Raw genomic sequence first — 56387 nt, 5'->3', positions numbered from 1 at the left:
GTGTTTCGATGTCATCGATGGTGCGTGCGGTGAGCCGGCCCCGATAGCTCCCGGCCATCGAATCACTGAGGATGGCGACACCGAGCCCCCGGGCGGCGAGGTCGGCGATGGCATCCGCGGCACTGGCCTGCAGCGCGATCGAGGGATGTACGCCCTGTGCGGTGCAGGCACGGTCGAACACCGTGCGCAGACCGGTGCCGGGTGGCATGCACACGATTGGGTAGGCGGCCAGGTCCCGCAGCGTGACCCGCCGCTGTTTCACCAAGGGGTGGCTGTCCGGAACTGCTGCGACGAGCCGCTCGCTGACGATTGTCAGCGCGTCCAGCCCGTCGGGGGTGGTGGTTGCGGTCCCGATGAGAGCCAGGTCGATGGTGCCGGCACGCACCCTCTCGACGAGCCGGTCGGAGTTGTCCTCCAGCAGTGAGATCTCGACACCAGGATGCGCCCGGTGGAACGCGGCGAGGGCGTCGAACAGGGGGGTGAGGGTGCAGCCGGTGACCATGCCGACCGTGAGCCGGCCCCGGATCAGGCCGGTCACCTCACCCACTGCCTGGCCGACCGCACCGGCTGCGGCGAGTGCGGCGCGCGCGTGTCCGAGCGCGGCCTTCCCCGCGACGGTGAGGGTGGCGGTGCGCGCCGACCGGTCGAACAGCTCGGTACCGAGCTCCCGTTCCAGCCGGCGGATCTGGGCGCTGACACCGGACTGGCTGATGTGCACTCGCTCGGCGGCCCGGGTGAAGTTCTGCTCTTCGGCGACTGCGACGAAGTATTCCAGCTGCCTGAGCTCCATGACTGTGGATTCTAGCTACCAGCAAAACCATCTGTTGGACTTCTGAGATGCGGGCGACCACCCTGGGACGCGCCGAAGCCCGACGTCAGGAGGAACCCCATGCCGGAGTACGAGAAGGCCATGCGGCCCGAGGACATCACTCGCCTGTTCGTCGAGCGATCCAACGCCGGTGACGCGGCAGGGGTCGCGGCGCTGTACGAGGAGGATGCGGTGATGGCCTTCCCGCCCGGCGAGCTGACGGTGGGGCGGGAGGCGATCCGCGCGCTGTGGGAGAGGGTGCTGGCCGACCGTCCCCGCTTCGAGCCGGAACAACCGCTGCCGACGCTGAGCAGCGGTGACATCGCCCTCACCTCGACCCCGCCGAAGGACGGGGCCGGCGCCCGGGCGCAGGTCGTCCGGCGCCAGCCCGACGGCAGTTGGCTGCGTCTGCTCGACCAGCCCGAGTTCGTCCTGCCCAGCCGCTGATCTCGCAACGGCACAGGGTCAGCCGACCGGCTTGGCCTTGCCCCGCCCCACCTGCGTGCGCACCGCGCCCATACTGGCCACGATGACCAGGGAGATGGCCAGGGCCTCGGCGGCGGACAGGGTCTGGTCCAGGACGAGGAAGCCGGCGATCGCGGCAAGGGCCGGCTCCAGGCTCATCAGGATCGCGAAGGTGGCGGCGGGCAGCCTGCGCAGGGCGAGCAGTTCCAGGGTGTAGGGGAGGACGGACGACAGGATCGCGACGGCTCCGCCCAGGGCGAGGGCGGTCGGCTCCAGCAGTCGCGTACCGGACTCGACGACACCGAGCGGCAGGAAGGCGATCGCGGCGACACCCATGGCGAGGGCCAGCCCGTCGGCCTGCGGGAAGCGGCGTCCGGTGCGAGCGCTGAAGACGATGTACGTGGCCCACATCGCGCCCGCCCCCAGGGCGAAGGCGGCGCCCAGTGGGTCCAGACGGTCGAAACCGCCGCCACCGCCCAGCAGGAACACGCCCGCGAGGGCCAGGCCCGCCCAGAGGAGGTTGACCGCGCGCCGGGAGGTGAGCACGGAGAGCGCGAGCGGTCCGAGCACTTCGAGCGTGACGGCGGGGCCGAGCGGGATACGGGCGACGGCCTGGTAGAAGAGGCCGTTCATCGCGGCCATGGTCAGGCCGAAGACGACGACGGTTCCCCAGTCCGCGCGGGAGTGACCGTGCAGCCGGGGCCGGCAGACGAGGAGCAGGACGAGCGCGGCGACGGCCAGCCGCAGGGAGACCACCCCGAGGGCGCCCAGCCTGGGGATGAGACTGGCGGCGAGGGCGCCGCCGAACTGCACGGAGATCCCGCCGGCCAGCACCAGTCCGACGGGGCCGAACGCGGCCGGGACCCGGGAGCCCCGCCCCTCGGGTGCCCCCGGGGACGCCGGCACCGATGTCGATGCCGGTTCTGCCGGGGTCCCGGTCGACACGGGGGACGCTTCGGCCGAGGCGGCGGCGACCGGCGCGGACCGGTCGGTTGGGCGGCTGTTCACGGGACCTTCCCGGGGCTTGGGTTCAGGACTCGCTCAGCACACCGTCGGCCATCATTAACCGCTTAGTCCAGCATGCTGCACTCTCCAGTCCACAGTACTGAACCAATCCAGGGGTGTAAACCGCTTTTGCACCTGACTCTGTTTCACGTGCCTGACTCCCCCTTCGGGCGCGGCGTCGCTCAGGAGCTGATTCGAGCGCCTACGGAGTCAACGGCGTCCCCGCAGGGTTTCCGGGGCGTAGCCGTACTCCTGCGGAAACCGGGCCTGCGGATCCGGTGCGTAGACGTACCGGTCGGACGTGAGCGGCGGGAGCCGCAGCTCCGCCGTGTCCGTCACCGTCAGCGGATTGTTCTGGGAGCCGTGCAGACGCGCGTACACCCCGCCCCACGCCAGCAGTTCCTCATGGCGGTCCGTCTCGACGATGCGGCCCTGGTCGACGACGAGGATGCGGTCGGCGTCGGGGGCGAGATTGAGGTCCTGCGTGATCATGATGGTGGTGCGGCCCGCCATCAGTCGGCGCAGGGGTTCGACGATGCGGCGCGGCGATCATGTCCAGGCCGGTGGTCGGCTCGTCCAGGACGAGGACCGGGGCGTCGCGCAGCACGGCCCGGGCGATGGCCAGGCGCTGCAGCTGACCGCCGGACAACCGCGCGGAGCCTGGGTCGACCCGGGTGTCCGAAGAGCAGGATCGCGAAGGTCTCGGCGAGCGCGGCCGGCACGGTGCACGGCCAGAACCCGGAACCGACAAAAGGAGCTGTGAATACCTTGGGAATTCCTGGGTGTTGATTGTCCGTCAGGTGAGGAGACAGGGGAATCCCCAGGTCGGCGCTGGAGTCGGGGGTCTCGGAGCCAGGGCGACGCCTCAGGCCGGATACCTGAGCAACTCACTGACCGCCCGTCCGAAGAACCACCGCCCGGCCGCTCCCGTCACCCCGTCGAACAGTCGGGGGAGGCCCCGCACCCGGGCCTCCTCCCGCCACAGCACTCGAGACCCGCCCCGCCACCGCTCCACCTCGATCTCGGCCCAGCCAAGGACCACCGAGCCGCGCTTCTCCAGGCGGCAGGAACCAGGGGTGTCGTCCGTGGCGGGCTCCCAGTGGACGATCTCCATCGGGTCGTCGAAGGCGGCTCGGCCCACGCCCGTGCGGGCCACGACGAGCGTGCCCGGGCCGACCGGTTCCGGTGCCGGGGGGTCGACGGTGATCTTGGTCAAGGGGACGTACGCGCCGTGACGCGGCCAGTCGGTCACCCGCCGCCAGGCCTCGGGGGCGGTCAGTAGTGTCCGGCGTTCGATCTGGAAGAGGGCCACGGCGAGAGCGTAAGGCTTCGACCACCGGCTTCCGGGCTCTGCCATCCTGGCGATGTGCTGATCGACCCCACGCCCGTCACACCGGACGCGCCCGCCCCGATACGCGCCCCTCTCCTCACCCAGCAGTGGCTCGACCTGGCTTTCCTGCACTGGGCCGTCGAACCCGGCGCCGTGGCCGGGCTGCTGCCGGACGGGACCGTCCCCGACACCCACGAGGGGGTCACGTACGTGGGGCTCGTCGCCTTCCGGATGCACCGGGTCGGGTGGCTGCGGCTGCCCGGGGTGCCGTACCTCGGAACCTTCCCGGAGACCAATGTGCGTCTGTATTCCGTGGACGCGCACGGGCGGCGCGGGGTGGTCTTCCGGTCGATGGACGCCTCCCGGCTGATACCCGTGGTCATGGGCCGCGTCGGCTTCCGGCTGCCGTACGTGTGGTCCCGGATGAGCGTCCGCGCGGACGGCGACACCGTCACCTACACCAGCTCCCGCCGCCGGCCCGGACCGCGCGGCGCGTACAGCCGCATCACCGTCCGGCCCGGTGAACCCATCGCCGAGCCGACCCCGCTGGAGCACTTCCTCACCGCCCGCTGGGGCATGCACAACGCCTTCTTCGGCGGATCGTCACCACTGGCGTATCTGCCGAACGACCACCCGCGCTGGCCCCTGCACCGCGCCGAGTTGCTCGGCTGCGAGGAGAACCTCATAGCGGCGGCCGGACTCCCCGCGCCGAGCGAGCCGCCCACAAGCGTCCTCTACTCCCCCGGCGTACCGGTCCGCCTGGGCCGCCCGGCACGCCCGGCGGGAATCCCCACTCCCTGAGGCGGACACCCCCGGGCGGGTCGCGGGGGAGCACACGACCGGTCCCGGTCCGGTGGACCCGCCGACTACTTCGGCTCCTCCTCGGGCCCCGCACCCAGCGCCTCCGCCAACACCTCCGCCAGATGACGGCCCTGCCGTCCGGTCAGCTGCCGCAGTTGCGTACGGCACGAGAAGCCGTCCGCCAGAATCACCGCGTTCTCCGCCGCCCCGCGCACGGCCGGCAGCAACCGCTCCTCCGCGCAGGCCTTCGACACCTCGTAGTGGCCCTTCTCGAAGCCGAAGTTGCCCGCGAGACCGCAGCAGCCGCCGGCCAACTCGCCGTTCAGTCCGGCGCGTTCGCGCAGTCGGCGGTCGGGGGCGTCGCCGAGGACCGCGTGCTGGTGGCAGTGGGTCTGGCCCACGACCGGGCGGTCGACGGCCGGTGGGTCCCAGTGCGGGGCGTACCGCTCCAGGGCCTCCGCGAAGGTGACCACCGAGGCCGCGAGCCGTGCCGCGCGCGGGTCGTCGTGGAGCAGTTCCGGCAGGTCGGTGCGCAGGGCCGCGGCGCAGCTGGGCTCCAGGACCACGACCGGCTCGCCCAGCAACGGCTCCATCAGGTCGAGCGTGCGGCGCATGACCGCGCGGGCCCGGTCGAGCTGGCCCGTCGATACGTACGTCAGCCCGCAGCAGACCCTGCCGCGGCGCGCGGTGAAGACGTTGACGCCCCAACCGCCGTGCGGCTTGCGTTCGAAGCGGAACGTCGGTGGCAGTACCACCTGCAGGCCGACCGTCTCCAGCACCTGGACGGCGGCACGGCCCACCGAAGGCGAGAAGTACTCGGTGAAGGTGTCCGGCCACAGCGTCACGGTGGGCCCGTCACCGCCCGCCGGCCGGGCATCGGGCCGGCCCTCACGCACGGCGAGCGCCCAGCGGCGCAGCCGCTCGTACCACCACCGGCTGAACGGCTCGCTCGCGATCCGCGGGATCTCGCGCTCCGGCGCGATGCCGCCCAGCCGTCGCGCGACGCCCGCCGACCACCGCATGGAGGAGAAGGTGTTGACCAGGCGCGCGGTACGGGTGGCGGCCACCGCGCGCAGCCACACGGGCAGCCACCCCAGGGCGTAGTGCGCGGCCGGACGGCGGCGGCCCGCGTAGTGGTGGTGGAGGAACTCCGCCTTGTACGTGGCCATGTCGACGCCCACCGGGCAGTCGGAGCGGCAGCCCTTGCAGGACAGGCAGAGGTCGAGGGCGTCGCGGACCTCCGTCGAGCGCCAGCCGTCCGTCACGACCGTGCCCGCGAGCATTTCGTGCAGCAGCCGCGCCCGGCCCCGCGTGGAGTGTTCCTCCTCGCCCGTGGCCCGGAAGGACGGGCACATCACCGCGCCGGAGGACACCGATGTGGTGCGGCACTTGGCGACGCCCACACACCTGCGCACGGCCGCCGAGAAGTCCCCGCCGTCGTGCGGATACCCGAAGGCGACATCCACCGGTTCGCGCGGCAGGACGTCGAAGCGCAGGTTGTCGTCGAGCCGTGCGGGCCGTACCAGGGTCCCGGGGTTCAGCAGGTCGTCCGGGTCCCAGACGGCCTTGACCCCTTCGAAGAGGCGGACCAGTTCGGGTCCGTACATCCTCGGCAGCAGTTCCGCCCGCGCCTGCCCGTCGCCGTGCTCGCCCGACAGGGAGCCGCCGTGCGCCACGACCAGGTCCGCGAGTTCCTCGGAGAAACGGCGGAAGCGGCGCACCCCGTCCCCGGTGATCAGGTCGAAGTCGATACGGACGTGGATGCAGCCGTCGCCGAAGTGCCCGTACGGGGTGCCGCGCAGACCGTGCTGGGTGAGCAGTCCCCGGAAGTCCCGCAGATAGGCGCCGAGCCGGGCGGGCGGCACCGCGCAGTCCTCCCATCCGGGCCAGGCCTCCGTGCCGTCGGGCATCCGGGTCGCCGTCCCGCTCGCGTCCTCACGGATCCGCCACAGGGCGCGCTGTCCGACGGGATCGGTGATGACGACGGCGTCCACGACGTCGGCGGCCCGGACGATCCGCTCGGCCCGCTCGCGCGCCTCGTCCGTCGTGTCCCCGCCCGTCTCCACGAAGAGCCACGCCCTGCCCCGGGGCAGTCCGGCCGTGCCGGGCGGGACGAGGTCGGCCGCCATGCCCTCCACGGTGAGCGGCTGGTAGGTCAGCAGCCCGGCCGCCGCCTCGGCCGCCGCGCTCTCGTCGGGATGCCCCAGCACGGCGAGCGCCCGCGCCCGCGGTGCCTCGACCAGGCGTACGACCGCCTCGGTGAGCACGCCCAGGGTGCCCTCGGAACCGCAGAAGGCGCGCGCCACGTCGGCGCCCTTCTCGGGGAGCAGGGCGTCCAGTGCGTAACCGGAGATACGGCGGGGCAGCTCGGGGAAGCCGGTGCGCAGGAGTCCCAGTTCGCGGTCCGTGAGGTCGCGCAGGCCGTCGGGGGCGCCGGACCAGCCGGGACCCAGCTGCAGGGAGGCGCCCCGGGCGGTGACGACGGACAGCTCGGCGATGTTGTCGGCCGTCGTCCCCCAGGCCACCGAGTGCGAGCCGCAGGAGTTGTTGCCGATCATCCCGCCGAGCGTGCACCGGCTGTGGGTGGAGGGGTCGGGGCCGAAGCGCAGTCCGTGCGGTGCCGCCGCCTCCTGGAGGCGGTCCAGGACGAGTCCGGGCTGGACGACGGCCGTGCGGGCGTCGGGGTCCAGGGAGGTCAGTCGGTTCATGTGCCGGGTGAAGTCCAGTACCACCCCGGTGCCGGTCGCCTGCCCGGCGATCGACGTACCGCCGCCCCGCGGCACCACCGGCACACCGTTCGCCCGGCACACCTCGAGCACCGCGGCCACGTCGTCGGCGTCCCGGGGCGCGACCACGCCCAGCGGTACGCGCCGGTAGTTGGACGCGTCCATCGTGGTGAGGGCCCGCGCGGTGACGGAGAAGTCCACCTCGCCCCGGACGGCGGCCACCAGCGCCGCCCGCAGCGCCGCCGTGTCTGCGGCGTGGTTGGTGCCGGTGGTGCTTGGGATGCCTGAGGTTCGTTTGGTGTCTTTGGGGCTGGTGCCTGAAGTGCTTGAGGTGCCTGAGGTGCCTGAGGTGCCTGAGGTGTCCATGGAACCGATGGAGCCGGTGGGTTCAGAGGAGCCCTTCGCTCCCGCAGTGCCGTTGCCGCCCGTCGTACCCGTCATGGTCCCAGCATGCCCCTCCCCACGGATCCTGCTCGGGCACGCGAGGATCCACGGAGCCTGCCCAGAACGCGCTTACTCAGTCGTCCTTTGCGTCTGATCTCCAAATACGGAGTCAGATCCTTCCCAAACCGATCACGAACTCTCCTATAGTGACGGCCACTTGCAGTTCGAGTGTCGTCTCCCGTCCAGGTCGCAACCGAGGACACGATTCATGACCGCGCCCACCCTCGCTGGCGAACGGCCCACACTGCGTTCCTACGCACTCGCTCCCCTGCTCACCGCCCTGCTGACCGCGTCCGCCTCGGCCGGCGCCGTCGCCGCGGCGCCCCGGGACGCACGGGCGACGGTGGCGTGGGCCACCGGCGCGACCGCGTTGCTGCTGTGTCTCGCGGTCGCCGTCGCAGCCCGTGCCCTCATGGCGAAACAGCTGCTCGAACGGCGCCTTGACGCCGTGTCCCAGGACGCCGGGCGACTGGTACGGGAACGGGCGCGGCTCGCCGAGGAGTTCGCCCAGGAGCGCGACCGCCTGAGGTCCGAAGTCATCCGGGAGAACGGCCGGCTGACCTCGGAGCTGGCGCAGGAGCGGTCCCGGCTGACCGCCGAACTCGACGCGGAGCGCACCCGGCTCACCACCGAACTCGACGCCGAACGGACCCGGCTGACCGCCGAACTCGACGACGAGCGCGCCCGACTCGACGACGAGCGCGCCCGACTCGTCGAGGAGAACGCCCGACTGGCGCGGGACGCACGCCGGTTCTCCGGTGAGCGCGACGCCGCGATCGCCGCCACCGCCAACGCCGCGGGGCGACTGCAGGCGCTCGCCACCGGCACCCTCGCCGACCTGCGCGCGATGGAGGAGCGCCACTCCGACGAGGACGTGCTCGCCGACCTGCTGCACCTCGACCACCGCACCGCGCAGGCCGGACGGCTCGCCGACTCCGTCGCCGTACTGGCCGGCGCGCGCTCCGGTCGCCGCTGGGCCAGGCCGATCGTCATGGAGTCCATCCTGCGCGGCGCCATGGGCCGCATCGGCGGCTACCAGCGGGTGCGTCTGCACTCGGCCAGCGAGGCGGCCATCGCCGGGCACGCGGCCGAGGCCGTGATGCACGCGTTGGCCGAAGTCCTCGACAACGCCGCGAAGTTCTCCCCGCCGACCGCCGAAGTGCACGTCTACGTCGAGGAGGTGCCCGCCGGCGTCATCGTGTCCGTGGAGGACAGCGGACTCGTCATGGGCGAGGCGCAACTGCGCCGCGCCGAACGGGCGGTGAGCGGTGACGCGGGCGGGCTCAGCGGGCTCTCCGGTACCCGGCTGGGACTGGCGGTGGTCGGCCGGCTGGCGCGGAAGTACGGGCTCAAGGTGTCGTTCCGGCCGTCGGCGCGCGGTGGCACGGGCGTGCTGATACTGATCCCGCAGGACCTGCTGGCCCGCCCGGACGCACCCCGCCCGACGTCCCTCGCGGACACGTCCGCCGCTGCGTCCGTCTCGGTCCCCAACTCGGCCTCCACCACGACGCCCACCACGACATCCGCGACGCCCACGACATCCGCGACGCCCGCGACGCCCGACACAATGTCCGCCACGAAGTCCGGTCCTCGGACGGCGGCCGAGGCGTACGACGGCGACTCCGCCGAGCCCGTGTCCCTCCCGGCACGGTCCGAAGCGGGCAAGGGCACGGGGGACACGCAAGGCGTCGCGCAGACCGTACGGACCCGTCCCTACGTCATCGACCTGCCGCCGGGGACCGTCCACCCGGCCGACCAGCCCGCCCCCGAACCGATACCGGGCCACGAACCGATACCCAGCCACGAACCGACCGGCAGGGCATCGGCGACCGACGAGGCATCCGCGCCCGGCGAGGCACCCGCGACCGGCGAGGCATCCGGAGCCGCCACCGTCCGCGGGTCTGCCACCACCGAAAAGGCCACCGAAACGGCCACGGACAAGACCATCGACAAGGCCACCGACAGGGCCTTCGGCGAGGCCGCTCCTCCGCCGGGTCTGCCCAAGCGCCGCCGGGGCAGCACCCTCGCGGCGGCGGAACGCGCCCGGGCCCACGCGAAGCCCCCGGCCGCACCCAAGCCGCCGGAGCCCTGCGACGCCCATCTGCGCGCCTCCCGCTTCAGCACCTTCCGCCAGGCGGTACGAGGCTCCGCCGCGCCCGCCTCCCCCGCCGCCGCCAAGACCACGACACCCACGACAGCCACCACACCCACGACAGCCACCACACCCATCGCCCCCGCGCAAGAGAGCGTCGGCCCCGCGAGCAGGCTCCAGATCCGTGCCCTCGACCCGACCGACTCCGCGGCCACCGTGTACTCGACACGTCTGGCCGACGCCTTCGGCCCCACGGAGACGGGCGACACCCCCGTGCCCCTGCCGGCCACTCCTCCGCCGGCCACTGCCCGGCCGGCCACCCCGCTGTCCGGCACCTCCATCCCCGTCCACTCGGAAGGCGACTCCACCTCATGACCGGCACCCCGGCGACCGCCGACGAGAAGCTCACCTGGTTGCTGGAGAGCCTGCTGGAGCGCACCCCCGGGGCCCGGCACGCGCTCGTGCTGTCCCGGGACGGACTGAAGCTCTGCCGTACGCCGCAGCTCTCCGTGGACCAGGCCGACCAGCTGGCCGCGATCGCGGCCGGCATCCAGTCGCTGTCGCACGGCGCGTCCGTGGAGTTCGGCGACGGCACCGGTGGGGTGCGCTCCGCGATGGCCGAGTTCTACGGCGGGGTGCTGTTCATCGTCGAGGCCGGAGCGGGCGCGCACCTCGCGCTGATCGCCGCGGAGGACGCCGACGCAGGTCTCGTCGGGCACAACATGAGCGAACTCGTGGAGCAGCTGGGCGAGCACCTGGTCGCAGAGCCTCGGACCTCATGAGCCGTCCCGGCCGCGACGACGCGCCCGACCGGCTCTACACCCTCACCGGAGGGCGTACGAAAGCCGGTCCCGACGCCCCCTTCGACCTGGTGACGCTCGTCGTGGCCGAGTCCGGACCGGCACCCGGCATGCAGTCCGAGCACGCCACGATCCTGCGGCTGTGCGAAGCGCCCACCGCGGTCGTGGAGCTCGCCGCGGAGCTGCGGCTGCCGGTCGGCATCACCCGGGTCCTGCTCACCGATCTGCTGGCGGCGGGCCGGATCAGCGCCCGCCATCCGCGGACGGCCACCGCCCAGAGCCTTCTCGACCCCGACATGCTGGAGCAGGTGCTCGTTGGACTCCGTAACCTCTGACCCCGCCGCCTCCGAAAGCCCGGCCGAAAGCCCCGCTGCCCCCCAAGGCCCCGCTGCCTCCCATAGCCACGCCGCGGCCTCCGAAAGCCCCGCCACCTCCGAGGACCCCGCGGAAGACGTTGCCTCCGGTCCCCTTCGGACGCTGAGGACGGACGCCGACAACGGCCTGAAGATCGTGGTCGTCGGCGGCTTCGGTGTCGGCAAGACCACCCTGGTCCGCTCGGTGAGCGAGATACGTCCGCCGAACACCGAGGAGGCGATGGCCCAGGCCGGCGCGGTCGTCGACGACCTCACCGGGGTCACGGGCAAGTCCGCCACCACCGTCGCCTTCGACTTCGGCCGGATCTCGCTCGACGAGCACAACGCCCTCTACCTCTTCGGCGCACCCGGCCAGGAGCGCTTCTGGTTCCTGTGCGACCGGCTGTTCTCCGGCACGCTCGGCGCGGTCGTCCTCGTCGACACCCGCCGGATCGACGACTCCTGGTACGCCATCGACCGCCTGGAGCACCACGGCACCCCGTTCATCGTGGCCCGAAACGACTTCGGCGGCCCGGCGCACACCCCCGAGCAGATCCGCGATGCGCTCGACCTCGATCCGCGGGTCCCACTGATCGACTGCGACGCCCGCTCCCGCGCGTCGAGCAAGCAGGTGCTGATCACGCTGGTCGAGCACCTGAAGACCCTGTACGCCCCGAGACCACCGGAGCCGGCCCTGTGACCCCCGCACCCGCACCCGTGCCCCTGAGCGGGCCCCGGTTCCAGTCCGACCCCACCGAGCTGTACCGGGAGCTCAGGCGCGAGTCCGGCCCCGTGGCCCCCGTGCTGCTCGACGGCGGCATACCGGCGTGGCTGGTGCTCGGCTACCGGGAGCTGCACCAGGTCACCGGCGACCCGGTGCTGTTCAGCCGGGACTCGGACCTGTGGAACCAGTGGGACCGCGTCCCCGACGACTGGCCGCTGCTGCCGATGATCGGCCGCAAGCAGCCCTCCATCCTCTACACGGTCGGGGAGCGCCACCGGCAACGCGCCGCGATGGTCGGCGACGCGCTGGGGGCCGTCGACTCCGTCGAACTGCGCAGGTACGCGGAGAAGTTCGCGGACGAACTGATCGACGCGGTGTGCGTGAAGGGCGAGACGGACATCGTCGCGGACTACGCGATGCTGCTGCCGGTACGCGTCCTCGCGCACTTCTACGGCTTCCCCGACGAGAACGGTCCGGCGCTGGTCACCGCGCTCAACGACATGATCGACGGACGTGAGCGGGCCATCGCGGGCCAGACCCACCTGGTCACGTCCATGACCCGGCTGCTCGCGGACCGTGCGGCGAACCCGGCCGACGACGTGGTCTCCCGAATGGTCCAGGACCCCTCCGGTTTCACCGACGAGGAGATCATCCAGGACCTGATGGTGATGATGGCCGCGGGCCACCAGCCCACCGCCGACTGGATCGGCAACACGCTGCGGCTGATGCTCACCGACGACCGTTTCGCGGCCTCGCTCTTCGGCGGCCGGCACAGCGTCGCCGAGGCCATGAACGAGGTGCTGTGGGAGGACACGCCCACGCAGAACGTGGCCGGGCGCTGGGCTGCGCAGGACACCCGGCTCGGCGGCCGCGTCGTCAAGGCGGGCGATCTGCTGCTGCTCGGTCTGCAGGGCGCGAACTCCGACCCCCAGGTGCGCATCGACGGCTCCGCGCTGACCGGAGGCAACAACGCGCACTTCTCCTTCGGGCACGGCGAGCACCGCTGCCCGTTCCCGGCGCAGGAGATCGCCGAGGTCATCGCCCGTACGGGGATCGAGGTCGTGCTGGACCGGCTGCCCGACATCGACCTGGCGGTCCCGGCCGACACCCTCACCCGCCGCCCCTCCCCGTGGCTGCGGGGCCTGTCCGCGCTGCCCGTGCGCTTCACCCCCGTCCCGCCCGTGCTTTGACGCACTGACGCGTCGCACCGACGGACTGTGCCGCGTATGCGCACCGTGCGCACAGACGCATCGTGCGCACAGACGCATCGTGCCGCGCAGACGCGTCGTGTCGCGCTGACGCATCGTGCCGCACAGACGCATCGTGCCGCGCAGACGCATCGTGCCGCACAGAACACCGTGCGCACTGACTCACCGCGCCGCGCAGAAGCACCGTGTCGCACAGAAGCGCCGTGCCCTACCGCCGCGCCACCGCACCACAGCACCACCGCGCCATCGCACCGTGACGCCCGTTGACCCGGCCTTTGGAGGCAGCCCCGTATGACGACCCGTATCGCCCTGGACCCGTTCGTCTCCGACCTCGAGGGTGAGACCACGAAGCTACGGGAGGCGGGACCGCTCTCCGCGGTGGAGCTACCGGGCGGAGTCCCGGTGTGGGCGGTCACGCACCACGCCGAGGCCCGTGCGCTGCTCACCGGCCCACGGTCCGACGGCCGGGGCCTTCGACATCACCCGCGAGAGCAGGAACCGCCACATCTCCTTCGGGCACGGCCCGCATGTGTGCCCCGGCGCGGCGCTGTCCCGCCTGGAGGCGGCGGTGGCCCTTCCGGCCCTCTACGCCCGCTTCCCGTCCCTGGACCTGGCGGTCCCGGCCTCGGAGCTCCGCAACAAGCCGGTGGTCACGCAGAACGACCTGTTCGAGCTGCCGGTGCGCCTCGGCTAGGCGGGTTCGCTCGCCCCCGCCGCACGGCAGCGCGTCTCACCCGACGGACGACGTTTCCACGAGGTTTCGCAAAAGAGCTAGGCTCGGCCCGTGGCCGACATTGAGATCCCCGCTGACATCAAGCCCGCCGACGGACGCTTCGGCGCGGGCCCCTCCAAGGTGCGGACGCAGGCGCTGGACGCGCTGGCCGCCACCGGCAGTTCGCTGCTGGGGACGTCCCACCGCCAGGCCCCCGTCAAGAACCTCGTCGGCAAGGTCCGCGAGGGCGTGAGCACGCTCTTCTCCCTCCCCGACGGCTACGAGGTCATCCTCGGCAACGGCGGCTCCACCGCCTTCTGGGACATCGCGACCCACGGGCTCATCGAGAACAAGTCGCAGCACCTGTCGTTCGGAGAGTTCTCCTCCAAGTTCGCGAAGGCGTCGAAGCTCGCCCCCTGGCTCACCGAGCCCACCGTGATCTCCTCCGATCCGGGCACCCACCCGGAGCCGCAGGCGGAGGCGGGCGTGGACGTCTACGCCTTCACCCACAACGAGACCTCCACCGGTGTCGCGGCCCCGATCAAGCGGGTCGACGGCGCCGACGAAGGCGCGCTGGTCCTTGTGGACGCGACGAGCGGTGCCGGCGGCCTGCCGGTCGACATCAGCGAGACCGACGTCTACTACTTCGCCCCGCAGAAGTCCTTCGCCTCCGACGGCGGCCTGTGGATCGGCGTCTTCTCCCCGGCCGCGATCGAGCGCGCAGAACGCATCCACGCGAGCGGCCGGCACATCCCGGAGTTCTTCTCGCTGCCCACGGCGATCGACAACTCCCGCAAGAACCAGACGTACAACACCCCGGCCCTCGCCACCCTCTTCCTCCTCAACGAACAGTTGGAGTGGCTCAACGGCCAGGGCGGCCTGGACTGGTCGGTGCGGCGCACGGCGACCTCCTCGCGCACGTTGTACGGCTGGGCGGAGGAGTCGAAGCACGCCACCCCGTTCGTCGCCGACCCCGCCAAGCGTTCCCAGGTCATCGGCACGATCGACTTCTCGGAGGAGATCGACGCCGCCGCCGTCGCCAAGGCCCTGCGCGCCAACGGCATCGTGGACACGGAGCCGTACCGCAAGCTCGGCCGCAACCAGCTCCGGGTCGCGATGTTCCCGGCGGTCGAACCGTCGGACGTCGAGGCGCTGACGAACTGCATCGACTACGTGATCGAGAAGCTGTAACGGCGGGCAGTCCGCAGGACGGCGATTCGGAAGACAACGATTCGCAGGTCGGCGATTCGCAGGACTGTCGGGACTCCCGCGAGTTCCCGCTGTTCGGCCTGTTCGGCGCATCTTCTTCTGACCTGCGGCTCGCCACAGCGAGGGCCGTCATCCCGTACCCGGGGTGGCGGCCCTCGCCGCGTCCGCCTGCTGCGGGCGCCCCTGCGGCTGCCACAGCGGCCCCCCGATCCACCACTTCCTGCGCAAGGCCGAGTTCGTGTGGTCCTGCGTGGCCACCGTGGGACGGACGTCAGCGATCGAAAGATCTGCTTCAGCCAGGCAACCCGACCCACCGCTGACGCGTATAGACGTCGACCGATTCGACTTCTGCGGTGAGGACCAGCAACTTCGCGATGACCCGCTTCCTCAGGTGCCCCGGAGCGAGAGCGATGTCTGCACTGACTGACTCTCAACAGGTAGGCATGCGACGCGAGTTGTCAGGACTGGTCGCTCTGCTTCTGCGCTTCTGCGCTTCTGGAAGGTGAACAAGTGGCAATACTTGATATGAAGAAAGCTGGGGAGGACAGCGCGTCGGCGTCGGCCTCGCCTCGCGCTCTGGAGCGTTTCGCGCGCCGCGGATGGGCAGCGGGCCTCACTCTGGCTATGTCGTTGGGGTTCGCGGCCATCAGTGCGAGCCCGGCGGCCGCATACGTCGGACCCAACCTTCTGCGAAACTGGGAGACGGGGCTCTGCCTGGACAGTGGCCCCGGCGACGAGGGCGGCAGAGGCCAGGTCTACACGAATCCTTGCGACTCACGAAACGACTACCAGACCTGGAACATCCTTTACCAGGGCCGCGACGGCAATGACATTGTCATGATTCAAGACAAGGCGACCGGACTTTGTCTGAGCCGGCAGCTGGACGTTTCCACCCTCCCCTGCAACGGCGGGGACAATGACCAGCGGTGGCTGGCGGTCGGAACGAGCTGGGACAAAGTCCAGCTCAGGCCCTATGGAAGCGGTGCGTGCCTGGACAGCAACCGCAATCGAGAGGTCTACACACTGGGCTGCAACGGCGGCGGGAACCAGCTTTGGAAGTTGGGATTCTGAACCCGACTCCCCCAGAGTGCAGGGCTGATCCACAGCCCGAGTGATCATGCGAGTGCGCAGGTCGCATCTGGTTCGATGAGCCACCGTCGGGAAGGCTGCCACGAACGCAGCGAAGCTGCGGTCGACCGGGGTGCCCCCGCTGAACGACGCCCTGGGGCGCCCGGCACTCGCCGGGCGCCCTTGGTCGTCTGCTCCGGCCCTACCGGCTGAGCCGCTGGAACCGCCGCACCGCGAGCGGAACGAAGACCGCCGTCAGCACCACCGGCCACACCCCGGCCATCAGCAGTGCGTGCTGCTCGACCCAGGAGTCGCCGCTGCCCACCGGGCTGCCGAAGAGTTCGCGGGTGGCCGCGGCCGTGGACGAGACCGGGTTCCAGGCCGCCACGACACCCAGCCAGTCCGGCATCAGCTGGGGTGCCACGTAGATGCTGGAGATCATGGTCAGCGGGAAGGCGACCGCGAACAGTCCGCCCGCCGCCTCCGGGTTGGGGACCAGCAGTCCCAGCCACACCCCGAGCCAGATCAGCGCGAACCGCAGCCACAGCAGCAGGGCGAAGGCGCCGAGGAAGCCCAGGCCGCCGTCGGGCCGCCAGCCCATGGCGAACGCGGTGAGCATCAGGATCGTCAACTCCGCGCAGGCCACGATGAGATCGGTGACACCGCGTCCGGCGACGACCGCGGACGCGGCCATCGGCATGGAGCGGAAGCGGTCGATGACGCCCTTGGTGGAGTCGTACACCACAACCGTCGCCGTGTTGATGAATCCGAAGGCCATGGTCATCACGAACATGCCCGGCATCAGGAAGTCCCGGTAGTCCCCGCCGCCGGGCACCTTCATGGCGCTGCCGAACACATAGCCGTAGAGAAGGACGGACAGGATCGGGAAGCCCAACTGCCAGGCGATGTTGACCGGTTGGCGCTGGTAGTGGGTGAGGCCACGCCGTACGACGTTCCAGCAGTCGGCGAGCGCCCAGTAGACGCGTCCGTGGGACCGCTGTCCGGTCAGCTCCCATGTCTCGCTGCTCATGCCGCGGCCTCCTCCTTCTGTGTCGTAGGGCTCTCGGTGCGGTGGCCCGTCAGGTGCAGGAACACGTCGTCGAGGCTGGGCCTGCGCAGTCCGATGTCCTCGACGGGCACGCCCTCGTCCTGCAGGGTCCGTGCGACCTCCGTCAGGGCGGCCACACGATCCGTGACGGGGGCGTGCACCCGCAAGTCCCCCTCGTCCGCCTCCGGTTCGGCGTCAGTGACCCGGGCGACCACCTTTGCCACGCGGGAGATGTCGGCGCGTTCGGCGACCACGACCTCGATCCGGTCCCCGCCCACCGTGTTCTTCAGTCCGTCCGGGGTGTCGTCCGCGATGGCCCGGCCCTGGTCGATCACGGTGATGCGCGAGGCCAGCTTGTCGGCCTCCTCCAGGTACTGCGTGGTCAGCAGGACGGTCGTCCCGCCCGCCACCAGCGCCCGTACGGACTCCCACACCTCGCCCCGGCTGCGGGGGTCCAGGCCGGTCGTCGGCTCGTCCAGGAACAGCACCGCCGGGGCGAGGATCATCGACGCGGCCAGGTCGAGCCTGCGCCGCATGCCCCCGCTGTACTTGCCCACTCCGTTGTCCGCGGCGTCCGTCAGGTCGAACTGCTCCAGCAGTTCCTCCGCGCGCCGCTTGGCCCGGCGTCCGCCGAGGTGGAAGAGACGGCCGAACATCTCCAGGTTCTGCCGGCCGGTCAGCACCTCGTCCACCGCCGCGTACTGTCCGGTCAGCCCGATCCGGCCGCGCACGTCGCGCGGCCGCCGTGCCACGTCCAGGCCCGCCACCATGGCCCGGCCACCGTCCAGCCGGATCAGGGTGGACAGGATGCGCACGGCCGTCGTCTTGCCCGCGCCGTTCGGACCGAGCAGTCCGTGCACCGTGCCCTCCCTGACCCCGAGTTCGAAGCCGGCCAGCGCGCGCTTCTCCCCGTACCTCTTCTCCAGGCCCTCGGCCCACACCGCATAGCCGTCCACAACAGCCCCTCACCCTGAGCCACCGAGCAACTGAGTACACCGTACCCGATTGAGAGTACACCGTACCCAGTTTCTGTCCAGCGGATTATCCTTACGGCCATGAGCAGCGGCACGGGCAGCACGGAAACCAGCGGCAGCGGCGACATCGTCCGCACCCTCGAACTGCTGTGGGACACGGGCAAACGGCCCAGCCGCGGGCCGAAACCGGGACTGACGCTGGACCGGATCGTGGAAGCGGCCGTCCGGGTCGCGGACACGGACGGCCTGGAGGCGGTGTCGATGCGCCGCATCGCCACGGAGCTGGGCACCGGCACGATGTCGCTGTACCGGTACGTGCCCGGCAAGGGCGAACTCCTGGATCTGATGCTGGACCGGGTGCAGCGCCCGTCCGACGAACCGGAGGGCCTCGGCGACGGCAGCTGGCGCTCGGCCCTGGAGAACCTGGCGCACGCGACCCTCGCGCTCTACCAACGCCACCCCTGGCTGCTACGGGTCAACCAGGCGCGCCCGATCCTCGGCCCGAGCGCGCTGGACGGGATGGAGAAGGTGCTCGCCCTGATCAAGCCCATGGGGCTGAGCGATCCCGAGCTGATCTCGGCGATCATCATGATCGACGGCTATGTGGTCGGCGCCGCCCGTACCCGGCTCTACGAGCAGGAGGCCGAGCGCGGCACCGGCCTGACCGACGCGGAGTTCTGGGAGGCGCAGACCCCCACCCTGGAGAAGGTGCTGTCCTCCGGCCGCTACCCGGTCACGGCCTCCCTCTCCGAGGACGCCTTCGCCCCCGGTTTCGACCACTTCGACTTCGGTCTGCAGCGCATCCTGGACGGTCTGGATGTCCTGGTCGCGCAGCGGCGGGCCGACGACGAGCAAGACGAGTAGGACGAAGAGGCGTAAGAAGAAGACGAGTAAGACGAAGACGAGTGAACGATCAGCCGCGGCGCAGCAGCCGTTTGAAGCCGAGGACGACCGTCAGGCCCAGGGCCAGGACGAGCGCGCCCAGCTTGTAGTCGACGCTCGATCCGTCGCCGCTCTCGCCCGCCTCCCCCGCGGCCGAACCGCCGTCATTCGAGGCGGAGTTCGAGCCCCCGGAAGCGGCCGGGAAGCCACCCGGCTCCACCGTGCTGTTCGCGCCCTCGTTGCCGAACATCAGCTCCGAGCCGTCGGTGGTGTAGGTCAGGGACTCGCCCTGCCCCAGCGAGGGGACGCTCAGCCGTCCCTGTTCCTTGATCTTCCCGTTGTTCCAGGCGTACGCCGTCCCGCCGAAGTAGGCGCGTACGGCGAGCTGCGCGCCGTCCGGGGAGAAGGCCCCGTCGGTGGCCTGGATGTCGATCGCGGCGACGCGCTTGAAGACGTTGGTGCCGCTGGGCGAGAGCTCGGCCGGGCCCTCGTACAGCGATCCGCCCTCCTCCTTCTTGTCCGCGATGTACACCCGCCCGGTCTTCGGGTGCACCATCAGCGCCTCGGCGTCCCGCGGTCCGTCCTCGTACTTCACCACGTACTGGGTGGCCCGGATCGTCCGGTCCTTCAGCTGCTTGGGCTCGGGCAGCCGGTAGATCCAGACGAAGTCCCAGCTGCCGCCGAGGTTGTCGCCGATGTCACCGACGTAGAGCTGGTTGCCCGGACCGATGGAGATCGCCTCGACGTCGCGCGGCCGGCCCACACCCGTCAGGGTGATCGTGGCCACCGTCTCCCCGGTCCTGCTGTCGACCGCGTACAGGAACGCCCCGTCGTCGCTGTCGTTGTGGGTCCAGTAGACGCCGGGGTGCAGCCGCGAGGCGGCGAGGCCGCTGGACTCGGTGATCCTCGGGTCCTTGATGGTGAACCCCTCGTCGTCGGCGACGGCGGGCACGGCCGACGTGAGGAGGAGCACGGCCCCGGCGGCCCCGGCGGCCCCGGCGAGGAACGGAAGCGATGGACGCATGCCCTCAAGCCTGCCATCCCCGCTGGGCGTTCACCGCGCGTGGTCGGTCTCACACCGGAGCGGCCGCCATGATCGAGCGTCATCGACCATGATGAGCGGATGCTTAGGCTGATGCCCGTGGGCGATTCCATGACCATCGGAAGCGCGGGTGAACACACCTGGCGCTACCGGCTGTGGCAGCACCTGCGGACGACGTACGGCGGCCCGTTCGCGATCGTCGGACCGCGCGAGACGCTGTACGACCGGGCCACCGGCACCGCCGACTCGTACGCGTACGCGGACCCCGACTTCCCGCGCGCCCACCTGGCGGGCTGGGGCGAGGGCTGGCTGCACATGGCCCCGCTGATCCGCGAAGCGGTCCGGGACCACCGCGCGGACCTCCTCCTCGTCTCCCTCGGCCTGATCGACCTGGGCTTCTACACGAACGCGACCCAGACGGCGGCGAACGTACGCGAGTTCGTGACCGAGGCACGGCGGGGCAACCCCCGGGTACGCCTGGTACTGCTCCCGGTGATCCCCAACATCAGGGTGGACACGGACCCGGACTTCGCCACCGAAGTGACCTCGTTCAACGAGCTCCTCGCCAAGGCGGCCGCCGACCTCGACGAACCCCGCTCCCCCATCCTGCTGGCCTCGACCCCGCCCTCGTACGACTACAACCTCGACACCTACGACGGCACCCACCCGAACGCGAACGGCGAGCACAAGCTGGCGGCGAGCTTCGCGGAGGCGATGCACCAGGCGTGGGGGTGGGGGGAGCCGTACGCGTACGGCTGAGGACGGCGTGATCGGCGCCCAGGAGGCCACTGCCGGTCAGAAGCCCTCCTGGCGAACGCATGACCGAGGCACAGGGGCCCGACGACGAGCCCCCGAGACCCGGTGACCGTGCGTATCGTTGTACCGCTCGGCTGCGTGCGATCGAGCGGCAGCCGGGGAGGAACGCCACGATGACCGTCCTTGACGACAGGATCGAGATGGCTGAAGAGAACGACGAGCTGACTCTCGATGATCTGTTCGAGTCGCTCGAGCGTATGCCCGCCCCCGAGGGATACAAGGTCGAGATCGTCGAGGGGGCCATCTACATGTCGCCGCAGCGGGACACCCACTGGGAGATCATCCTGGACATCGTCGAGCAACTGCGCACCAAGTACCCCCGACAGCGCGTGAAGTCCGACGTCCGCGTCGACTACCCCGGACACCTCAACGGCTTCGCCTCCGACGTGACGGTGATGACCGAGGGAGCCGAGAAGAACGCGAAGGGACTGTGGCGCTACCAGGACGTCGAATTCGTCGCCGAGGTCATCTCCAAGGGCACAGGGGCCAACGACTACGGCCCGAAGAAGGCCGCCTACGCCACGGCCGAAGTCCCCGTCTACCTCATCGCCGACCCCTATCAGGGCAAGTGCCATGTGTTCACCCAGCCCAAGGAGGGTGACTACCTCTCCGAGACCACCGTGGTGTTCGGCGGTGACCTCGACCTCAGCCGTACTCCAGTCGAACTGACGCTCAACACAGGCGAGTTTCCCCGCGACCAGTAACCGGCGCACGGAGTCCGGCCACCCTTGCCTAGAGCGCACTCCAGGCCGTTGGCTAAGGCCCATGAAGTACACGCAGCTCGGACGCACAGGACTCAAGGTCAGCCGGATCGTGCTCGGGACGATGAACTTCGGGCCGCAGACCGACGAGGGTGACAGCCACACCATCATGGACGCGGCCCTCGACGCGGGCATCAACTTCTTCGACACGGCCAACGTCTACGGCTGGGGCGAGAACAAGGGCCGCACGGAACGCATCATCGGCAACTGGTTCGCGGGAGGCGGCGACCGCCGCGACAAGGTCGTGCTCGCCACCAAGGTGTACGGGAACATGGCCCCGGACGGGGGCGTTCCCTGGCCCAACCACGACAAGCTCTCCGCACTCAACATCCGGCGTGCCGTCGAGGCCAGTCTGAAGCGGCTCCAGACGGACTACATCGACATCTACCAGTTCCACCACATCGACCGCTCGACCCCGTTCGAGGAGATCTGGCAGGCCATCGACACCCTGATCCAGCAGGGCAAGATCCTCTACGCGGGCTCCAGCAACTTCCCCGGCTACAAGATCGCCCAGGCCAACGAGGTCGCCGCCCGGCGCGGTACGTTCGGGCTGGTCAGCGAGCAGTGCCTGTACAACCTCGCCGAGCGCCGCGCCGAGATGGAGGTCATCCCGGCGTCCCAGGAGTACGGGCTCGGGGTCATCCCGTGGTCACCGCTGCACGGCGGACTGCTGGGCGGTGTCCTGAAGAAGGAGAACGAAGGCGCCCGCAGGGTCAGCGGCCGGTCGGCGGACACGCTCGCCAACACTGCCGTACGCGCACAGGTCCAGGCGTACGAGGACCTGCTGGAGAAGCACGGTCTGGAACCGGGTGAGGCCGCGCTCGCCTGGCTGCTGACCCGGCCGGGCATCACCGGGCCCATCGTCGGGCCGCGCACGGCCGGACAGCTGGAATCCGCGCTGCGTGCGGTCGAACTCGAGCTGTCGGACGAGGTCCTCGCCGGGCTGGACGAGATCTTCCCGGGCCCGGGCCCGGCGCCCGAGGCGTTCGCCTGGTGACGGCGGCCATCTGACGGAAGCCGGCCCACGTACGGCAGCCGCCCCATGGAGGGCGGCCGCTCCACGGACGGCAGCCGGCACACAGACGGTGGTGGCGGCCGCGGTCATTTCCCGAGCGCGGCCGCCACGGCGACGACGACGAACATCAGCACGAGCACACCGGCCATGATCCGGTTACGGGTCTTCGGGTCCACGCAGTCGAGGTTAACCGGCCATCCCGAGCCCCTCTCAGGCACCCGCCCCTAGCCCTTCCGGGCCCCGGCCCCGAGCTCCTTCCAGACCTCGGCCTCGAGCCCTTCAGGCCCATCTCCGAGCCCCTTGCCGGGCCATCCCCGAGCCGCTTCCAAGCCCTGGCCCGGAGCCCCTTCAGGCCTCGGCCCCGGCGAGCCCCCTTCCGGCCCCGGCCCCCAAGAGCCCCCTTCAGGCACCCGCCCCCAGTGCCCAAGTCCCCACCGGCTCGTAGCGGGGTTGCTCCCCCGCGATCCCCGACCGGGGCAGATGGCTGCGTACCAGGACCAGCTCGGCGACCTCCCAGGTGCGGCTCGCGAAGGAGTCGAGGGCGGCCACGTACGGCCCGAGATCCACGGAGCCGCGACCGCGGGCCAGCGTGAGGTGCGGACGGTAGCGCCGGTGCTCCTGCATCGTGAGGCCGGCCCTGCGCCCGGCCGCCTCGGCGCGATCGGCGAGCAACCGCATGCTCTCCACCTCCCCGTTCGCCCCGACCCACAGGGCATGCCCCTGCCCGAAGGCGCCCCCGCCCTGTACCAGCAGCGGGAACACCTCCGTACGACGGGCCGCCCGCGCCAGCCGCTCCGACAGTTCGGGAACGGTCTCCTCGGCCACCTCCCCGTAGAAGGCGAGCGTGAAGTGCCAGCCGGGCCGGCCGGTCCAGGTCAGCGCCTCCGCCCCCGGGAGCTTCCGCAGCTCGCCGACCGCGGAGGCGAGGTCCGCGGAGATGTCCGGAGGGGGCAGCAGGGCGGCGAATAGTCTCATGGTGCCAGCCTTCCAGGACCGGGCGCCGACCCGCGAGCCCCGCACAGGCCTCAGGCCATGGCCCGCGCCGGCTGCCGTCGCGGCTCGAGGCGCAGGTGCGGGTGACCGTGGTTCCAGGCGACCGACACGCGGACGCCGCCGACCCGGGTCAGGATCACACCGATCACGACCGCGGCGGTGGTCGAGACGAGACCGCCGACGGCGAAGCCGACCCGGGAGCCGTACACGTCCGTGACCCAGCCGACCAGTGGGGCGCCCAGCGGGGTGCCGCCCATGAAGACCATCATGAAGAGCGCCATGACGCGCCCCCGCATCGCGGGGTCCGTGGCCATCTGGACGGCCGTGTTCGCGGTGACGTTGACGGTGAGACCGGCGATCCCGATCGGCACCATCAGCAGTGCGAACACCCACAGGTTCGGCGCCGCGGCCGCCACGATCTCCAGCACGCCGAAGCCCAGCGCCCCCGCGATGAGCACGCGCAGCCGGGCCGTGCCGCGGCGGGCCGCGAGCAGCGCACCGGCCAGGGAGCCCACCGCCATCAAGGTGTTGAAGAGGCTGTACGAGCCCGCGCCCGCGTGGAAGATGTCGTCCGCGAACGCGGACAGCCACACCGGGAAGTTGAACCCGAAGGTGCCGATGAAGCCGACCAGGACGATCGGCCAGAGCAGTTCGGGACGGCCGGCGACATAGCGCAGGCCCTCCCGCAGCTGTCCCTTGGCCCGTGGTGCCCGCTCGACCACGTGCAGTTCACGGGTGCGCATTAGGAGCAGTCCGGCGATGGGGGCGATGAAGGACAGTCCGTTGAACAGGAACGCCCAGCCGGTGCCGACGCCCGTGATCAGCACACCCGCCACCGCCGGGCCGACCAGGCGGGCCGACTGGAAGTTGGCGGAGTTCAGGCTGACCGCGTTCTGCAGCTGACCGGGGCCGACCATCTCCGAGACGAAGGACTGGCGGGCCGGGTTGTCGACGACGGTGGCGAGCCCGACCGCGAAGGCCGCCACATAGACATGCCAGACCTGGACATGACCGGAGATCGTGAGGAAGGCCAGCAGCAGGCCCGTGACGCCCATCGCCGTCTGTGTGGCGAGCAGCGTGGGCCGCTTGCGCATGCGGTCGACGAGGACACCGCCGTAGAGACCGAACAGCAGCATCGGCAGGAACTGCAGCGCCGTGGTGATGCCCACGGCGGCGGACGACCCGGTGAGACTGAGCACCAGCCAGTCCTGGGCGATGCGCTGCATCCACGTTCCGGTGTTGGAGACGACCTGCCCCAGGAAGAACAGCCGGTAGTTGCGGATCTTGAGCGAGCTGAACATGGAGGACGTGGCGGACTCGGACACCTCGGCGGAGGTCGCCGCCGGTCCAGCAGGGGCCGGAGTCGTCAGCCCGTCCGGCGTTTGCGGACAAGGCCGTTCAGGCCGATGCGGGGGTCCGGGGGCCGCGGCTCCCGGTGACAGGGGACGGGTAGGGGCGGAGGGGGCGAAAATCTCCTGCGCGGCCGGAGCGGCAGGCGTGACATGCGCTGCCGAAGCCGTCCCAGGGGACACCGCGTGCGGACCGGGGCGGCGGGCTCGTTCGAGGGCGGACAGGGTGTAGTGAGGATCAGGTGCGGGGGCGGATTCTGCTCCGGGTCCCGTACTCAAAGGGGTTCGCCTCCTTGGCAGTCACGGACGTCGTGGTCCTCGGGGCGGTCGCTCCGGGCGGCGGCCGGGTGGTCTCATGGATGCGCGGTCCTGTGCGCGGTCCTCCCGGGGCCCGGCGCACGCGTACGCAGGCCCCCGCATCGCGGAGCGCGGCTCACAGGTGCGCGAGCTTCTCGAGGATGGGCGCGGCCTCGCGGAGCTTGGCCCACTCCTCCTCGTCGAGCTCCACCACCAGACCGGCCAGCCACGCGTTCCGCTTGCGGCGGCTCTCCTCGAGCATGGCCTCGGCCTGCTCGGTCTGCGTGACGACCTTCTGGCGGCGGTCCTCGGGATGCGGTTCCAGCCGTACGAGTCCCTTGGCCTCGAGCAGTGCCACGATCCGGGTCATCGAGGGCGGCTGCACGTGCTCCTTGCGGGCCAGCTCACCCGGGGTGGCCGTGCCGCAGCGGGCGAGGGTGCCGAGCACCGACATCTCGGTGGGACTCAGCGACTCGTCGACCCGCTGGTGCTTAAGCCGCCGCGACAGGCGCATGACGGCGGAGCGGAGTGCGTTCACGGCGGCAGCGTCGTCGCCATGGGAAAGATCCGGCATGTTCTTTAGCTTAACTCATTACTCTGTCTAAGGACCACCGGGCTGTCGTGAGACGGACCACTGACGCCCACCGGCCGCAGCGACACGGGGAAACCCCCTGAAGGGGCACATTCACCCATTTGAGTGGTCCACCGCCGAAAGGGGTCCATCGTTCGACGAACCCCCGTGACTCTCGTAGGCATGGGGACCGATGTGCTGAGCCTGCGCATAGACGGAGAGCTGCTGGAACGGCTCCGGGGGCATGCCGCCAAAAGGGGGATGAGCGTTCAGGACTACGTCGTCCGGACGCTCATCCGTGATGACTTCGACCAGCGGTTCCACACCGCGGTGGAAGAGACCGAGAAGTTCTACGGGGTCACGTGAGCCGCCCCGTTTCCGAATGAGGCCCAGGGCGTCGTCGCCGAGGGCGGAGCCTCGCATCTGCTCGTGCAGAGGGCGTGGTCAGGGCGTGGTCAGGGAGGGGTTCACACGGCCCGCGGGGGCTCCCCGGGCGGCGCGAGGGACCCCTCGTAAGCTGTGCGCATGGCCAAGTGGACCCCCAAGCACGAAGCCCCCGAGCCCCTCGAGGGCCCGGTGGTCGGCACGATCACGGGTGGCACGATCCTCTGGTTCGTCCTTTTCCTGGTGCAGCTTCCGTTCTACGGGTGGTTCGACGAGCACGGGCACACCTGGTGGCTGTGGACCTGTCTGGCCGGCGCCGGCCTCGGACTGATCGGCATCTGGTACGTGCGCAGGCGCGACGCCGCACTGAAGCGGGCGGCCTCGGCGGGCCCGGCCGGGACGCCGGGGACGGCACACGACTGACGCGACCGACACGCGGCCGGCACCGTGGAACTCCCTCCCGGGTTCCGCGTAGTACCCCGGCACTACACCGCCACGAAGCGGCTCCTCCCCTGGTCGGATCTTTGGGTCACTCGGCGGGTGAACCCCCAAATCCGCACGTACCGTCGAATGCATGACGCACATCGACGCGGGCGCCGAACTCGATCCTGTGCATCCCAACCACACCCCCGTTCCCGGACGGCGCGGTGGACTGAGCGCCGCCGAGGTCGCCGAGCGGGTGGCCCGCGGCGAGGTCAACGACATCCCCGTACGCAGCAGCCGCTCCACGGCCGAGATCGTCCGCGCCAACGTCTTCACACGCTTCAACGCGATCATCGGTGTGCTCTGGCTGATCATGCTGTTCGTCGCGCCGATCCAGGACAGCCTGTTCGGGTTCGTCATCCTGGCCAACACCGGCATCGGCATCGTCCAGGAGTGGCGGGCCAAGAAGACCCTGGACTCGCTCGCGGTGATCGGCGAGGCCCGGCCCACCGTGCGCAGGGACGGGGTCGCCACCGCGGTGAGCACCTCCGACATCGTGCTCGGGGACCTCATGGAGATCGGACCCGGCGACAAGATCGTGGTCGACGGGGAGTGCGTCGAGGCCGACGGGCTGGAGATCGACGAGTCACTGCTCACCGGTGAGGCCGACCCCGTCGTCAAGAACCCCGGCGACCAGGTGATGTCGGGAAGCTTCGTGGTGGCGGGCGTCGGCGCCTTCACCGCGACCAAGGTGGGCCGGGAGGCGTACGCGGCGCAGCTCGCCGAGGAGGCCAGCCGCTTCACCCTGGTCCGGTCCGAGCTCCGCTCCGGTATCTCCACGATCCTCAAGTACGTGACCTGGATGATGGTCCCGACCGCGATCGGCCTGATCATCAGCCAGCTGGTGGTGAAGGAGAACGACTTCAAGGACTCCGTCGCCCGCACGGCCGGCGGCATCGTGCCGATGGTCCCGGAGGGGCTGGTCCTGCTGACGTCCGTCGCCTTCGCAATCGGGGTCATCCGGCTCGGCCGCCAGCAGTGCCTCGTGCAGGAGCTGCCCGCGATCGAGGGCCTGGCCCGCGTCGACACCGTCTGCCTGGACAAGACGGGCACGCTCACCGAGGGCGGCATGGACGTCACCGAGCTGCGGCCCCTGAACGGCGGCGACGAGGCGTACCTGCGCAAGGTCCTCGGCGCGCTCGGCGAGTCCGATCCGCGCCCCAACGCCTCCCTCCAGGCGATCATCGACGCCTACCCGAACGGCGCCGACGGCACGGGCGGCACGGACGGCGCCGCACAGTGGCGGTGCACGGAGGCGCTGCCGTTCTCCTCGGCGCGCAAGTACAGCGGGGCTTCGTTCACCGAGGGCGACGGGCGGTCCAGCACCTGGTTGCTCGGGGCGCCCGACGTGCTGCTGAGGGACGGGGACCCCGCGCTGGCGGAGACCGACCGCCTCAATGAGGAGGGACTGCGGGTGCTGCTGCTGGCCCGGGCCTCCCGGGAGCTGGGCGACCCGGAGGTGGGGTCCGGCGCACGGCCCGCCGCACTCGTCGTACTGGAGCAGCGGCTGCGGCCCGACGCGGCGGACACGCTGCGCTACTTCGCCGCACAGAACGTGGACGCCAAGGTGCTCTCCGGCGACAACGCGGTCTCCGTGGGTGCGGTCGCCGGAAAGCTGGGGCTGGAGGGCCGGACGGTGGACGCGCGGCGGCTGCCCGCCGAGCGCTCGGAGATGGCCGAGGCGCTGGACGCCGGAACGGTGTTCGGGCGGGTCACCCCGCAGCAGAAGCGGGACATGGTGGGCGCGCTGCAGTCGCGCGGGCACACGGTGGCGATGACGGGCGACGGCGTGAACGACGTGCTGGCCCTGAAGGACGCGGACATCGGGGTGTCGATGGGCTCCGGCTCCGAGGCCACCCGGGCCGTAGCGCAGATCGTGCTGCTCAACAACAGCTTCGCGACGCTGCCGTCGGTGGTGGCGGAGGGCCGTCGGGTGATCGGCAACATCACCCGGGTGGCGACGCTGTTCCTGGTGAAGACGGTGTACTCGGTGCTGCTGGCGGTGCTGGTGGTGTGCTGGCAGGTGGAGTACCCGTTCCTGCCCCGCCATCTGACGCTGCTGTCCACCCTGACGATCGGCGTCCCGGCGTTCTTCCTGGCTCTCGCCCCCAACCAGGAGCGGGCACAACCCAATTTCGTCCGGCGGGTCATGCGCTATGCGATCCCCGGCGGGATCGTGGCCGCGGCCGCCACCTTCGCCACCTATCTGATTGCCCGTCACGAGTACGCCGGGGAAGGGGCGTTGGACGCCGAGACGAGCGCGGCGACGCTGACGCTGTTCCTGGTCTCGATGTGGGTGCTGGCGATCGTCGCGCGCCCCTACACCTGGTGGCGTCTGGCGCTGGTGGCGTCGATGGCGGGAGCCTTCGTCCTGGTGCTGGTGGTGCCCTGGCTCCAGCACTTCTTCGCGCTGAAGCTGGTCGGGGTGACGATGCCCTGGATCGCGGTCGCCATCTCGGCGATGGCGGCGGTCGCCCTCGAGGTGCTGTGGAGGTGGGTCGGCCGCCGCTTCCCCGCGTGAGCTGCGGCTTACTTCACGTCGATGAAGTCGGCGCCGGAGACGACGGCGCCGGTGGTGGAGCTGCCCACGTAGTTGTAACGGAAGTAGCCGTCGGCGGAGGCCTTGACGGTGGTCTTCAGCGCGCCCTTGCTGTCGGTGGTGACGGTCTTGACGGTCTGGTAGGCGCTGGTGCCCTTCTTCAGGAACTGCAGCTGCACCTTCTGGCTGCCGTAGCCGCCGTACTTGGCCGTCTCCCAGTTGACGCGGGTCAGGGCGCCGGTGACCGTGATGGTCCTGCCCTTGGCGACCAGCTCGGGGGAGGCGTTGGTGTTCAGCCTGGCGGCGCGCTTCAGGGAGAAGGTCTTGGCCTTGTCCTTCTGGACGCCGTCACCGTCCTTGGCGGCGGCCAGGGCCCACACCTTCCAGCCACCGGCCAGCGAGTTGCGGTACAGGTCGAATTCCGGGTCGGCGACGAAGGTCTGCGAGCAGGTGGACTTCGTGGCGCTCACCTTCTTGCACTTGGCCTCCTCCTGCTCGGAGATGATCGAGCCGTCGAGGCCCGACTCCGAGAAGCTCGATCCGTGCCAGAGGATGAAGGACCCGAAGACGATCCCCGAGTTGTCGGTGGCGGTCATCGTGACCGTGAACTTCTTCTTCGCGGTGCCGACCGCCACGGGCTTGCCGCCGTTGACGGTGACGCTGGTGATCTTGGTGTTGCCGATCTGCTCGTCGGCCGGCCCGAGGGCGGCGGACGGGACCTTTGCGAGTGCCGCGACGCCGGGGTCTTCCGCGGCCTGCGCGGCCGGGACGGCGAAAGCGGACAGGGCCAGGGCGCCGGTGACGGCGGCCACAGTGGCTCGAATGCGCATGCGTGTTCCCCACGTGAAAAGGGTGCGGCGGTGTCGTCCCCACGCCGCGACCTGGTCATCGGAGTCCGGGTGACTCCGATGACCAGATCCATGACAGCCGTGAATGGTTGTGCGGAGGGTGAAGCTTTTGTGTCGACGTTGCCGAAATCACATCCGCCACAGAACATACACAGCTGATCAGCGAACCAGGGGCGCGGCGCTACTGCACGTCGACGTAGTCACCGGTCGCCGAGACCGCCGGGGTCGTCGAGGTGCCCTCGAAGCGGAAGCGCCAGTAGCCGTCGTAGTTGGCGGTGGTGGTGGTCTTCAGGTCGCCGTACGAGTTCGACGTGATGGTCTTGACTGTGCTGTAGGTGGTTGTGCCCGCCTTGCGGAACTGCAGCTTCACCGACTGGCTGCCGTAGCCCTTGTAAGTGAGGCTCTCCCAGCTGGCGCGGGACAGCTTGCCCGTGACCGTGAGGGTCTTGCCCTTCGCGATCGGCTCCGGCGAGGCGTTGACCGTCAGCTTCGAGGCGCGCTGGACCTTGTGGGTCTTGTATTCGTCGTTCCAGTAGAGCTCGCCATCGCCTGCCACGACGGCGGCGGTCACGTGCCAGCCGCCGGCCAGCGCGTTGGCGTACAGGTCCTCGCCCGGCACGGCCGTGATGGTCAGCTTGCAGGTCGACGTGGTGGCGCTGGACGCGGTGCAGGTGGCGGCGTCCTCGTTCGGCAGCAGCAGGCCGTCGACGTCGGTGTCGGCGTTGGTGCCGTGCCACAGGTGGACGAAGGCGTCCTCGATACCGCTGGCATGGCTGGCGGTCAGCGACACAGTGAAGGTCTTCGCGACCGTGGTGCCGACGACGACGCTCTTGCCGGAATTGATCGTCACGTTGGACACGACGGGCAGGGCCTGAGTGTCGGCCTGCGCAGACGGAAGGACGAGAGCGGAGAGGGCCAGGGCCCCGGAGAGGGCGGCCACAGTGGCTCGAATGCGCATGCGTTCTCCTGGTGGAGAAAGGGGGCCCGGCGGGGAGTCTTCACGTGGGACCCGAGTGATCGTTGAGCCTGGTGACTCCACAATCTGACCTGTGGCGCGGCGGGACGGTTGTACCCGATGTCGGATCTTTACCTCTCCGTTACGAACATCACCGCAAAGCGGTAAAAGTCCAGCGGCGGGCAAAGATCGCGACGGCGGCGGCCTGTGCCGATAACGGGGCACCGGCGGACTTCCGGCGCCGGCCCAAGCCGGCATACGGCTGGGCCACGCGGCGGTCCGCCCACAGGGACCACGCGCCGGTCCGCCATCCGACAGGGGGCCGCGTGGCGGTTCGCCACCCGGCCCCCGGCCTCCCGCCTCCCCGCACATCACACCTCAGTCGAACCAGCGGTCCCGCGCCAGCTCCTCCGTACGGGTCGGGTCCTCCAAGAGAGCGGCGACCTCGAACCGGCGCGGCCACTGCCCGGCCGCCCAGGCGAGCCCGGCGGCCACGCCCTCCAGGGTGGCGGCGTGCACGGTGCCGTCCGGGGTGCGGTGCCAGTCCAGCTCCACGCCGCCCACAAGGAGTTCCTCGTGCTCCACGTACGAGTGGGGGGTCGCCGGGCCCAGCAGGACCCGGACGGACTCCGGCACGGGATGCTCGGCGCCCTGCTCGGTGATCTCGGCGGTGACGACCTCACTGAGCCGCCGCACCTGGAACAGCTCCGCCAACTCCGCGGCGCGCGACGGCCGTACGGGCAGCAGCGCCATCCCTCCGGTGAGCGGGAGCAGATCGGGCGAGTCGGCGACCACGGCGTCGGCGGCGTCCACGACGGTCACCCGCCCGTCGACCACGGCCCGTACCTCGTCGGGCAGGGTGACCTGTTCGGGATCGAGGTCGGCCAAGGCGCCGTACAGAGCGTGCAGCTGAGGGGCCGTCACCTCGCGCTCGGGATCGGCGAGCCGGTCGAGCAGTTCGGCGGCGCCCCCCGGTTCGTCGAGCAGCGCGGCCACGGAGGTCCGCACCCCGAGGGCCCGCAGTACCTGCTCGTCGTCGAAGCCGGTGGCGTCCACCTCGTCGTACAGGCCACGCAGCAGCGGATCGCCGCCCGCCGCCCGCAGTCCGGCGGGCCGCCGGCCGTCCAGCACCGGATGGCCGCGCAGCCACCACGCCGTGTACGGCCGGACGATCTCGTGCGTGCCGTCCGCCAGCAGGATCCGTACGGGCTGGATGATCGCGTCGCGCAGCGGCGGCCGTGACAGCAGCGCGAGGGCCTCCGGCCACCGGTCGTCGTCCACGAGATCCAGGTCCCGTACGGCGATCAGCTCGGTCGCCACCGGAGGCACCGGGCTGTCGGGGAACCGGTCGAGCACGTCCTCGCTCCAGACGTCCACCGCGTCCAGCAGACCGGCGTCGTCGGGCTCCGCGAAGTCCCCGTCGCGGGGCTCCAGTTCGTCCGGGTCGAGGACGACGTCATGGGCCCGTACGAGGGCGAAGTTCGCCAGCACGCCACAGGCGGCCAGCGGCTGTTCGCCCCAGCGCTCGGCCAGCTCCTCGTCCACGGCGGCGAGTTCGCCCTCCCGCATGACCCGCGCGAACGGGCTGCCCGGCAGCACGAGTTCACCCGCCGGGGCGAGCTCGCCCTCCTCGTCCGGCAGGGCGAGCGCGCCCAGCCAGGGCTCGTCACCGGGTTCCAGACCGGCGTCCCGCACCAACGACAGGACGATCTCGGCGAGTTCCTCGGCGTCGAGGCCGTCATCGTCCCAGGCGGGCGCCTCGTCGTCGAGCGACCCCGCGACCGCGACCCGCACCTGAGGAGTCGTCAGAATGGCACGCGGGGTGGCCGGGAGGGCGCCGAGCTTCTCCAGCAGCGGATGCGCCGCGTCGGGGTGGGCGACCTTGAGCCCGAGCCGGGCCAGGGCGTCGGGGGCGGCGGTGGCCCCGTCGGCGGTGGGCAGCAGCACCTGCCGCGGCCCGATGGTGGTCCGGCCGTCCGCGAGGGGCACGGGCAGCCCCGACAGCCGGTCCGGGTCCACTCCGGCAAGGCTGTCGTAGAGCCTGCGCCACCACCCGGGATCCTTCTCCAGTCCGGCGAGCCGGTCGATGGCCTCGCCGAGCGGCAGCCGCGCCACGCCCAGGGTCCGCAGTTCGACCCGCCGCTCCAGCCCGGCCGGCAGCAGGCTCGGCAGCACCTCGGCGAGGACCCGCACCGTCTCGGCCCCGGCACCCTCGACGATCTCGGCGTCGCGAGGCTTCAGCACCAACGGCACCTCGGCCTCGTCACGGTCCTCCTCGGGACCGGCGGCCACACCCCCGGAACCGCCGGGCTCCCCCGCGGGCGGCAGGAACGCCGTGCGCGGCAGCCGCTCCAGCACGGCCCGCCGCAGCGCACCGTCCAGCTCGCCCTTGCCGAGCGGCCCGGGCACCAAGTCGAGGATCCCGGTCCCCACCGGCCGCCAGTCCGCGAGGAGTTCGGCGTACGCATCGGCCGCACGCTCCACCAGGAAGTCGGTGAGCGGACCGGGGGCGGCATGCCGCCGGGTGGTGTCCAGAGGCAGCGAGGCGATCAGCAGCGCCGGCACGCCGAGGGCCTCGTCGCTGGGCGTCGGGGCGTGCACGACGGGCGCGGTACGCGGCAGGGCCGGGGCCCCGTCCTCCCCGACGGGCACGGCCCAGGTCACGGACCAGTGGGGCCGCAACCGCTCCTCCACGGGCCGGTCGGCGAGCAGGGCGGCGTCCAGGGACCCGTGCCGGGCGACGGTACGCCAGTGGGTGACACCGAGCCGGGAGTCCTCGATCCGGACGTCGTGCTCGCCCTCCCGGTGCCGTCGCACGGTCCGCACCTCGTCGCCGATCTCCACGACGACCTCGTCGAGACCGGGCAGGGCCAGCAGCAGGGCGTCGTCGACCGCGCCGAGCAGCCGCTCGGCGAGATCCTCGGCGGCCGCGTCCCGCAGCGGCAGGATCACCACGGTGTCGTACGACTCCGGGGCGGTGCCCTCCGCCGCGAACGGCAGCCGCAGCAGCGGCACATGGCCGTCGCGCCGACGGACCTCGTCGCCCAGTCCGGGGCTGTGCCGGGCGACGTCCGCGGTCAGCTCCCGCGCCTCCGCGAGGGACCAGCGGACACCGCCGTGCCGCCCCACCACGGCGGGTTCGTCGGTCACGGCCAGCACTGCGGCGAACCCGACGCCGAACCGCCCGACGGCGCCCGCCGCCTGACCGTCGCGCTTGGCGGAGGCCCGCAGCGTGGACAGCGACTCCACCCCGGCCGCGTCCAGCGGGGCGCCGGTGTTGGCGGCGACGAGCACCCCGTCCCGCAGCGTGAGCCGGAGCCGCCCGGGCACCTGGGCCCTGGCGGCCGCGTCCGCGGCGTTCTGGGCGAGCTCGACGACGAGCCGGTCCCGATAGCCGCCGAGGACGAGGTCCTCCTCGGCGTTGGCGTCCTCCCGGAAACGGGCCGGGCTGGTGGCCCAGGCGTCCAGCACCCCGCGCCGCAGTCGCGCCGTCCCGAACGGGTCCGCGCCCTCGGCCGCCGGCCGCACGAACTTGGTCACCGTGGTCACACTCCCTCGCACCGCACGCCCCTGCGCTCGGCTTTTGGCTAGCGCCACGAAGGTACCGCGCTCCGCCCCGGTGCTCGCGCCGGGCGGGTGCCCGCCTCCAGTCTCGCTCAGACGAGAGCCCGCAAGCCCGTCCGGCCTGTGAGGACGAGGCCGTTCAGGCCGATAAGAGGGGTCATGGGACGGCGGCCCCCGGGGTCGAGGGACAACAGGAGGGGCCGAAGGGGCGGAGAGGGCAGATGAGGCGAAGGGGGCGAAAACCCGCTACGAGTGCCCCAGTTCCTCCGTCGACTCCTCGCCGGGAGCGGACACGGAACCCGAGTCGGGCGCGGGACGCAGCGGGAACGGCTCCACGATCGTCTCGTCGATCACCGGCGGAGCGGGCCGCGGCGGCTTCGGCATCACCGCCGCCTCCGAGTGGCCACCGCACCCGTAGGCGAGCGAGACCACACGCCCGTCCGCGGGCGAGAACTCATTGGCGCACACCCCGAAGGCCTGCCCCAGCGACCCTCCGATCGGGGCCAGGAACCCACAGCTCAAACAGGACGCGGGTGCCGCCTGCGCCATGGGCGTCTTGGAGCCGTACGACTCCTCCCACCGGTCCGCCGCGGTGTGCAGCCCGTACCGCGACAGCACCCGGGCCCGCCGCATCCCCAGTTCCTCGGCGACCGCCGCGATGGAGCCCCGCGCGGGCGCGGCCGGCAGCTCCGCCGGCACCCGGGCCGTCACCTCGACGTCCTCCGCGTCCACCAGCTCGGCCATCTCCGCGGACACCGCGGCGTTCGGCGCCGGCTCGTCCTCGCCGGTGTACCCCGGCTCCAGCCGGAGGTCGTCCGCCTCCGTCGGCAGCAGGTCGCCGGGGCCCATGTCGCCGGGCCTGAGCCGCTCGCTCCACGGCACCCACTCCGGCGCCAGCAGGGCGTCGGGTCCCGGCAGCAGGACCGTCTCGTCGAGCGTGACCACCTTCGCCCGGGACGCCCGGGCCACCGTCACCGCCCAGCGCCAGCCGCGGTAACCGGGCTCCTTGCACTCGAAGAAGTGCGTGACAACACGGTCTCCCTCGGAGATCAACCCGGCGTGCTCTCCCACGACTCCGGGCGCTGCGGCCTCCTCGGCGGCTGACCGGGCGAGGTCGACGGCCTCGGCGCACAGACGGTCGGGGGTGCGGCTTCGCGTTGTCGCTGCGCTCACAGGTATCGCTTCTCTCCTACGCCGTCTCACGGGTGCGCCATCCCTCGGCGGGGTGCGGACGGAGCGGCCTGGGGGGTCGCCTCCCGGGCCTGCTGGGGCACCGGGGGAGGGCCGCGTCGACGTCCGCGCCTGATCGCGCTCGGGCGCACCTACACCATCCATTCTGCGGTATGGCGGGCAGGCGCGCGGCCGAGAACAACCGCCGCAGGCGCGTTACGCACGCTACCTTCTCCGGGCCCCCGCGCCCACACCGGAGTCGGAGCCGCTCCCGCTCGTTCGCGGCGTCAGGCCGGAGCACCCTCGCGCCCGCCCGGTGTGCAACGCTCACAGCGAACGGACATGGAACCCGCGGCAAACCGCCAACCGGCCGTCAACCGCCCCGAGAACCGTCGGCAAATGATGAAGAAAGCGGGCATATTCCCCGCTTCGCCTGCCCCCGATCCCTCGCTCGTGCCTCTCGTCCCCCGCTCCCCCACAGGGCCATACGTGCCGTAACCGCACTAGTGCCGCCGCCGACGGGGCACTATGACGGGGTGGCAACCGCACGGTCACCCCGGGGTGCCACCGGAACCGGTGGTGCGAGGGGACTCGGCAAGGAGAGCGGATCCGGTCCCGTACGACGGGCCGTCCGCTCGGTAGCCCGTGCCCTGCACCTGCCGTTCACGGGAACGGCTCGCGGGATCCGCCGCGCGACCCACGCCCAGGGCGCCGGCGAATCCGGCCTCGGCAAACTGATCGAACTGCACGCGGTCAACGGCGCGGGCGACGTGATGATCACGGTCGCGCTCGCCTCCACGGTGTTCTTCTCCGTCCCGACGGACGAGGCACGCGGCCGGGTGGCGCTGTACCTCGCCATCACCATGGCCCCCTTCACCCTGCTCGCCCCGGTGATCGGTCCCCTCCTGGACCGGGTGCCGCACGGCCGCCGCGCCGCGATGGCGAGCGCGATGCTGGCTCGGGCGCTGCTCGCCCTGCTGCTGTCCGGGGCAGTCGTCACCGGCAGCATCGAGCTGTATCCGGCGGCGCTCGGCGTGCTGGTCGCCTCGAAGGCGTACGGCGTGGTCAGAAGCGCCGTGGTGCCACGCCTGCTGCCTCCCCGCTTCTCCCTGGTGAAGGCCAACTCCCGGGTCACGCTCGGCGGTCTGCTCGCCACCGGTGTGGCGGCGCCGATCGGTGCGGGCCTGCAGGCGCTGGGCCCCCGCTATCCGCTGTACGGAGCCTTCGTGATCTTCGTAGCGGGAACGTTCCTGTCGTTCTCGCTGGACCCCAAGGTCGACTCCGCCAAGGGCGAGGACAAGGCGCTGCTGGCGGCCGACGAGCAGCATCTGCACGGGCCGCACCGCAAGGAGATCAAACGGCCCGGCCTGCGCACGGTCGGCATCGCCGTCACCCACGCGCTGGCCGCCAACGCCTCGCTGCGCTGTCTGTCCGGTTTCCTGATCTTCTTCCTCGCCTTCCTGCTGCGCGAGCACCCGCTGGGCGGCCAGAGCGCGGCCGTCTCGCTGGGCATAGTCGGGGTAGCGGCGGGCACGGGCAACGCCCTGGGCACGGCGGTCGGGGCCTGGCTGAGATCACGGGCGCCCGAGGTGATCATCGTGACGGTGATCGCGGTGGTGCTCGGGGTGGCGATCGCCTCGGCGGTGTTCTTCAGCGCTTTCCTGTTGGCGGTGCTGGCGGCGTTCGCCGGGTTCGCGCAGGCGCTGTCGAAGCTCTCACTGGACGCCCTGATCCAGCGGGACGTGCCGGAGGTCGTGCGTACCTCGGCCTTCGCGCGGTCCGAGACGCTGCTGCAGATGTCCTGGGTGGTCGGTGGGGCGATCGGCATCGCGCTGCCGTTGAACGGGGTGCTCGGCCTGGCGGTGGCCTCCGGCATCGTGGCCACCGGCTGGCTCACCACGGTCCGCGGCCTGCTCTCCTCGGCCCGCCATGGAGGGGTCTCGCGTACCCGGGTGAGCTGAGCGGGCGGCCGGCCAGTGGCGGGTTCGTTCCGCCCCGCGAACGGGACGGCGCCGGAACGCGACACCCCCACATGGGGAGCCGACCCGACACGCCCGATAGCCTTCGCCCATGACCTCCCTGCGTTTCGCCAACCGCCGCCGGGCCATCGCCGCCGTGGGCGCGGTGTCCGCCGGGCTCCTCGCCCTGTCCGCCTGCGAGAAGCCGACTCCGCTGGCCACCATCACTGTCGGCGACGACTCGGTGAACTCCGAGGCCACCTGCTACGACGACGGCAAGACCCTGCCGAGCGCAGAGCTGGCGAAGTGCCTGAAGAACACGGACATCGAGTCGATCAAGGTCGACCCGGACGCGACCGTGCGGTTCGGCGTCGACCCGGAGATCGCGGACAAGGGCTGGACGATCCTGATGAACGGCCAGCCGCTGACCGACTCCAGCAAGAAGACGTACCGGACGATCCCGGGCAGCGTGTTCTTCAACGCCCAGTACGGCGCCCAGGGCTCCTCCACGCTGGTCTCCGTGAAGGCGGACGGCAAGGACGCCAACAGCGTCAGCGGCCTGTGGAACTACCGGCTCAAGAAGGATTCCTGATCACGCCCTCGGCAGTCCCCGTACGCATCCTCGTCGCCACCGCCGTCCCCGCCGAACGGGACGCGGTGGCGAGGGCGTTCCCGCCCGGCGGCACACTGGGCGCGCCAGGCACATCCGCCACGGCGCCCCGCACACCTGTGGCACCGGGAACGTCAGATGACCCGCATGAGGCACCCGGAGCGCCCGGTCCTTCCGGAGCACTCGGTGCGGCGGGAGCCCCAAGTGCTGCCGGAGCCCCTGGGGCGCCCGCAGCCCTCAATGCAACCGCAGCCGCCGATGCAACCGGAGCCCCCGTTGCATCCGGAGCCCCCGATACCGCCGGAGCCCCCGTTGCATCCGGAGCCCCCGATACCGCCGGAGCCCCCGTTGCATCCGGAGCCCCCGATACCGCCGGAGCCCCCGTTGCATCCGGAGCCCCCGATACAGCCGGAGCCCACGTTGCATCCGGAGCCCCCGATACAGCCGGAGCCCCTGGTGCGCCGGTTGACGCGGTGACCGTGCTCGCCGTCGGCGTCGGTCCGGCCCGCGCCGCCGCCACCACCGCCTCGGCCCTCACCGCCGCCGCGCTCGCCGGCGCCCCGTACTCGCTCGTCGTCTCCGCCGGGATCGCCGGCGGTTTCCAGCCCGGCGCCCCCCTGGGTTCCCTCGTCGTCGCCGACGAGATCACCGCCGCCGACCTCGGGGCCGAGACCCCGGCGGGCTTCGTACCGGTCACCGAGCTGGGCTTCGGAACCGTCAGCCACCGGCCCCCGGATTCCCTCGTACGGGAGATCGCCGCCGCCACCGGAGCGGCCATCGGCACCGTGCTCACCGTTTCCACCGTCACCGGCACCGCCGAACGCGCGGCGGAACTCCGGCGGCGCCATCCCCGCGCCCTGGCCGAGGCCATGGAAGGCTTCGGGGTGGCCGAGGCGGCGGCGGCCCATGGCGTGCCGGTCGTGGAACTGCGCGCCGTCTCCAATCCCGTCGGCCCCCGTGACCGTGCCGCCTGGCGCATCGGGGACGCCCTGGCCGCCCTGGCCGAGGGCTTCGGGAAGATCCGCCCGCTGCTGGAGAGTTGGAAACCGGTATGACACCTGCACAGCCCGGGGAAGCCCTGCAGATCGCCTTCTCGCCCTGTCCGAACGACACCTTCGTCTTCGACGCGTGGGCCCACGGCCGCGTACCGGGTGCGCCCGCGCTCGACGTGACCTTCGCGGACATCGACATCACCAACGCGATGGCCGAGCGCGGCGAGGGCGACGTGCTGAAGGTGTCGTACGCCGTTCTGCCCTACGTCCTCGACGAGTACGCGCTGCTGCCCTGCGGCGGGGCACTGGGGCGGGGCTGCGGTCCGCTGGTGCTGACGCGGGAGCCCGGCGCGGACCTGGTGGGGCGGACGGTGGCCGTGCCCAGCGAGCGCTCGACGGCCTACCTGCTGTTCCGGCTGTGGGCCGCGGACACCGTGCCCGGCCGGGTGGGCGAGATCGTCGTGATGCCGTTCCACGAGATCATGCCGGCCGTGCGGGACGGGAAGGTCGACGCGGGACTGGTCATCCACGAGGCACGCTTCACGTACCAGAACTACGGTCTGGTGAAGCTCGCCGACATGGGCGAGCACTGGGAGGACACCACCGGCCTGCCGATCCCCCTGGGCGCGATCCTCGCCCGGCGCTCGCTGGGCGAGGACACGCTGCGGCGGCTCGCCGAGGCGGCCCGCGCCTCGGTCCGCGCGGCCTGGGACGACCCCGAGGCCTCCCGCCCCTACGTCCTCGAGCACGCCCAGGAGATGGACCCGGCCGTCGCCGACCAGCACATCGGGCTGTACGTCAACGAGTTCACGGCCGACCTGGGCGACGAGGGGTACGCGGCGGTACGCGGCCTGCTCACGCGAGCGGCGGCCGAGGGGCTGGTGCCGCCCCTCGGGCCGGACGCGCTGAGGTTTCCGTAGGGCCGAGCGGACAGGCCGTCACACTTCGAGCGGACACCATCACACGTCGAGCGGGGATCGTCACACGAGGAACGGTGATCGTCACACGTCGAGTTGGTCCGCGACCGCGCGCAGCAGGCCCGCGATCTTCTTGCCGGACGCCTTGTCGGGATAGCGGCCCTTCTCCAGCATCGGGGTGATGTTCTCGAGGAGGGTCGTCAGATCCTGCACGATGGAGGCCAGCTCGTCCGGCTTGCGGCGCTGGGCGGCGGCGACCGACGGGGTCGGGTCCAGCAGGGTCACCGAGAGCGCCTGGTCCCCGCGCTGCCCGGCGACCACACCGAACTCGACGCGCTGACCGGGCTTCAGGGCATCGACTCCGGCGGGCAGGACCGAGGAATGGACGAAGACGTCGCCGCCGTCGTCACGGGAGAGAAAGCCGAAGCCCTTCTCGCTGTTGAACCACTTGACCTTGCCAGTCGGCAAAGCACACGCTCCCTCGATCGCTCCCGGACTGGCCGGACACCCTTGATCTGCCGTTGAGACAGCCTACCGGGGGTCTCTCCAGCCGGACACGCCTTAAAACGAGACTGAGCCCCTACCAGTGAAGGCAGAGGCTCAAAGTGGTGGGGGGAGCGTGAGAGCTAGCCAAGGTGCCGGTACAGGGTGGCGCGGGAGACTCCAAGAGCCTTGGCAATGGCGGTGATGCTCTCCCCCTTGGCCTTACGAGCCTTGGCGACAGTCAGCACGTCCTCAGTGATGACGGACGGACGGCCACCGGTACGCCCCTGAGCCTTGGCGGCGTCCAGACCGGCACGGGTGCGCTCCACGATCATGTCTCGCTCAAGCTCAGCAAAGGCAACCATCATGGTGAAAAAGAACTTTCCCTCTCCCTTAGGGGATGAGCAGAGGCGGAGAGATGAGACAGGCAAGACAGAGGAGAGAGACATGGGACCTGGACAGCCACACGACCTTGACGTAATCGATCGCATGGGAGCCGACACGGCGCAGCGCAGCGAGCAAGGGGCACAGCTAGCCGAGGATGGCGTGCGCAACTTCGTAGGCGCACTGGAGAGCCGTTCAGCAGCGTTCGCACAGGAAGCGCTAGCCGGACGCGCAGCGCCGGTATCTAGCATCGGGAGTGCTTCAAGTACAGCTCCCTAGAGAGTGATCTTGATCACACACTCACCGAATAGCGGACAGGACGAGTAACTATACCTTACATAGCGTGATGAATAGACCCCCCGAGATAACTGATTGTTGATCTCGGGGGTTTTCGCTGCTCAGGGGCGGTCCGGCTCTTACCAACATTGAACGGATACGTGAGATCATTAATACAGAAGGGTGAGGTCGACGGAGAGATAAAACCAATCGACCTACCTGGAGAGTTTCCATGAGCACAACCAACACGGTTGAGATTCCACGTACGACCGTTCCAGCCGTACCCATTTACCAGGTCAAGAACCTGTCCACACACGCGAAAGTCGTGTGGTCTGCATGGCAAATCGGCCTCCCTCTCACTGAAGAGGCATGGGAGGACTACCTGGCCAAGATGCGTGTTCCATTCGTATCCCTCGATGCCTGCAAGGCCGAGCTACGCCGTTCCGGCTGGCTGGCATAGGGGTACGGACATGAGCACAAGCATTGCAGAGATCAGCCCTGAGGCATTCACGGTGCTACACGTTATCCGTGCCCATTACGAGCGTCATGAGTACGTCTCTACGGGTGTACTCGCGCACGAGACACACATGACCCCGGACCACATCAGAGCGTGCCTTAGAGAGCTGTCTGAGTGGCCAGAGAGAGCGCTAGTAGCGTAGAGAAAGGATGAGATGCAAGAGCAGACAGAAGTAATCGAGCTAAGGCGAGAGGCAAGGATCAAGGCCAGAGCAAACATGCTTTGGCTATACCTGAACTCACAAGATGAGGAAGAGGTACTTAGGTTCACCCAGGATGAGCTTTGTGAGGCTCTAGGTCTGGGACTCAATCGAAGAGACCTCAGAGACGCAGTAGCGGAGCTAGAAGACGAGGGAAAGCTTTTTGTGGACCGTAACCACAAGCCACGCCGATACACACAGAACTAGGAGAGACCTATGACCAACACCAACGCATTCACATTCGGCACTCAGGAGCGTTCAGATAACTACTGGGCTCGCGTTACCTACCCTGAGTACCAGGTAGAGAAGAGAGCTAAGCAAGCGGCTTTGGAGGCCGAGCAACACCGCATGGTGGAGCAGTACAAGGAGCAGCAGCGTAGAGAAGCGATTCTCTCGCAGAGTGGTCCCGCCATCGTTGAAATCGTCAAGGGCTTTGATGCCTACGAGAGACCAACCCCAGCAAAGACCAGCGAGGTAGAGCGACAGTTCCAAGAGGTATTCCCTGGTGCTGCGCCTGGTGAGTTCCGTAATGCTCTGGAAGAGCTAAAGGGTACGGGCGTGATTCATGAGGTTACGTCTTCCATCGGTTTCATGGGAGCGCGAGACACGAACCTTCACTACATGGGCGGACGAGAGGGACGAATGAAAGAACTAGAAAGCCTGAGCTTCCCGGCTCAGGCTGTCTATTCCGAGCTGAAACGAACAGGCGAACTCATGAGGCGAGATGAGTTCTTGCAAGAATTCGAAGACGACTACGAAGCAATCATGGAAGAACTCAAGAATGCAGGGCTATACCCCGAGCCGGCTTCGAGTTCTTGGGGGAAACTGAATGGAGTTCTCTTCAGATCCGAGAACAGGAACACTCGATACAGCCTGGAATCCCATTAACGGCAAGAATGATCCAGCGATTCAGGGCACAAACAGAAACCCCCTCTCAGGCTCGCAAAGGCTAAGAGGGGGTTTCTTTGGAATCAGACACGATGAGCTGTGCATTCCAGGGGATTCGAATGGTGCATCAGAAGTGGAACAGAGAAATAAACCAGGTGACCTACGGAAACCGGGTATCCTCGGTGAATTTCCTTTGAAAAACAATTACAGTAGCCTCATTTCTCTATTGAATAAAGGAATTAATGTACCCCAGCCGGCTGAGGTATTCCATTACCAGAGGAATACCAATAGAGAAGTCGGGGGATTCCTAATCAGGTAAAACCAGGGAAACCCAATCCGCCGAAGGCGGGTATTAGTCTCAACCAGGGCTTACCCCAAATCTCTCTCACCCTTGGTCTACCCTCTAGTTTGCCATTTCTCTTAGTATCCTTCCCTTAGTATCTAGTATCTTTCTCTTAGTATTCTTTGGTAGCAGAATCCTGCACGGGCCCCTAGCAGTATTCTGCACACCCCCCTAGCAAGATATTGCTACCCCCCTAGTAGAATCCTGCTAGGGGTCGCTCTGACACCCCTTCCGTGGAACGGCTATCCCTGTTCTTTGAGGAACGCGTCATAGGCTCGCTGCGCCGCACGTGAGTTGTGGGGGATTGCCCTCTGGAAGGCTTCCAGCGTGCCAATGCTTTTGGCCTCTGTCAGATCCCTCTTTCCGGGAGCAGGAGCACCCTTCTTCACTGGGCTAGCACTCTCGCTCTGTGCGGCCGGTAGAGCTGGTCTCTGTGGTGTCTTGCTCTGGAGTGCCTGAGTGTCCCTACGGGCGCTCTGGCTAAGCTCTAGGGCTCTCTGTACGCCTCCCCTTGGAGCCGGTACGTCCTCCCTGGTGTGGTTGTAGCTCAGGGCGTAGCGAGGGGCGATATCGGTTTCCTTGACTTCCAGTGCCGCCCTGGTCTTCTCCATCTTGGGCTTTGGCTTCACTTCAATCTCTTTGGTGGAGCGCTTGTAATCGTCGGTAAGGACATTCAAGCCCTTCGGAATGGTGAGGGTGTATGCATTGCTGTGCTGTCCCGACGAGTCAACAACCTGAGTGACGATTAGCCAGCCCTGGTCTTCCAGCTCATCAATGTAGGTGTCGAGAGCTCGTAGGCTCTTGACGTTCACCAACTCCGCTAGACGCTTCCTCCCTGGGTTGGCAATTCTGTTCTGTTGCGCATGGTCGTCAAGAATGAGCCATAGCTTCAGTGCGGCTGGAGACAAGTCCCAGCTATATAGGAGAGCTTTGCTTCCCTGAAAGTACGCCCCGTCTCTGTATCTGACGCTCGGCCCGTCCAATACGTCTACGGTGATTCTCGTTGTGTCTGTCATTGCTGGTATCCTTGTTCTTAGTGATTGACTTACTGGTACTAGTCGATTGACTCCGGTCTTGTGGAGTTACTCCTCTCGCACACCACCAACTAAAGGAGCCGATACCTCCGAGTTTGGAGATACCGGCTCCGCGCCACTGTAGTTACTACTCTGGATAGTGCATGTTCACGAAGGTGTCCCGCTTAACAGCCATGTTCCCCGCCTTGTACAGACGCAGGATGAGAGCCTTCTTCCCTACCTGGCTCACCGCTTCCTCAATCGCCAGAATCTCGGCAGTTTTGCCGTTCCAGAGCCTCAGATGGTCACCCACTCTCAACTTCCTCGCTGGCTTACGTGGTGGATTGTTGATGTTGTCTACCTCCCTTCCTCAACTTCCCTTCTATCGTCGCACGCGCCACTGACAAACAGACATGAGTCATTCCACTTCGCCCAGTGACCAATCCTTAGTCGGGACCCGACGACTTGTAGCCGTACGCCCATTGGACAGCAGGACTCGGAAGCGCAGGCGGTCCCTGGCAGAAACAGCGCCTGTCGGCACCGTAAAACGGTAGGTCGTGCCGTCCAAAGCGGGTAGAACCGGAGGCGGAGTCCCCCATCTGTTCTTCGGGTCGAATCCTCTGCTGCCCTTCACCAAGCTGAATCGCCGTCTCCCAAACGCTGACTCATAACGGCACAGTTCAATACGCTCAACCGTCACCGGAGTTGTGCCATCGTTGATGAGGCGAAGAACAAACAGGTAGGAAGCCGACTTAGCCTCTTGCTCTGGAACTTGTACACCTGTTCGCCAGAGTCGTACCTTCACTTTGGGCCGTACACGCCTATAGGTGCGGTAGGACACAATCATATTGGCTGCGGTGAATGCGGCACTCACCGACGCAACCACGATGGCAATGACTGGAAGCGACATGCGGAAAGGATGCCCAAGGGAAACCCTGTCGGACCCTGGCTTGAGCAACATCTGCGCTTGGACATGAGAGAGCCCCCAGACAAGGCGTCCAGGGGCTCTCTGAGGGCTTGGGCTACTCCCCCGGCTCCTCGTACGCCGGGAGCCTCTGTGCGCGGCTCTCAGCGATGTTCAGTACGTCCGTCAGGCTCTCGATGAGCCGTCCGGCGATCCACCTCAGCTCATCCGCTGTCAGCTTGGCTTCCTCCCCCACCATCGGCCGCGCCAACTCCACGATCACGGCTGCTGATTCGATCTGCTGAGTCTCGATCTTGTCTGCCAGGAGAGACAGGGGTGTGGGAGTGCCGTCCGTGACGAGATGCGCTGGCTTCCCTTCCGGCCCCTTCCAGGGCAACAGCCGGACATGGCTAGGCTGGCTCACTGTCAACAGCTCCTCATGGCTGGTGGCCACGCCCCCGGACCGTTCGCCCGGTCGCGGGGGTACTTCCGAAGCTGAGGATACGCGCATACGCGTATACGCGGTCGCGTGAATGCGCGTACTCACGGATGCTCGGGCGTATGGATCTTGACCGCAGCAAGCCCGTATGGCCCCAGGTTGCTGCCGAGCTGCGCCGACGACTGGACGCCGGCACATACGCCCCTGGCGAGAGGTTCCCTGCCGTGGTCGACCTTGCTACGGAGTTGGACGTGGCTCCCTCTACCGTCCAAAAAGCCGTAGCGGCTCTCAGGGAAGAGGGGCGGCTCTATACCATCCTGGGACAAGGATCGTTCGTCTCCAAGCCGTAGAAAGCTTTTTAGAGACGGCTACTGCCTCTCCCCTAAGAGACCCTAGGCACGCGAAAGACCGGACCACCCCCAATTGTTATTCAACCGTTAATGGTAGGGGGGGTTGAATTCATAAACGATTCCATAAAAGGAATAAGGCCCCGCCATTTGGCAGGGCCTTTCTTTATTCCCCTCTTTATCGAGCGAACCCCAATGCCTTCCATCGGTATTCTTCGGTGACGTTATGGCTAATCAGCATTCTCGTCATCTTGCCTTTCTTTCCAGGGCGGGTAAGGGCAAGCTCATTAGCCATGGTCTGGATATCCCCCAGGTCCATAACCATTCCCCTCTCGCTTTCGTCCTGCCCCTTATCCCACGCCCAGACCTTTACGCCATAGGTGCGGAGGAATTCTCTACGGTCTTCCTGGTCTTTGGACTCCCAGACTTCCCCGTACTCCTTACCCGTGGCTTTCAGTGTGGGGTTAGCCCTTTCCTCTTCCTGCTTCGCGAGTAGCGCAACCTTTGCCGACAGCCCCTTATGCATACGCCGGTAGGACTCTTCCTGTCCCTCCCCGTCGTACTCACCTGCCAGGAAGTCAGCTTCCAGCTTTTCCAGGCGTGCCCTAGCCGACTGAAGTTCCCTTGCCTGAGAGGGTCCCTTACCGGCTCGCTCGTACATCTCCCACGTGCCTACGCTACCGCGAATCTCCTGGTCAACCCACGTATCGAGCACGTCAGCACGGACGTAAAGACCGCTAGCGCAATCGCCACCCTTGAACTTGTTGGAGCAGCGGTAATACCTGTGTCCGGGAATCCTTTCTCCGTCTTTCCTAGTGTGTCCGGAATTCAGAAGGGAAGTAACCGGCGCTCCACAGTTACCGCACCGAGCAATACCGGCAAGCAGGCTCTTTCCACCGGTACGGCTTTCCGTTCCTACAGGCTTGTGAGCCGGTTTGATTCTGTCGACCAGGTCTGTCCATTCGTCCATGGACGCTAGGGGTTTCTCAGGGAGAATGACCGGCTCTCCCTGGTCGTCTAGAACGGCCTCCCCTTTGTACGTGTAGATACCGGGCACCCAAGAGGAGCGGAGAAACTTATTGATGATGGTCGACTGCCATTGCGTTCCCTTGGTTTCCTCCCCCTTCAACTTCCTAAGATGGTCTCCCCATGTGAGTACGCCCCGGCCGTTGAAGTCTCGGGCAATCCTGTGTGTGGACTGTCCCTCACGGACACGAGTGAAGATCTCTTCTACGTACGGGTGGAAGTCCTGGTCAATCTCCAGAACCTTCCTCCTGCCTCCCTCTACGGCTTTGATGCGGTAGCCGGTAGGCGGAGCGCCCGTAAGCCATGAACGGTTCTCCAGACGGCTCTGTACGCCGTTGAGGATGCGTGCCTGAATGGTGTCCCACTCGGCTTCTGCAAAGACAGCCGTCATGCGAGCCATCATCTTTCCCTGAGGGGTGCTCAGGTCGAACCCCTCTTCAACACAGACGATGAACTTCCCGTTCTGCTGCGCCCACTCCAACAGTTCATTGAAGTGCATCGAGCGACGCGTAAGCCTGTCCATCTTGGCTGCAATGATCACGTCGAACTCATCAGCCTTGGACGTGAGCCAGCGTCCAAGCTTCGGGCGCTTGAAGGGGCTCATCGAGCCGGATACGTCCGTGTCCTCTGCCTCCCCCACCAGGACGCCGGACAGGTGCGGAGAGCTGACGTGGTGTCGGATCACGCCACGCTGCCACTCGATGGACGTCGAGCCGTCCGAGTCGGCAGACAGGCGGAGACAGGCTAGGTAGCGCAGACCAGGTGTCATGAGGGGAGGCTAGCGGAGTCTGTGTGCCTAGGTAACCGGCTTGACCTTGCCGGTAGGCACGTCGGTCCTCGTCCTCGTCCTCGTCGGAAAACTGCTGTGGGAAGTACTGCTGTGGAAACTGCTGCAAACCGCTCTGGACAGCACTACAGCGGGTCGTCGGACCCGCCGGTACCAAGGCTAATGGTCCGGTGGCCGGTGACAAGACGTCGCCGGGCTGTTCCTCTGCGCCAGGAACTACCCTGGTCCGGTGCGCGACAAAACCCAAACGAATTCCGCCGAAGCCGGTGACGGACTGATCCGGGCCGGCGTCATCGTGTTCTTCGTCGGCGCCGTGGCCACGCTGGTCACGGTGGCGCCGCTGCTGCTCGGGACCACGCCTTTCCCGTCGTACATGTTCGCTCTGAGCATGCTCATGGGCGTCGGGTTCCTGATCGCGGGCGCCGGGGTGCTCCGCTCGGCCGCGGCCGGCCGCCGCAGGGCACGGTCGGTTCAGTAGGTCCGGTTCGCGGGGGTGGCCCGGTACTCGTCCCACCACGCGGGGAACGCGGTCAGGTCGGCCAGTACGACATCGGCGCCCGCCCCGTGCAGTTCCTCCGCGTCGCACGGCCCGGTGGCCACCGCGACGGACAGTGCCCGCGCCGTCCGCGCGCCGCGTACGTCACCCGTGTGATCGCCGACGTACACGCTCGCCCCGTGCTCGCGCAGCGCCTCGGCCTTCCGCTCCGCCCACAGCCCGCCCACGACGGCGTCGGGCTCCATGCGCAGATGCTCCAGGTGGAGCTTGGCGTTGGGCTCGTACTTGGCGGTGACCACGACCGCGCGCCCGCCCGCGGCCCGCACCGCCTCGATCGCGGCACGGGCGCCGGGCATCGCGAGCGTGCCGGATATGGCGTATGTGGGATACATCTCACGGTAGAGGTCGGCCATGGCCGGGACCTCGTCGGCCGGGAACCAGTTGATCAGCTCGTCCTCCAGCGGCGGCCCGAGCCGGGTGACGATCAGATCGGCGTCGAGCACCGCCCCCGTACGCGCCGCCAGGGCCGTGTAGCAGGCGTGGATGCCCGGCCGCGAGTCGATCAGGGTCATGTCGAGGTCGAATCCGACGGTCAGCGCGCAGGAAGTCGTGGACGAGGTCATACGGGCCATTGTGCCCAGCCGCGCCAACGGGCCCCGGGCAGCGGCCTCATAGACTTGGTGAAGCCTTGTCGCCGTCCGAACGTCCAACTTCCGAACGCCCAACTTCCGAACGTCCGACTTCCCGAACGTCCAACTTCCGAATTCCGACACTCTGTACGTCCGTCCCGACGTTCAGTCCTTCCGAACATCCTCGTGGAGCTCCATGCCGGCCAGACGTCCCGTCGCGGTGGTGGCGGCCGTTCTGGCCCTGCTGCTCGCGGTCCTGCTGAGTCTCGCCGTCGGCGCCCGCGCGATCGCGCCGAGCGCCGTCCTCGAAGCCCTGCTGAGCGGAAGCGGCGGTCACAGCGCCGACGCCGACGTCGTACGGGGGCTGCGGGTGCCGCGCACGCTCGTCGGGGTGATGGTCGGCGCGGGGCTGGCGCTGGCCGGAACCGTGCTCCAGGGCATCACCCGCAACCCGATCGCCGACCCGGGTGTCCTCGGCATCAGCCAGGGTGCCTCGGTGGGCGTGGTGCTGGCGATCGCCTTCGCCGGTGTGCACACGCTGACCGGGTACGTGTGGTTCGCCTTCGCCGGGGCCGGCATCGCTTCGGTGGCGGTGTACGCGATCGCCACCAGCGGGCGCGGAGGTGCGACTCCGGTGAAGCTGGCCCTCGGTGGGGCCGCGATCAACGCGCTGCTGGTTTCCGTGACCACCGCCGTGCTCACCACCAAGGCCTCCGCATTGGACGAGTTCCGCTTCTGGCAGGTGGGTTCGCTGGCCGGGCGGGACGCCGAGATCGTGGCGCAGGTGTGGCCGTTCCTGCTGGTGGGCGCGGTGCTGGTGCTGTCCGTCGCCCGCGGTCTGGACGCGCTGGCGCTGGGGGACGACGTGGCGCGGGGGCTGGGGCAGCGGGTCGCGATCATCCGTGTCGTGGGCGGGCTCGGCGCCACGATCCTCACCGGGGTGGGCGTCGCGGCGGCCGGTCCGCTCGCCTTCGTCGGACTCGCGGTCCCGCACCTGGCCCGGGCGGTCGTGGGCTCCGCGCACCGCTGGGTGCTGCCGATGGCGGCACTGCTCGGGCCGGTGATGCTGCTGCTGTCCGACACCCTCGGGAGGGTCGTCTTCCCGCCCGGCGAGGTACCGGCCGGGGTGATGACGGCACTGGTCGGGGTGCCGTTCCTGGTGGCTCTGGTGCGCCGCAGGGGGGTGGTGGCGTGACCTCCACGGCACCCGGGCCCACCCGGCCCGGCTCCACCCCGCCCGGGACCGCCGGAACACAGGCCGGCGGGACACGGGCTGACGGAACAGGGGCCGGCGGAACACGCGCAGATGGGACACGGCCCGCCGGGTACGGGCTGGTGCGTCCGGGCTCGGGCCGCCTCTCGCTCCTGGTCCACCGCAGGGCACTGCTCACCGCCGTGGCGCTGGGCCTCGTCCTCGCGATGACGAGCCTGGCCTACCTGTGCGTGGGCGAGAGCTTCGTCTCCCCGGTGGAGGCGCTGAAGGTCGTGCTCGGGCAGCCGTCCCCCGACGAACTGGTCGTCGGCACCCTGCGCGAGCCCCGGCTGGTCGTCGGGCTGCTGGTCGGCGCCGCCTTCGGGGTGGCGGGCGGCCTCATCCAGACCGTGTCCCGCAATCCGCTGGCCAGCCCCGACGTCATCGGCATCAGCCAGGGCGCGGGCGCGTTGACCGTGGGCGCGATGACCTTCGGGGTCACGTCGTACGCCGTCCTGCCCTACCTTTCGGTCGCCGGCGGCGTCCTCGCCGCTCTGCTCGTGTACGTCTTCGCCTGGCGCGGCGGGCTGCACGCCTCACGGTTCGTCCTGATCGGCATCGGGATCGCGATCGCGCTCCGCTCGGTCACCTCGCTCCTCATGACCAAGGGCGACTATCTGGTGGCCCAGCAGGCGCAGATCTGGATGACGGGTTCGCTGAACGGTCGCGGCTGGGCGGAGGCCGCGCCGCTCGGCTGGTCGCTGCTGGTGCTCGCGCCCGCCGTGGCGTGGGCCATGCACGCCCAGCGGATGGCGGGGCTCGACGACGACACCGCGGTCGCGTTGGGGGTGCGGCTGGGCCGGGTGCGGCTCGGTCTCACACTGCTGGGCGTGGTCCTCGCCTCGGTGGCGACGGGCGCGGCCGGTCCCGTCGACTTCGTGGCCCTGCTGGCCCCGCAGATCGCCCGCCGCCTGACCCGTACGGCGCAGATCCCGCTGGTGTCCTCGGCGTTGCTGGGCGCGGTGATCGTCGTCCTGGCCGACCTGCTGGCACGACGGCTGTTCTCGCCGACGGAGGTGCCGGTGGGCGTACTCACGGCGGCGGTCGGCGCGCCGTACCTGATCTGGCTCATCGTGCGCAGCCGCAAGGTCCGCTGAGGCCTGCTCCGCGGTCCAGGACGCCAAGGCATAGCTTTCACCTCGAATCATTGCAACGATCGCGCTGATGTTCATTGCATTAAACGGGGACTATTGCAACAATATCTAGCCTGTGAACTGCACTAATTGCGATGTGATGCAACGAGCTTGTTGCGGACTTCAGGAACGCAACGTAGCGTTTCCAGTGTTCGAAACGACGAGCCAGAGGAGAGCATGATGCAGAAGTTCGCCACCCCCGCCCCGATCGCCGCCGTCCTCGACATCCAGGCCGGACGGGTGCAGGTCATCGCAGCCGACCGGGCCGACACCGCGGTCGAGGTCCGGCCCGTGGACCCCTCCAAGGGGCGGGACGTGAAGCTGGCCGAGCAGACCACGGTCGAATACGCCGACGGCACGCTGCGGATCACGGCCACGGCGGCGACGAAGAACCGGATCCTGGGCCCGTCCGGCTCGGTCGAGGTGACCGTCCAACTGCCCGCCGGCTCCCGCATCGACGCGAAGTCGGCCGGCGCCGAGTTCCGGGGAGTCGGACGGCTCGGCGACGTCGCCATCGACGGCGCCCACGGCCAGGTCAAGCTCGACGAGACCGCAGGCGCCCGCCTGGCCGTCCTGGCCGGGGACGTCGAGGTCGGCCGGCTGGGCGGCCCCGCGCAGATCAGCACCCAAAAGGGCGACATCCGCATCGCCGAGGCCCTGCGCGGCACAGTGACGCTGCGCACCGAGCACGGCGCAATCTCGGTCGGCGCCGCCGCCGGAGTCTCCGCCTCCCTGGACGCCGGCACGTCCTACGGCCGGATCCACAACTCACTCAACAACAGCGACGGCGCCGCCGCCGGCCTGAACATCCAAGCCACCACCGCCTACGGCGACATCACCGCGCGCAGCCTCTGAAGGACACTCATCCCGCCCAAGGGCGGCGCACCCCGACACCGCGCCGGCACACGCCGCCCCGTCCGCGCCATCGGCCACTACCCGGACAGAAGCCCCGCCAGGACGCACCTGGCGGGGCTTCGGATATGCGGTCGGGGTCAGTGGAACGAATCACGGACATCAGAAGTCCCATCGTCACTCCACACTCCGACCTCGCCTCCCGGCATGCAGATCACTCGTCTTCCCCCAGGCCCGACAAGCCCCCATGCTTCGTAAGCGTCATCCGCCCGGACGGTCAGGTTCATGCCGCTTTCAAATGCGACGACGAGATCCCCGCCTTCTCCTACATGAGCCTCAGTGATCACGTCACGGGCAAGTCGGACGAGATGAGCCGCCGCGGCCGCCGGGGACTGCGGATCGAACGCCACATGTTCCTCGGTGGAAACCTGGATAACCGCCTCCGTCTCGATACGCAGTTCACAATCCGCGCTGGTCAGGATTGTGACAGTCGCGTCGAAGCAGATACGGGCAACCGCCTGACCTCGAAGGCCCAAGTCCACGTCCACCACCCCGCCGGCATCGAACAGCCCACCACAAACTGTCTCGGAGAACCCACACTTGGATTGCGATTCCAATTCTGCGGCGCGCGCCTTCAGAGCTTCCGCAGTCTCGTCCCAATCGGGACCGAAAGAGAGAAGGTCGGCTGCAGCTTCGCGCAGCAGTGCCGGATCGTCGGGGCGCTGCAAGCAGGCGAGCCGGTAAGCCAGGTTGCGAGCCCAGACCGGGAGAGCCATCCAGTCGTCGGCCAGCGCTTCCCGCAATGCCGACAAGATGTCTTCAGGGTCCGCGAACGTAACTTCTTCGATAAAGTCCCGAACGGCATCCGGAATTCCTGGGGCACCATCCTCGTCGACTGAAAGAATCAAATTCCTCGTCGACTGGTCCAGCTCGGACAAAACCCTGTTCCGAGCTGATGGCTCGGCCGTTCCGTAGTACGGACGAACCGTGCGTGCCAGCTTCCGCTGGATCGCACGGAGGGTTTGGAGACTCGACTCGTCGCTCAGGCCCGTGGTCGTGGACCACTCGAATCCCGAACCTGCGAGATCACTGACGAAGACGATCTCCGTGGCCAGCAACACGCGCGCCCAGTCGACCGGGGCCACCGGAGCGTCTTCCGCGAGTGCGGCACGCAGCCTGCGGCACTGGTCGAGCAGGTCCTGCAGGCCCGCGAACCCCATACCGACAGCGAGCTCGTCGCTGCACCGTGCCGGGCCTCCCCATTCCAACAGGGCGCGCCGCAGCAGGGCGATCTCATCCGCGGTGAGCAGGTCACTCGCCGCCCTGTGCTCTGGCGACATCAATCCAGCCCCTCCCGTTGGCTCACACCGCGCCGCTCGGAGAACTCCCTGGCCAGGCCGACCAGCCGGTCCCCGAACTCCGTGGTTCGCATGCTGGTCACTCAGGCTCACCCAGCGGGTAGGCGGACTCCAGAACGGATCGGACTCCCCTGACCCCGTCCTTCCACCGACCGCTCCTCAGGCTCTCGTGGTCCCATACAACGACTGGTTCGTCCCCCTTCACGCAATAGCCGTAGATCTTGTCCGCGACGTCCTCGGTGAAGAGGTGATCGAAATGGAAGACCCCCTCGAACGCCGACCATGCAATTCCATCCGCGCGCTCGGCAGCTTTCCGCAGACACTGTCGCAGGTAAGGGACGAATTCCCGGCCGACGTCATCGAAGGTGAGATCATACTCCCGGACGACCGCTTGCCTCCCCCCTGGATCAGCGGAGATCGGAAACGTCTCAACCGAATCCGGGCGCATCCCGGCCAATTCGAACTCACTCTCCCGCAGGCGTGCTTCAGCTCGCCCGAGCGTAAAGAGAATGATAACCGCGGGGCCACTCCAGCAGATTGCCTTATCGATCGAACTCACCAGACGTCCCACTTCGTCACGCTCGCGCATGGCTGTCGGTTTTCGAGGTCGCGGACGCGGATTTCAGGCTCGGCTGCACTCCTGTCCGAGCGCGACGAGACGTGGGCCGCGGAACGAGCTATGCACCCTCGTTGTCACCGCGCAGGGAACGGATCATGCTCTGCAGGATCCGGAACGCGTCTGACTGCTCGGTCTCGGTCAGACCGGCCAGCATTCTGGCCTCGACGGACCGGACGGCTGCGCTCGCCTTCTCGAGGCTCCGTCGGCCGCGAGGCGTGAGCCGCGTGGGAAGCACCTTCCCGACGGGTGCCTCCGCGGGCCTGGTCACATAGCCGTCTCGCTCCAGGGCCTGGAGTAGCACGTTCATCGTCTGCCGTGTCACGAACGCGCCTCGCGCGAGCTCGGAGTTCGACAAGCCCGGTCGTTGCGCCAGCAGCTCGAGGCAGGAGTAGTGCGTCACGCTCATCCCGAGCGGCCGCAGCACTTCCTCCATGGCCGCGCGGAGGGCGCTCGACACTTCTTTGAGCAGGTAGCCCAGTGACGTCTCCAGGTCGACGCCGACCCCTTCTTGACCCATGTCAGCATTCTGACATAGGTTGCTGCGTGTCAGAAAACTGACACGAAACGAAGGAACGTCATCATGCCCGCCACCGGCCCCGACTTCATCTCGCTCCAAGTGCGCGACCTCGACGCTTCGCAGGCGTTCTACGAGCAGTACCTGGGCCTCGTCCGCTCGCCGGCCGGACCTCCGCACGCCGTCGTCTTCGAGACGAAGCCGATCGCGTTCGCAGTCCGCGACATCATTCCCGGCACGGACCTCGCATCCGTCGCTCAGCCCGGCATCGGTGCCGCGATCTGGCTCCACGCCACCGACGTCCAGGCCATCCACGACGCGCTCGCCGCCGACGGTCACACCATCGTCTCCGCACCGATCGACGGTCCCTTCGGTCGGACCTTCACCTTCGCCGACCCCGACGGCTACCAGGTCACGCTCCACGACCGCACTTGATCAACCGACCCTGCTGACCCGACGACGTTCTGCCGGCTGGATGACCTCGGCTTGAAAGTCGTCGGCCGGCCGGGCTCGGGGTGTCCTGGCACACCGTCAATGACGCCGTCCCGGCGACCGGCCACCAGTTGCTGATCGCCGACCCGACCCGCTTCGACGGTGTCCGAGTCAAAGGCTTGACATCCTCCCCCTCTCAAAAGAGGGGGATTCCAGCCGATATGGGCTGAGGTTCACGGGTGCTCGAACGGCTGGTGGCCGCTGTCACTCCTCCGGCACCGGCTGCTCGCCGGGGGCGGGGGATCCCGCCCTGTCCTGCCGCGACGTTGATGCTGGCGTTGGTGTCCGCGTTGCAGGTGAAGCCGCAGAAGGAACAGATGAACTCGGCTTGGCTCTTGCGCGAGTTCTTGTCGATCCATCCGCAGGCACTGCACCGCAGGCTGGTGTAGGGGGCGGGCACGTCTTCGACCCGGCCGGGGGCTTTGTGTTCGGTGCGCCGGCGGAGCAGGCCCCAGCCCTGTGCGAGGACAGCGCGGTTCAGGCCGGCCTTCTGTGCCACGTTCCTGCCGGGCTGCTGCTCGGTTCCCTTCGCGGAGCGAGTCATGTTCTTGATATTCAGCTTCTCGAACCGCACCAGGTCATAGGAGCGGGCGAGCATGGTGCTGGTCTTCTCGCACCAGTCCTTACGACGGTTCGCCTCCCGCACCTTGAGCTTGGCCACCTTCGCGTACTCGGCCGCTTTCTGCGGGCTGCCCTTCTTCGCTCGGGCCGCCCGCCGCTGATGCTTGCGGATCCGTGCCCGTTCCCGGGAGGTGAGCTGCGGGCAGTTCAGCTTCCTCCCGTCCGACAAAGCAGCGGTGATCGTGACACCCCGGTCGATGCCGATGGCCTCGCCCGTGCCCGGCGCCGGGATCGGCTCAGGGACGACGGCGAAAGCCACATGCCACTGCCCGCCTCGGAAGGTGACCCGGAACGTCTTCGCCTCCGGCAGCTTCGCGCCCTTGCCCTTCACGCTGAGACGGAACCGGACCCAGCCGCAGCCGGGCACCTTCACCCGAGCCCACCGCCGGTTCAGCTTGCGCACCACGACGGACCGGCCCATGACCTGCTTGCCGGTCTTCGCGTTCAGCTTCGGCGAACCGTCCTCGTGGTACTCGGGCACACGGTCGCTACCGATGACGCGAAAGCCCTCGTGCCGGAACTTCTTGCGCCAGGTCGGCTCACCGAACCCGGAAGTGAAGCGTGCGTTCTTGGCCTTCGCGAAGTCCTTCAGTGCCTGCTGCCGCACATCCGCGTTCCCCGCACGCAGCCATGCGTCGTCACGCCGGGCCTCGGTCAGCTGGCGGCACTGCTCGGCAAACCCGGGCGCGGACCTCCGGCCCGGCTTCCAGTGCGCGTGCTGCTCCACGGCAAGGTTGTCGGGTGGCCGGGGCCCGTCACCGGGTCCCCGGCCCCCTCAGAACCGTACGTGCGGGTCGTCCCCGCATACGGCTCAAGCAGAACCCACGGGCGCGTTTGCTTTGCGTCCGGTCCTCCTGTCATGGGCCTCGTGGTGCTGCCGATGGCAGTCGGCGTGTACGAGC

At 68.9% G+C, this 56387-nt stretch carries 53 protein-coding genes and 2 pseudogenes (1 of these 55 running past the window's edge); 29 read left to right on the top strand and 26 right to left on the bottom strand.

The window, feature by feature from the left end; translation table 11 throughout:
* Nucleotides 1–790, bottom strand: the 5' portion of a protein-coding gene (locus EF387_RS03830; RefSeq protein WP_128375039.1) for a LysR family transcriptional regulator. The gene continues 107 nt to the left of window position 1, outside the view; only the first 790 of its 897 coding nucleotides appear in the window; its start codon is at nt 788–790; its stop codon lies beyond the left edge, outside the window.
* A 99-nt stretch (nt 791–889) separates the two neighbouring features.
* On the opposite strand from EF387_RS03830, the gene EF387_RS03825 reads away from it, so the two are divergent.
* Nucleotides 890–1255: a YybH family protein gene (locus EF387_RS03825; protein WP_128375038.1), complete on the top strand. Its 366-nt coding sequence runs from the start codon at nt 890–892 to the stop codon at nt 1253–1255.
* Between the two features lie 18 nt (nt 1256–1273).
* Here the strand turns inward: EF387_RS03825 and EF387_RS03820 are convergent, their stop codons facing one another.
* The 3 genes and pseudogenes from EF387_RS03820 to EF387_RS03810 form a co-directional block, all read right to left on the bottom strand.
* Nucleotides 1274–2218, bottom strand: a complete 945-nt coding sequence (locus tag EF387_RS03820) for an EamA family transporter (protein WP_128375243.1) — start codon at nt 2216–2218, stop codon at nt 1274–1276.
* Between the two features lie 270 nt (nt 2219–2488).
* Nucleotides 2489–2957: pseudogene (locus EF387_RS03815) on the bottom strand (ATP-binding cassette domain-containing protein); the annotation flags it as partial.
* 186 nt (nt 2958–3143) lie between these two features.
* Nucleotides 3144–3590, bottom strand: a complete 447-nt coding sequence (locus EF387_RS03810; RefSeq protein ID WP_128375037.1) for an SRPBCC family protein — start codon at nt 3588–3590, stop codon at nt 3144–3146.
* 57 nt (nt 3591–3647) lie between these two features.
* Between EF387_RS03810 and EF387_RS03805 the strand changes: the two genes are divergently transcribed.
* Nucleotides 3648–4409 (top strand): YqjF family protein, encoded by a 762-nt coding sequence (locus tag EF387_RS03805; protein ID WP_128375242.1) that lies wholly within the window; start codon nt 3648–3650, stop codon nt 4407–4409.
* Between the two features lie 65 nt (nt 4410–4474).
* Here the strand turns inward: EF387_RS03805 and EF387_RS03800 are convergent, their stop codons facing one another.
* Entirely contained in the window at nt 4475–7300 is a 2826-nt protein-coding gene (locus EF387_RS03800) for an FAD-binding and (Fe-S)-binding domain-containing protein (RefSeq protein WP_238431334.1), read from the bottom strand.
* Between the two features lie 487 nt (nt 7301–7787).
* On the opposite strand from EF387_RS03800, the gene EF387_RS03795 reads away from it, so the two are divergent.
* The 8 genes and pseudogenes from EF387_RS03795 to EF387_RS03760 all read left to right on the top strand — a co-directional run bounded on the left by EF387_RS03795 (nt 7788) and on the right by EF387_RS03760 (nt 15748).
* Nucleotides 7788–10046: a sensor histidine kinase gene (locus EF387_RS03795; RefSeq protein WP_128375036.1), complete on the top strand. Its 2259-nt coding sequence runs from the start codon at nt 7788–7790 to the stop codon at nt 10044–10046.
* Nucleotides 10043–10453 (top strand): roadblock/LC7 domain-containing protein, encoded by a 411-nt coding sequence (locus tag EF387_RS03790; protein WP_128375035.1) that lies wholly within the window; start codon nt 10043–10045, stop codon nt 10451–10453. The genes EF387_RS03795 and EF387_RS03790 overlap by 4 nt, the downstream gene beginning before the upstream one ends.
* Nucleotides 10450–10806 (top strand): DUF742 domain-containing protein, encoded by a 357-nt coding sequence (locus EF387_RS03785; protein ID WP_128375034.1) that lies wholly within the window; start codon nt 10450–10452, stop codon nt 10804–10806. Before EF387_RS03790 ends, EF387_RS03785 begins: the two co-directional genes overlap by 4 nt.
* Nucleotides 10807–10948: 142 nt before the next feature.
* On the top strand, nt 10949–11524 hold the full coding sequence (locus tag EF387_RS03780) for a GTP-binding protein (RefSeq protein ID WP_128375240.1): 576 nt from the start codon (nt 10949–10951) through the stop codon (nt 11522–11524).
* The gene (locus tag EF387_RS03775; RefSeq protein ID WP_128375033.1) at nt 11521–12738 is read left to right on the top strand and encodes a cytochrome P450; all 1218 of its coding nucleotides are present in this window, start codon (nt 11521–11523) and stop codon (nt 12736–12738) included. Before EF387_RS03780 ends, EF387_RS03775 begins: the two co-directional genes overlap by 4 nt.
* 454 nt (nt 12739–13192) lie before the next feature.
* Nucleotides 13193–13450 (top strand): annotated as a pseudogene (locus EF387_RS03770) (cytochrome P450); the annotation flags it as partial.
* A gap of 90 nt (nt 13451–13540) precedes the next feature.
* Complete coding sequence (gene serC / locus EF387_RS03765; RefSeq protein ID WP_128375032.1) at nt 13541–14659, top strand: phosphoserine transaminase; 1119 nt, start codon at nt 13541–13543, stop codon at nt 14657–14659.
* Between the two features lie 528 nt (nt 14660–15187).
* A complete protein-coding gene (locus tag EF387_RS03760; protein WP_128375031.1) occupies nt 15188–15748 on the top strand; it encodes an RICIN domain-containing protein in 561 nt (186 codons plus the stop codon).
* A gap of 199 nt (nt 15749–15947) precedes the next feature.
* On the opposite strand, the gene EF387_RS03755 is transcribed toward EF387_RS03760, so the two are convergent.
* Nucleotides 15948–16775 carry an ABC transporter permease gene (locus tag EF387_RS03755; RefSeq protein WP_128375030.1) on the bottom strand — a complete coding sequence of 276 codons (828 nt, stop codon included), beginning with the start codon at nt 16773–16775 and terminating at the stop codon, nt 15948–15950.
* Nucleotides 16772–17749 carry an ATP-binding cassette domain-containing protein gene (locus EF387_RS03750; RefSeq protein WP_128375029.1) on the bottom strand — a complete coding sequence of 326 codons (978 nt, stop codon included), beginning with the start codon at nt 17747–17749 and terminating at the stop codon, nt 16772–16774. Before EF387_RS03750 ends, EF387_RS03755 begins: the two co-directional genes overlap by 4 nt.
* 99 nt (nt 17750–17848) lie before the next feature.
* Between EF387_RS03750 and EF387_RS03745 the strand changes: the two genes are divergently transcribed.
* Nucleotides 17849–18631, top strand: a complete 783-nt coding sequence (locus tag EF387_RS03745; RefSeq protein WP_128375028.1) for a TetR/AcrR family transcriptional regulator — start codon at nt 17849–17851, stop codon at nt 18629–18631.
* 49 nt (nt 18632–18680) lie between these two features.
* Here the strand turns inward: EF387_RS03745 and EF387_RS03740 are convergent, their stop codons facing one another.
* A complete protein-coding gene (locus EF387_RS03740; RefSeq protein WP_128375027.1) occupies nt 18681–19673 on the bottom strand; it encodes a YncE family protein in 993 nt (330 codons plus the stop codon).
* Nucleotides 19674–19772: 99 nt separating this feature from the next.
* Between EF387_RS03740 and EF387_RS03735 the strand changes: the two genes are divergently transcribed.
* The 3 genes from EF387_RS03735 (at nt 19773) to EF387_RS03725 (ending at nt 22265) form a co-directional block, all read left to right on the top strand.
* Nucleotides 19773–20450 (top strand): GDSL-type esterase/lipase family protein, encoded by a 678-nt coding sequence (locus tag EF387_RS03735; protein ID WP_128375026.1) that lies wholly within the window; start codon nt 19773–19775, stop codon nt 20448–20450.
* A 170-nt stretch (nt 20451–20620) separates the two neighbouring features.
* Nucleotides 20621–21211: a Uma2 family endonuclease gene (locus tag EF387_RS03730; protein WP_128375025.1), complete on the top strand. Its 591-nt coding sequence runs from the start codon at nt 20621–20623 to the stop codon at nt 21209–21211.
* Between the two features lie 61 nt (nt 21212–21272).
* The gene (locus tag EF387_RS03725; RefSeq protein ID WP_128375024.1) at nt 21273–22265 is read left to right on the top strand and encodes an aldo/keto reductase; all 993 of its coding nucleotides are present in this window, start codon (nt 21273–21275) and stop codon (nt 22263–22265) included.
* Nucleotides 22266–22685: 420 nt separating this feature from the next.
* Here EF387_RS03725 and thpR read toward each other — a convergent pair whose 3' ends face one another.
* From thpR to EF387_RS03710, 3 genes are all read right to left on the bottom strand, one after another.
* Complete coding sequence (gene thpR / locus EF387_RS03720; RefSeq protein WP_128375023.1) at nt 22686–23258, bottom strand: RNA 2',3'-cyclic phosphodiesterase; 573 nt, start codon at nt 23256–23258, stop codon at nt 22686–22688.
* Between the two features lie 50 nt (nt 23259–23308).
* Nucleotides 23309–24646 (bottom strand): MFS transporter, encoded by a 1338-nt coding sequence (locus EF387_RS03715; RefSeq protein ID WP_420802526.1) that lies wholly within the window; start codon nt 24644–24646, stop codon nt 23309–23311.
* A 412-nt stretch (nt 24647–25058) separates the two neighbouring features.
* Nucleotides 25059–25496 carry a MarR family winged helix-turn-helix transcriptional regulator gene (locus EF387_RS03710; protein ID WP_128375021.1) on the bottom strand — a complete coding sequence of 146 codons (438 nt, stop codon included), beginning with the start codon at nt 25494–25496 and terminating at the stop codon, nt 25059–25061.
* Between the two features lie 180 nt (nt 25497–25676).
* Here EF387_RS03710 and EF387_RS03705 point away from each other — a divergent pair, with 180 nt between their 5' ends.
* The 3 genes from EF387_RS03705 (at nt 25677) to EF387_RS03695 (ending at nt 28881) form a co-directional block, all read left to right on the top strand.
* Nucleotides 25677–25859 (top strand): ribbon-helix-helix protein, CopG family, encoded by a 183-nt coding sequence (locus EF387_RS03705; RefSeq protein WP_128375020.1) that lies wholly within the window; start codon nt 25677–25679, stop codon nt 25857–25859.
* Between the two features lie 159 nt (nt 25860–26018).
* Complete coding sequence (locus tag EF387_RS03700; RefSeq protein WP_128375019.1) at nt 26019–26300, top strand: DUF2530 domain-containing protein; 282 nt, start codon at nt 26019–26021, stop codon at nt 26298–26300.
* Between the two features lie 151 nt (nt 26301–26451).
* On the top strand, nt 26452–28881 hold the full coding sequence (locus tag EF387_RS03695) for a cation-translocating P-type ATPase (RefSeq protein WP_128375018.1): 2430 nt from the start codon (nt 26452–26454) through the stop codon (nt 28879–28881).
* Between the two features lie 8 nt (nt 28882–28889).
* Here the strand turns inward: EF387_RS03695 and EF387_RS03690 are convergent, their stop codons facing one another.
* The 4 genes from EF387_RS03690 to EF387_RS03675 all read right to left on the bottom strand — a co-directional run bounded on the left by EF387_RS03690 (nt 28890) and on the right by EF387_RS03675 (nt 35439).
* The gene (locus EF387_RS03690; RefSeq protein WP_128375017.1) at nt 28890–29729 is read right to left on the bottom strand and encodes a DUF5707 domain-containing protein; all 840 of its coding nucleotides are present in this window, start codon (nt 29727–29729) and stop codon (nt 28890–28892) included.
* Nucleotides 29730–29928: 199 nt separating this feature from the next.
* On the bottom strand, nt 29929–30705 hold the full coding sequence (locus EF387_RS03685) for a DUF5707 domain-containing protein (RefSeq protein WP_128375016.1): 777 nt from the start codon (nt 30703–30705) through the stop codon (nt 29929–29931).
* A gap of 375 nt (nt 30706–31080) precedes the next feature.
* Nucleotides 31081–34242 carry a sacsin N-terminal ATP-binding-like domain-containing protein gene (locus EF387_RS03680; protein WP_128375015.1) on the bottom strand — a complete coding sequence of 1054 codons (3162 nt, stop codon included), beginning with the start codon at nt 34240–34242 and terminating at the stop codon, nt 31081–31083.
* Between the two features lie 270 nt (nt 34243–34512).
* On the bottom strand, nt 34513–35439 hold the full coding sequence (locus EF387_RS03675; RefSeq protein ID WP_128375014.1) for a DUF3027 domain-containing protein: 927 nt from the start codon (nt 35437–35439) through the stop codon (nt 34513–34515).
* Between the two features lie 533 nt (nt 35440–35972).
* Here EF387_RS03675 and EF387_RS03665 point away from each other — a divergent pair.
* From EF387_RS03665 to EF387_RS03650, 4 genes are all read left to right on the top strand, one after another.
* Nucleotides 35973–37397, top strand: a complete 1425-nt coding sequence (locus EF387_RS03665; protein WP_128375013.1) for an MFS transporter — start codon at nt 35973–35975, stop codon at nt 37395–37397.
* A gap of 109 nt (nt 37398–37506) precedes the next feature.
* A complete protein-coding gene (locus EF387_RS03660; RefSeq protein WP_128375012.1) occupies nt 37507–37986 on the top strand; it encodes a DUF2771 domain-containing protein in 480 nt (159 codons plus the stop codon).
* Nucleotides 37987–38477: 491 nt separating this feature from the next.
* Complete coding sequence (locus EF387_RS03655) at nt 38478–39059, top strand: futalosine hydrolase (RefSeq protein WP_128375011.1); 582 nt, start codon at nt 38478–38480, stop codon at nt 39057–39059.
* Complete coding sequence (locus EF387_RS03650; RefSeq protein WP_128375010.1) at nt 39056–39916, top strand: 1,4-dihydroxy-6-naphtoate synthase; 861 nt, start codon at nt 39056–39058, stop codon at nt 39914–39916. Before EF387_RS03655 ends, EF387_RS03650 begins: the two co-directional genes overlap by 4 nt.
* A gap of 81 nt (nt 39917–39997) precedes the next feature.
* On the opposite strand, the gene EF387_RS49365 is transcribed toward EF387_RS03650, so the two are convergent.
* Complete coding sequence (locus tag EF387_RS49365; RefSeq protein WP_099503518.1) at nt 39998–40381, bottom strand: cold-shock protein; 384 nt, start codon at nt 40379–40381, stop codon at nt 39998–40000.
* A 158-nt stretch (nt 40382–40539) separates the two neighbouring features.
* A complete protein-coding gene (locus tag EF387_RS03640) occupies nt 40540–40845 on the bottom strand; it encodes a recombinase family protein (RefSeq protein ID WP_274388920.1) in 306 nt (101 codons plus the stop codon).
* Nucleotides 40846–41288: 443 nt separating this feature from the next.
* Here EF387_RS03640 and EF387_RS03635 point away from each other — a divergent pair, with 443 nt between their 5' ends.
* Both EF387_RS03635 and EF387_RS03630 read left to right on the top strand, forming a co-directional pair.
* Nucleotides 41289–41516, top strand: coding sequence for a hypothetical protein (locus EF387_RS03635; protein WP_128375009.1), 228 nt, complete (start codon nt 41289–41291; stop codon nt 41514–41516).
* A 472-nt stretch (nt 41517–41988) separates the two neighbouring features.
* Nucleotides 41989–42660, top strand: coding sequence for a hypothetical protein (locus EF387_RS03630; RefSeq protein ID WP_128375008.1), 672 nt, complete (start codon nt 41989–41991; stop codon nt 42658–42660).
* A gap of 585 nt (nt 42661–43245) precedes the next feature.
* On the opposite strand, the gene EF387_RS03625 is transcribed toward EF387_RS03630, so the two are convergent.
* The 3 genes from EF387_RS03625 to EF387_RS03620 all read right to left on the bottom strand — a co-directional run bounded on the left by EF387_RS03625 (nt 43246) and on the right by EF387_RS03620 (nt 45374).
* A complete protein-coding gene (locus tag EF387_RS03625) occupies nt 43246–44019 on the bottom strand; it encodes a helix-turn-helix domain-containing protein (RefSeq protein WP_128375007.1) in 774 nt (257 codons plus the stop codon).
* Nucleotides 44020–44164: 145 nt separating this feature from the next.
* On the bottom strand, nt 44165–44329 hold the full coding sequence (locus EF387_RS46550) for a hypothetical protein (RefSeq protein ID WP_155589730.1): 165 nt from the start codon (nt 44327–44329) through the stop codon (nt 44165–44167).
* A 709-nt stretch (nt 44330–45038) separates the two neighbouring features.
* Nucleotides 45039–45374, bottom strand: a complete 336-nt coding sequence (locus EF387_RS03620; protein ID WP_238431323.1) for a hypothetical protein — start codon at nt 45372–45374, stop codon at nt 45039–45041.
* A gap of 95 nt (nt 45375–45469) precedes the next feature.
* Here EF387_RS03620 and EF387_RS03615 point away from each other — a divergent pair, with 95 nt between their 5' ends.
* Entirely contained in the window at nt 45470–45709 is a 240-nt protein-coding gene (locus EF387_RS03615) for a GntR family transcriptional regulator (protein ID WP_338058080.1), read from the top strand.
* 175 nt (nt 45710–45884) lie between these two features.
* Here EF387_RS03615 and EF387_RS03610 read toward each other — a convergent pair whose 3' ends face one another.
* A complete protein-coding gene (locus tag EF387_RS03610; RefSeq protein ID WP_128375005.1) occupies nt 45885–47501 on the bottom strand; it encodes a recombinase family protein in 1617 nt (538 codons plus the stop codon).
* A 247-nt stretch (nt 47502–47748) separates the two neighbouring features.
* Between EF387_RS03610 and EF387_RS03605 the strand changes: the two genes are divergently transcribed.
* Complete coding sequence (locus EF387_RS03605; protein WP_128375004.1) at nt 47749–47997, top strand: hypothetical protein; 249 nt, start codon at nt 47749–47751, stop codon at nt 47995–47997.
* Here EF387_RS03605 and EF387_RS03600 read toward each other — a convergent pair.
* On the bottom strand, nt 47991–48647 hold the full coding sequence (locus tag EF387_RS03600; protein WP_128375003.1) for an HAD family hydrolase: 657 nt from the start codon (nt 48645–48647) through the stop codon (nt 47991–47993). The two genes, EF387_RS03605 and EF387_RS03600, sit on opposite strands and share 7 nt — an antisense overlap.
* Nucleotides 48648–48840: 193 nt before the next feature.
* Between EF387_RS03600 and EF387_RS03595 the strand changes: the two genes are divergently transcribed.
* The 3 genes from EF387_RS03595 (at nt 48841) to EF387_RS03585 (ending at nt 51884) form a co-directional block, all read left to right on the top strand.
* Nucleotides 48841–49839, top strand: coding sequence for a FecCD family ABC transporter permease (locus EF387_RS03595; RefSeq protein WP_128375002.1), 999 nt, complete (start codon nt 48841–48843; stop codon nt 49837–49839).
* 137 nt (nt 49840–49976) lie between these two features.
* Complete coding sequence (locus EF387_RS03590) at nt 49977–50993, top strand: FecCD family ABC transporter permease (protein WP_238431333.1); 1017 nt, start codon at nt 49977–49979, stop codon at nt 50991–50993.
* A 216-nt stretch (nt 50994–51209) separates the two neighbouring features.
* On the top strand, nt 51210–51884 hold the full coding sequence (locus EF387_RS03585) for a DUF4097 family beta strand repeat-containing protein (protein WP_128375238.1): 675 nt from the start codon (nt 51210–51212) through the stop codon (nt 51882–51884).
* Between the two features lie 137 nt (nt 51885–52021).
* Here EF387_RS03585 and EF387_RS47995 read toward each other — a convergent pair whose 3' ends face one another.
* From EF387_RS47995 to EF387_RS03565, 3 genes are all read right to left on the bottom strand, one after another.
* A complete protein-coding gene (locus EF387_RS47995) occupies nt 52022–53221 on the bottom strand; it encodes a DUF6188 family protein (protein ID WP_238431322.1) in 1200 nt (399 codons plus the stop codon).
* A gap of 97 nt (nt 53222–53318) precedes the next feature.
* Nucleotides 53319–53828, bottom strand: coding sequence for a hypothetical protein (locus tag EF387_RS03570; RefSeq protein WP_128375000.1), 510 nt, complete (start codon nt 53826–53828; stop codon nt 53319–53321).
* An 88-nt stretch (nt 53829–53916) separates the two neighbouring features.
* On the bottom strand, nt 53917–54375 hold the full coding sequence (locus EF387_RS03565) for a MarR family winged helix-turn-helix transcriptional regulator (protein WP_128374999.1): 459 nt from the start codon (nt 54373–54375) through the stop codon (nt 53917–53919).
* Between the two features lie 63 nt (nt 54376–54438).
* Here EF387_RS03565 and EF387_RS03560 point away from each other — a divergent pair, with 63 nt between their 5' ends.
* Nucleotides 54439–54807, top strand: coding sequence for a VOC family protein (locus EF387_RS03560; RefSeq protein ID WP_128374998.1), 369 nt, complete (start codon nt 54439–54441; stop codon nt 54805–54807).
* A 193-nt stretch (nt 54808–55000) separates the two neighbouring features.
* On the opposite strand, the gene EF387_RS03555 is transcribed toward EF387_RS03560, so the two are convergent.
* Nucleotides 55001–56212 carry an RNA-guided endonuclease InsQ/TnpB family protein gene (locus tag EF387_RS03555; RefSeq protein WP_238431321.1) on the bottom strand — a complete coding sequence of 404 codons (1212 nt, stop codon included), beginning with the start codon at nt 56210–56212 and terminating at the stop codon, nt 55001–55003.
* Nucleotides 56213–56387: the final 175 nt, after the last annotated feature.

This window comes from Streptomyces cavernae, assembly GCF_004023625.1.
Classification (GTDB): domain Bacteria; phylum Actinomycetota; class Actinomycetes; order Streptomycetales; family Streptomycetaceae; genus Streptomyces; species Streptomyces cavernae.
The sequence above is the reverse complement of the archived record's forward strand: the minus strand, read 5'-3'. Positions and strand labels throughout refer to the sequence as shown.

What these genes read in the sequence shown, in the direction of transcription:
- EF387_RS03825 (WP_128375038.1), top strand. Translation starts at nt 890, where the DNA reads ATGCCGGAGTACGAGAAGGCCATGCGGCCCGAGGACATCACTCGCCTG.
- EF387_RS03800 (WP_238431334.1), bottom strand. Translation starts at nt 7,300, where the DNA reads ATGGACGCGTCCAACTACCGGCGCGTACCGCTGGGCGTGGTCGCGCCC.
- EF387_RS03795 (WP_128375036.1), top strand. Translation starts at nt 7,788, where the DNA reads ATGACCGCGCCCACCCTCGCTGGCGAACGGCCCACACTGCGTTCCTAC.
- EF387_RS03790 (WP_128375035.1), top strand. Translation starts at nt 10,043, where the DNA reads ATGACCGGCACCCCGGCGACCGCCGACGAGAAGCTCACCTGGTTGCTG.
- EF387_RS03785 (WP_128375034.1), top strand. Translation starts at nt 10,450, where the DNA reads ATGAGCCGTCCCGGCCGCGACGACGCGCCCGACCGGCTCTACACCCTC.
- EF387_RS03755 (WP_128375030.1), bottom strand. Translation starts at nt 16,775, where the DNA reads ATGAGCAGCGAGACATGGGAGCTGACCGGACAGCGGTCCCACGGACGC.
- EF387_RS03745 (WP_128375028.1), top strand. Translation starts at nt 17,849, where the DNA reads ATGAGCAGCGGCACGGGCAGCACGGAAACCAGCGGCAGCGGCGACATC.
- EF387_RS03740 (WP_128375027.1), bottom strand. Translation starts at nt 19,673, where the DNA reads ATGCGTCCATCGCTTCCGTTCCTCGCCGGGGCCGCCGGGGCCGCCGGG.
- EF387_RS03735 (WP_128375026.1), top strand. Translation starts at nt 19,773, where the DNA reads ATGCTTAGGCTGATGCCCGTGGGCGATTCCATGACCATCGGAAGCGCG.
- EF387_RS03730 (WP_128375025.1), top strand. Translation starts at nt 20,621, where the DNA reads ATGACCGTCCTTGACGACAGGATCGAGATGGCTGAAGAGAACGACGAG.
- EF387_RS03725 (WP_128375024.1), top strand. Translation starts at nt 21,273, where the DNA reads ATGAAGTACACGCAGCTCGGACGCACAGGACTCAAGGTCAGCCGGATC.
- thpR (WP_128375023.1), bottom strand. Translation starts at nt 23,258, where the DNA reads ATGAGACTATTCGCCGCCCTGCTGCCCCCTCCGGACATCTCCGCGGAC.
- EF387_RS03710 (WP_128375021.1), bottom strand. Translation starts at nt 25,496, where the DNA reads ATGCCGGATCTTTCCCATGGCGACGACGCTGCCGCCGTGAACGCACTC.
- EF387_RS03705 (WP_128375020.1), top strand. Translation starts at nt 25,677, where the DNA reads ATGGGGACCGATGTGCTGAGCCTGCGCATAGACGGAGAGCTGCTGGAA.
- EF387_RS03700 (WP_128375019.1), top strand. Translation starts at nt 26,019, where the DNA reads ATGGCCAAGTGGACCCCCAAGCACGAAGCCCCCGAGCCCCTCGAGGGC.
- EF387_RS03695 (WP_128375018.1), top strand. Translation starts at nt 26,452, where the DNA reads ATGACGCACATCGACGCGGGCGCCGAACTCGATCCTGTGCATCCCAAC.
- EF387_RS03690 (WP_128375017.1), bottom strand. Translation starts at nt 29,729, where the DNA reads ATGCGCATTCGAGCCACTGTGGCCGCCGTCACCGGCGCCCTGGCCCTG.
- EF387_RS03685 (WP_128375016.1), bottom strand. Translation starts at nt 30,705, where the DNA reads ATGCGCATTCGAGCCACTGTGGCCGCCCTCTCCGGGGCCCTGGCCCTC.
- EF387_RS03660 (WP_128375012.1), top strand. Translation starts at nt 37,507, where the DNA reads ATGACCTCCCTGCGTTTCGCCAACCGCCGCCGGGCCATCGCCGCCGTG.
- EF387_RS03650 (WP_128375010.1), top strand. Translation starts at nt 39,056, where the DNA reads ATGACACCTGCACAGCCCGGGGAAGCCCTGCAGATCGCCTTCTCGCCC.
- EF387_RS03640 (WP_274388920.1), bottom strand. Translation starts at nt 40,845, where the DNA reads ATGTCTCTCTCCTCTGTCTTGCCTGTCTCATCTCTCCGCCTCTGCTCA.
- EF387_RS03635 (WP_128375009.1), top strand. Translation starts at nt 41,289, where the DNA reads ATGAGCACAACCAACACGGTTGAGATTCCACGTACGACCGTTCCAGCC.
- EF387_RS03630 (WP_128375008.1), top strand. Translation starts at nt 41,989, where the DNA reads ATGACCAACACCAACGCATTCACATTCGGCACTCAGGAGCGTTCAGAT.
- EF387_RS03625 (WP_128375007.1), bottom strand. Translation starts at nt 44,019, where the DNA reads ATGACAGACACAACGAGAATCACCGTAGACGTATTGGACGGGCCGAGC.
- EF387_RS03615 (WP_338058080.1), top strand. Translation starts at nt 45,470, where the DNA reads ATGCTCGGGCGTATGGATCTTGACCGCAGCAAGCCCGTATGGCCCCAG.
- EF387_RS03610 (WP_128375005.1), bottom strand. Translation starts at nt 47,501, where the DNA reads ATGACACCTGGTCTGCGCTACCTAGCCTGTCTCCGCCTGTCTGCCGAC.
- EF387_RS03600 (WP_128375003.1), bottom strand. Translation starts at nt 48,647, where the DNA reads ATGGCCCGTATGACCTCGTCCACGACTTCCTGCGCGCTGACCGTCGGA.
- EF387_RS03595 (WP_128375002.1), top strand. Translation starts at nt 48,841, where the DNA reads ATGCCGGCCAGACGTCCCGTCGCGGTGGTGGCGGCCGTTCTGGCCCTG.
- EF387_RS03585 (WP_128375238.1), top strand. Translation starts at nt 51,210, where the DNA reads ATGCAGAAGTTCGCCACCCCCGCCCCGATCGCCGCCGTCCTCGACATC.
- EF387_RS47995 (WP_238431322.1), bottom strand. Translation starts at nt 53,221, where the DNA reads ATGTCGCCAGAGCACAGGGCGGCGAGTGACCTGCTCACCGCGGATGAG.
- EF387_RS03570 (WP_128375000.1), bottom strand. Translation starts at nt 53,828, where the DNA reads ATGCGCGAGCGTGACGAAGTGGGACGTCTGGTGAGTTCGATCGATAAG.
- EF387_RS03565 (WP_128374999.1), bottom strand. Translation starts at nt 54,375, where the DNA reads ATGGGTCAAGAAGGGGTCGGCGTCGACCTGGAGACGTCACTGGGCTAC.
- EF387_RS03560 (WP_128374998.1), top strand. Translation starts at nt 54,439, where the DNA reads ATGCCCGCCACCGGCCCCGACTTCATCTCGCTCCAAGTGCGCGACCTC.